We start from the raw sequence: 56,528 nt of genomic DNA, 5'->3' as shown, positions 1-56,528 counted from the left end.
ACAGCAAGCAGGACGCGCGGAGCGGGTCGCGTTTGACCACCACGCCGGCAATCAACATCCGGCTACTGATCGCCGCCCCCATGAAGCCAAAAAAGAACAACGAGTAATCCAGTGAACGCGACGCCGCATAGCTGGTTTGAAAACTCGACAACCCACCGAACACGGATCCGCCGAGGCCGACCATGATGATCGGGAACACCGCTCTGGACGACAGCACCCGGGCCGTTGCGCGCCAGGAGATGCGCGCGACGGCGGTGGCCGGCGATGGCGTTTTCTTGAGCTGCACATCCAGCCGCCAGAACAGCAACACACCGATCAGGCTCGCCAGCGCGGCGAGGTAAAACGCGGCGGTGACAGGATAACCAAGGGCACTGGCCGCGCGACCCAGCAACGGAGCACTGCCGATGCCGGTCATCATGCTGCCCGACAGCAACGCAAAGTATTTCGCGCGCTGAGCGGGCGTCACCAGACTCGCCACGATAATCGGCCCCAAGGTGTAAAAAACGCCCCAGCCCAGGCCGAGCAACAGACCGAAAAACAGCAGCAGATTGCCAAAGCCTGGCGTAAGCGCGAAGCCCAGGCTTGCTGCCACCAACAGCACGCCAAACAGCGCAATCGAACGCGCCGCGCCGAGTAAATCGGACAGATGCCCGGAGACGATCACCGCCGCAAACGTACTGACCATCGCCGCCGAGATCACACTGCCGGCATCGTGTTCGTTGCCGCCGCGCGAGCCGATCAACAGCGACAATAAAAACGTCGAGCCGTAGGACAACGACAGCAAGTAACTGGCGAGGCAAAACAGGCCGAACAACCGGCTGGAAACTTGAGGTGTAGCGCTAGGCATGACGCGGTTCCTTGACCCGATAGAGGTGCAGCACATCTATCTACCATGCAAGACGCTGATGTTAGGTCTGAGGTTATCGATTCCAGGGTTAGTGCTGGCCGGAGTAATGCTTTCAGTCAATGCCGATTTCTTCCTCGAACAACTCCATGAAGTCTTTCAACCGATCATGCCGGATGCGCGCCAAGCGCTGGCCAGTGGTCGTCTGGAAACCGTCCGCCAGATGCAAGAGCTTGGTCTGAAAGTGATCCAGGCAAAAACGCTTGTCATCGTAATCCCGCGCCTTCGCTTGCGGGTCTTGCGGATCGTACAGCGCGCTGCCCATGCGTCCGGCGATATAGAACGTGCGCGCGACACCGAGCATGCCGAGGGAATCGAGCCGGTCGGCGTCCTGCATGATTTTCGCTTCGAGCGTGAAGGGGGCGATGTTGGCGCTAAAGCTGTGAGCTTCGATGGCGTGGGCCACCGCGTTGATTTTTGCGCTGGGCCAATCCATGTCGGCCAACACGGCAGACGCTTTCTCGGCGGCCAGTCGTGACGCCTGCGAGCGCAACGGCGAGTTCTTCTCCACCGCCACGCAGTCATGCAGAAGCACTGCCGCCAGCAACACATCAAGGTCGCCCGCTTCTTCAGCATGAAGCGTGCGCACGTTGTGCCACACCCGTTGCAGATGGGATAAATCGTGAGCGCCATCCTCTGAAGGCTCCAATGCGTGGGGCAGCAGTTGCGCTGCGAGGGATTGCAGCGGCGCGAAAGCATCAGTGGTCATAAACATCCTGTTAAGTGAAAGCGTTTCTGGCAACGACACATGCTCCATGGATCAGCTTTGCATTTCCAGTGTGACGAGTCCCTCGCGCCGACTTAGTATGGCGTTTTCAACCTATGACGAAGGCACGTCCATGACGATCGAGATCCGCCCGGCGACCCCCAGCGATGCACCGCAAATCCTCGGGTTCATCACTGAATTGGCCGACTACGAACGTGCCCGCCACGAAGTCATCGCCAGCGTCGCCGACATCGAGCGCAGCCTGTTCAGCGAAGGCGCCACCGCCCATGGCCTGATCTGCCTGCGCGACGGCGTGCCCATCGGCTTCGCCGTGTTCTTCTTCAGTTACTCGACCTGGCTGGGCAGCAATTGCCTGTACCTCGAAGACCTCTACATCACCCCCGAGCAGCGCGGTGGCGGCGCCGGCAAAACCTTGCTGCGCCACCTCGCCAAAATTGCCTGCGCCAATGACTGCGGACGGTTTGAATGGAGCGTGCTGGACTGGAACAAACCAGCCATCGAGTTTTACAAGTCGTTGGGTGCGCAGCCGCAGGAAGAGTGGGTTCGGTATCGGATGGACGGGGCGGTGTTGCGCGAGTTCGCCGAAGGCAACTGATTCCCTGAACGATCGCAGCTTTTGCCAGCTTTTACATCCAGGTGTAGGGGCTGACGAAGGCTGCGGTTTTTTTTGCCTGTATCCCATAATATGGGAGTGATATTTATATATTGAGATTTTCCTGCGTCCGGGTTTATAGTCCTGCTCACTCACTGCCAATAAACAAAACAGGTGAAGCGATGCTGGCGCAATTGATCGCGCTCGATTGGGGGACAACCTCATTACGTGCTTACAAACTCGCCGCGGGCGGCCAGGTACTGGAACAGCGTTCGCTGTCGTCCGGGATCATGCAGCTGCCCCGGACGCCGCGAATCATCAACGGCCAGGAATGCACCGACGGTTTTGAACTGGCGTTCGATGAGGCTTGCGGTGACTGGCTCGACGCTCAGCCCGATTTACCCGTGATCGCCTGCGGCATGGTTGGCAGCGCACAGGGCTGGCGCGAAGCGGCCTACTGCGACACGCCGGCGAACGTCGCCCATCTCGGCAACTCCCTGCAATCGGTTCGCAGTCTTCGCGGTGTCGATGTACACATCGTGCCGGGCGTGATTCAGCGTTCGCGCTTGCCGAATGTGATGCGCGGTGAAGAAACCCAAGTGCTGGGTGTCCTGCAAAATCTGCCGGTCGAGCAGGGCGCTGACCTGTTGATCGGCCTGCCGGGCAGTCATTCGAAATGGGTGGAAGTCGCAGGCGGGTGCATTGTCCATTTCGACACGTTCATGACCGGCGAGATCTTCGCCGTGCTCAGCGAACACAGCATTCTGGGACGCACACAGCAACGCGGCGCGTCCTTTGATGGCGAGGCGTTTGACCGTGGTGTGCAGGTGGCCCTGTCGGCGGACGGCGAGATCGGTCCGTTGTCGACACTCTTCAGTGCGCGCAGCCTCGGGCTGACCGGCAAACTCAGTGCCTCTGCACAACCGGATTATTTGTCCGGGCTGCTGATCGGCCATGAGCTGTCAGCGCTGGCCAGCGTTCAGCAGCGCCGGCGCAATAGCGCGCCTTTGCCCTCGGTCATCCTTATCGGTAATGCCCAGCTCTGTGACCGCTACCGCCGGGCACTCGATGCCTGCGGTTTTGCCCGCGTGACACTGGCTGAAAACGCCACCGAGCGCGGCTTGTGGCAGTTGGCGGTGGCCGCCGGACTGATCACTCCAACCTCATCCCGTTAAACCTGACTGGAGGTCTGACATGCTCAAGCAAGCACTGGCGCAAAACGGTCTGATCGCGATCCTGCGTGGCCTGCGTCCGCAAGAAGCGGCCGCCATTGGCGAAGTCCTTTACGCCGCCGGATTTCGCGTCATCGAAGTGCCGCTCAATTCCCCCGAGCCGTACGACAGCATCCGCATCCTGCGCAGTACGTTGCCCGCCGATTGCCTGATCGGCGCGGGCACGGTGCTGACGCCGGAGCAGGTCGAACAAGTGAAAGCGGCGGGCGGACAAGTGATCGTCATGCCGCACAGCGATCCCAAGGTGCTACGCGCGGCGAAAGCGGCGGGACTGTACCTGTCGCCGGGCGTTGCCACGCCGACCGAAGCCTTTGCCGCGCTGGCTGAAGGCGCGGACGTGCTGAAGATGTTCCCGGCCGAGCAAATGGGCCCGGCCGTGGTCAAGGCCTGGCTCGCGGTACTGCCGGCCGGAACTATTCTGGCGCCGGTCGGCGGGATTACACCGGACAACATGCAGGTGTTTATCGACGCGGGCGTCAAAGGTTTCGGCCTCGGTTCCGGGTTGTTCAAACCGGGCATGACCCCGCAGGAAGTGGCCGTAAACGCCAAGGCGTATGTCGCTGCATGGAACGCTCTGCGTTAAGACTTTTTGGCGCCGAGCGCGCTGCATCTAATAAGAGAGGCAATAGATGAAAATCACCAAACTCACCACCTTCATCGTTCCGCCGCGCTGGTGCTTCCTCAAGATAGAAACCGACGAGGGCGTGACCGGTTGGGGCGAGCCTGTGGTCGAAGGTCGCGCGCACACTGTGGCGGCTGCCGTTGAAGAATTGTCCGACTACCTGATCGGCAAAGACCCACGCAACATTGAGGACATCTGGACCGTGCTGTATCGCGGCGGCTTCTACCGTGGCGGCGCGATCCACATGAGCGCGCTGGCCGGCATCGACCAGGCGTTGTGGGACATCAAGGGCAAGGCCTTGGGGGTGTCGGTCAGCGATCTGCTCGGTGGTCAGGTGCGGGACAAGATTCGCGTCTATTCGTGGATTGGCGGCGACCGCCCGGCAGACACCGCGCGTGCGGCGAAAGAGGCGGTCGAGCGTGGTTTCACCGCCGTGAAAATGAACGGCACCGAAGAGCTGCAATTCCTCGATTCCTTCGAGAAAGTCGACCTGGCCCTGGCCAACGTCGCCGCCGTGCGTGACGCGGTCGGCCCGAACGTCGGCATCGGCGTGGATTTCCATGGCCGGGTGCACAAGCCCATGGCCAAGGTCCTGATGAAGGAACTCGACCCGTACAAATTGATGTTCATCGAAGAGCCAGTGCTCAGCGAAAACTACGAAGCGCTGAAGGAACTGGCACCGCTGACCAGCACCCCGATTGCCCTCGGCGAGCGCTTGTTCTCGCGCTGGGACTTCAAGCGTGTGCTCAGCGAAGGTTACGTCGACATCATCCAGCCGGACGCGTCGCACGCCGGTGGCATCACCGAAACCCGCAAGATTGCCAACATGGCCGAAGCCTACGACGTGGCATTGGCGCTGCATTGCCCGCTGGGCCCGATTGCACTGGCGGCGTGCCTGCAACTGGACGCGGTTTGCTACAACGCGTTCATCCAGGAGCAGAGCCTGGGCATTCACTACAACGAGAGCAACGACCTGCTCGATTACGTGAAAGATCCACGGGTGTTCGACTACGACAAAGGCTTCGTGAAGATCCCGAATGGCCCAGGCCTGGGCATCGAGATCAACGAGGAATACGTCATCGAACGCGCCGCCGTCGGCCACCGCTGGCGCAACCCGATCTGGCGTCATGCCGACGGCAGCTTCGCCGAGTGGTGAGTTTTATCTGACCCACCGCAAACCCCTGTGGGAGCGAGCTTGCTCGCGATAGCGGCCTGACATTCAGCATTGATGTCGACTGACTCGCCCTCATCGCGAGCAAGCTCGCTCCCACATTTGATCTCCATGGTTAGCGAGATCTGCGTTTCACATCGACCTCAATAAACATAAGAAGAGGCATCCCTCATGCAACCGCAATCCCTCGCAGGGCAGGCGTCGTTGGTGACGCCCAGTCGCAAGCGTTTTTTCATCATGGTCCTGCTGTTCATCACCGTGGTGATCAACTACCTGGACCGCAGCAACCTGTCCATCGCCGCCCCGGCACTGACCAGCGAACTGGGCATCGACCCGATCCATGTCGGGCTGATTTTTTCAGCGTTCGGCTGGACCTACGCCGCCATGCAGATTCCCGGTGGCTGGCTGGTCGACCGGGTGCCACCGCGCATTCTCTACAGCGTTGCCTTGCTGCTGTGGTCGGTTGCCACCGTGATGCTCGGCTTCGCCGCCAGCTTCATTGCGCTGTTCGTGTTGCGCATGGCGGTCGGTGCCCTGGAAGCGCCGGCCTATCCGATCAACAGCCGCGTGGTTACCACCTGGTTCCCTGAGCGCGAACGCGCCACGGCCATCGGTTTCTACACCTCCGGGCAATTCGTCGGCCTGGCGTTCCTGACACCGGTGCTCGCCTGGCTGCAGCATGAGTTCGGCTGGCACATGGTGTTCGTCAGCACAGGTTTAGTCGGCATTCTCTGGGCGGTGATCTGGTACGCGGTGTATCGCGAGCCACGGGATTTCAAAGGTGCCAACGACGCCGAAATCGACCTGATCCGCGAAGGCGGCGGGCTGGTGGATATCCAGGCCGAGCAAGCCAGGGTCAAGGCCAAATTCAGCTGGACCGATCTCGGCATCGTGCTGACCCAGCGCAAGTTGTGGGGCATCTACCTCGGTCAGTTCTGCCTCAACTCGACGCTGTGGTTTTTCCTGACATGGTTCCCGACCTACCTGGTGAAATACCGCGGCATGGACTTCATCAAGTCCGGCCTGTTGGCGTCTCTACCGTTTCTCGCGGCCTTTGTTGGCGTGCTTTGTTCCGGTTTCTTCTCCGACTTCCTGATCCGTCGCGGCTACACCGTGGGGTTCGCTCGCAAATTGCCAATCATTGGCGGTCTGTTGATTTCCACCTCGATCATCGGCGCCAACTTCGTCGAGTCGACGCCACTGGTGATTGCCTTCCTCGCGTTGGCGTTCTTCGGTAACGGCCTGGCCTCGATCACCTGGTCGCTGGTGTCCACGCTGGCTCCAGCGCGCCTGCTCGGCTTGACCGGCGGGGTGTTCAATTTCATCGGCAACCTGGCGGCGATTACCACGCCGATTGTCATCGGTTTCCTCGCCACCGGTGATTCGTTCGCTCCTGCGATCACCTATATCTCGGTTCTGGCGTTGATTGGCGCGCTTTCCTACATCTTGCTGGTCGGCAAAGTCGAGCGTATCAAGTTGTAGTGACCGCCGTCGGGCGACCATAATGCCGCCCGTTCACTCGCTCAACGGTAAAGGCTGGATATGCAGGAAGACGCCCCAAAAATCGCCAAGGATGCCGCGCCGACCGGCACCCAGACACTGCTTCGCGGTCTGGGTGTGGTTCAGGCTGTGGCCAGTGGCGCCCGCGACCTCAAGGAAATCGCCCGGTTGATCGGCACGACACGCAGCACCACCCATCGTCTGGCCAGTTGTCTGGTGGACGAGCGCTATCTGCGCGTGGTGCCGCAGGTCGGATATCTGCTGGGGCCGAAGCTGATCGAGCTGGGTTTTCAGGCGCGCGAAGAACTGCCGTTGGTGACGTTGGCGGGTCCCTATCTGGATGAGTTGTCGGCATTGACCGGCGACACCATTCACTTGGCGATACGTGAAGGCGACGAGGTGCTGTATCTGCACAAGAATCCGGGGCGCAATGGCCCGGAAATGCGCTCGCGGGTCGGCCATCGGATGCCGTTGGCGCGTACCGGGATCGGCAAGGCACTGATGCTCGATGACACGCAGGAAGATTGGAAAAGGCTGTACGAAGTCAGTCTGCCAGCGGGTGGGAAAAATCAATTCTGGCCGCAGCACCCGGAGCAATCCTGGGAGCAGTTCCAGCAGCGCATGATCGAGTATGTCGCGGGCGGTTATGCCTTCGACCTCGAAGACAACGAACCGTCGATCCGCTGTGTCGCGGCACCGATCCGCGATGCCAGCAAGCGCATCGTCGCTGGCATCAGCATTGCCAGCACCGTGCCGTACATGCCGCTGGAAAAAATGGCCGAGCTGATTCCCCTGATCAAAGGGGTCACGGCCCGGCTCTCGGCGGAGCTTGGCGCTAAGGTTTAGACTTTCAGCGTCGCCATGTCGATCACGAAACGGTACTTCACATCACCGGCAATCATGCGGGTGAACGCTTCGTTGATCTGATGGATGTCGAGCATTTCGATGTCGCAGGTGATGTTGTGCTCGGCGCAGAAATCCAGCACTTCCTGGGTTTCGGCGACGCCACCGATCAGCGAACCGGCCAGTACGCGACGACCCAATACCAGTTTGGCGGCGTGGACGGGTGGATCGATCGGTTCGATCAATCCCACCAGAATGTGCACGCCGTCGAAACGCAGGGTATCGAGGTAGGGGTTGAGGTCGTGCTGCACCGGAATGGTGTCCAGCAGGAAGTTGAAGTGCCCGGCAGCGGCTTTCATCTGTTCGGCATCGGTGGACACGATCACATGGTCGGCGCCTTGGCGACGACCTTCTTCAGCCTTGCTCGCCGAGCGGGTGAACAGCGTCACTTCCGCGCCCATTGCCTTGGCAAACTTGATGCCCATGTGGCCGAGGCCGCCCATGCCGAGAATCCCGACCTTATCGCCCGCTTTCACGCCGTAATGCTTGAGCGGCGAGTAGGTAGTGATGCCGGCGCAAAGGATCGGCGCGGCGCTGGCCAGGTCGAGTTTTTCCGGGATTCGCACCACGAAGTGTTCGCTGACCACGATGCTGTCGGAGTAACCGCCCATGGTGTTGCTGCCATCGACCCGGTCCGGGGTGGCATAAGTCATGGTCGGACCTTCGAGGCAGTATTGCTCCAGGTTCGACTGACAGGCTTCGCAGCTGCGGCAGGAATCGACCATGCAGCCGACGCCAACCAGATCGCCGATTTTGTGCCGGGTGACATTCGCACCAACGGCGGTAACTTTGCCTACGATCTCGTGGCCAGGCATCAGCGGGTAAACGGCAATGCCCCACTCGTTGCGGGCCTGATGGATGTCGGAATGACAGACGCCGCAGTAGAGAATGTCGATGGCAACGTCGTCAGCGCGAGGGCTGCGGCGTTCGAATTTTACCGGGGCGAGGGGAGTGGTGGCCGACTGGGCGGCGTATCCGATGGCGGTGTACATGAGGAACCTCGCAAGAGCAGTGACAGGTGAGGCGACGCATTTTGGGCGCCGTGCCGGCTACCGGCCATGGCGATTCCTCCGGGTGTCATGCCTAATCCTCCGGCATCAGCCTTTGATGGGGTGCATTGGCGATCAGACCTGCGATGATGCTTTCATCCCTTTTTCCGCGACTTTTTTGGTGCAGAGCTCTCATGTTGTTAACCCGTCATCTCGACGCCAATGCCACCTTGGTTTCGTTGATCCAGCCGCTGACCACCCGCGACGGCTTCGCCCCTACGGCGTTGCCGGGCGTGCAGGTTTTGCGGGCCAGTTGTGATGTGGCGCGTGGTCCACAGATCTACGAGCCGAGCCTGGTGATCATCGCCCAGGGCAGCAAACTGGCGTACCTGGGCCCGCGAACCCTGGAGTATGGCGCCGGGCATTATCTGATCCAGGCGTTGCCGGTGCCTTTTGAGTGCGAAACGTTTTCAGCGCCGGATGGGCCGATGCTCGGGGTTTCGATTGCCATTGATCGGGTTTTGCTCGGTGAATTGGTGTTGGCCATGGGGTTGGCGCCTAGGCGCAATATTGCTGCGCAAACGCCAGACTCGATGACCTCGGCCGTGCTCGACGATGACATGCGCGGTTGCGTGGAGCGGTTGTTGCGTTGCCTGCACGATCCGCAGGAATGCCAGATCATGGGGCCGGCGCGATTGCGCGAATTATTGTTCGTCGCGTTACGCGGTCCGCAAGCGGATGTATTGCGGGCACTGGTGGAGCAGCAGGGGCAGTTCGCCCGGATTGCGGCCTCGCTCAACCATCTGCACGGGCACTACACCGAACCGCTGAACGTCGAGACGCTGGCCAGTTGCGCGAACATGAGCGCGTCGACTTTCCATGAGCATTTCAAACGCAGCACCTTGTTGTCGCCGGTGCAGTACTTGAAGCGCTTGCGCTTGCTCAAGGCGCAGCAATTGTTGCTCGCCGAAGGCCTGGGGGTGGCGCAAGCGGCGCATCGGGTGGGGTATCAGAGCACGTCGCAGTTCAGTCGCGAGTACAAGCGCTACTTCGAGCGCAATCCAGGCGATGAACGCGCTGCTTGAGTAATCGATTAACCCTGTGGGAGCGAGCTTGCTCGCGATAGCGGTATATCAGTCGACATCTATGTTGAATGGTCGGGCGCCATCGCGAGCAAGCTCGCTCCCACAGGGGATTTGTGGTGTGGATAAAATATCGGGCAACAAAAAGGCCCCCGTTCGGGAGCCTTGATGTTCAGGCGTTCGGCTTACATGTTCGGGTAAGTCGGGCCGCCGGCACCTTCCGGCGCCACCCAGGTGATGTTCTGTGCAGGGTCCTTGATGTCGCAGGTCTTGCAGTGAACGCAGTTCTGGGCGTTGATCTGGAAGCGTTTTTCGCCGTCTTCCTTGGTCACCACTTCGTACACGCCGGCCGGGCAATAACGCTGGGCTGGCTCATCGTACAGCGGCAGGTTCTTGCCGATCGGGATGCTCGGGTCGGTCAGCTTCAGGTGGCACGGCTGTTCTTCTTCATGGTTGGTACCTGAGATGAACACCGAGCTGAGTTTGTCGAAGCTGATCTTGCCGTCGGGTTTCGGGTAGTCGATCTTCTTGCAGTCCGCCGCGAGCTTGAGGCAAGCGTAATCCGGCTTGGTGTCGTGCAAGGTGAACGGCAGTTTGCCGCCGAAGATGTTCTGGTCCAGCCAGTTGAAACCGCCGCCGACGATGGCGCCGAACTTGTGGATCGCCGGGCCGAAGTTGCGGCTGGCGAACAGTTCGTCGTAGAGCCAGCTCTTCTTGAACGCGTCGACGTAGGTGGTCAGTTCTTCGGTGCCGTCTTTCTCGGCGAACAATGCGTCGGCCACGGATTCAGCGGCGAGCATGCCGGACTTCATCGCGGTGTGGCTGCCTTTGATCTTGGCGAAGTTCAGAGTGCCCAGGTCGCAACCGATCAGAGCGCCACCCTTGAACACCATCTTCGGCAGCGAGTTCAGGCCGCCTTTGCAGATGGCGCGTGCGCCGTAGCTGATGCGCTTGCCGCCTTCCAGGTACTGCTTGAGCACCGGGTGATGCTTGAGGCGCTGGAACTCGTCGAACGGCGACAGGTAGGTGTTGCTGTAGGAAAGATCGACAATCAGGCCGACGACCACCTGGTTGTTTTCCAGGTGATAGAGGAACGAGCCACCGGTGTTTTCGGTGCCCATGATGTCCATCGGCCAACCGGCGGTGTGGACCACCAGGCCAGGCTGGTGCTTGGCTGGATCGACTTCCCAGATTTCTTTCAGGCCGATGCCGTAGTGCTGGGCATCAGCCTCGCTGTCGAGGTTGAAGCGCTTGATCAACTGCTTGCCGATGTGGCCGCGGCAACCTTCGGCGAACAGCGTGTACTTGCCACGCAGTTCCATGCCCGGGGTGTACAGGCCTTCTTTCGGGTGACCTTCGCGGTCTACGCCCAGATCACCGGTGATGATCCCGCGCACCACGCCGTTCTCATCGAACAGCGCTTCCTGGGCAGCGAAGCCCGGGTAGATTTCCACGCCCAGGTTCTCGGCCTGCTGGGCGAGCCAGCGGCACAGGTTACCCAGGGAGATGATGTAGTTGCCTTCGTTGTGCATGGTCTTGGGCACAAAGAAGTCTGGAATTTTTTGCGCGCTGTCGGCGTTCTTGAGAACGAAGATGTCATCGCGGGTGACTGGCGTATTCAGCGGAGCGCCGAGTTCTTTCCAGTCCGGGAACAATTCGTTCAGGGCGCGGGGTTCGAAAATCGCGCCGGAGAGGATGTGAGCACCGACTTCGGAGCCTTTTTCGACCACGCAGACGCTGATTTCCTTACCGGCTTCAGCGGCCTTCTGCTTCAAGCGGCAGGCGGCGGAAAGACCAGCGGGGCCGGCACCGACGATGACGACGTCGAATTCCATGTATTCGCGTTCCACAGGTTATCTCCTACTCAAGGCTCAACAGTTTTTTTTCTAATTGGAGGTTTGGTGTCGCATCCATGAATGACTGCTCAACGCGCAGCACGGACAATCGATTGACCACCTTTCTCTTTGGGTGGCGCATTATATCTACACCACTCCTAGCGTCCAATACAAACGTTTGTTTGAATTGGCTCAAAGCCAGAGAAATCAAAGTCACGCGGCTTATGAACGGCCATTTTGCCGTATTGACCGGAATAAGCGTTCCGGTCAAGATACGGTCGGTTTTGCGCTCGCCGTAGGCTGACTGTTGGTATCAAGAGCACCTCTAAAGACAGGGCGATGGCAGTACAAGGTGATTTGTTGCGCAGGTTTGGCGCGCAGTTTACACGCCACGATAATAAATGACTTGTCGGTCACTACTGACGAACGGTCATCTGCCTCGTGAGCAAGGTCACCCGATACACCTGCCAGCGTTTTTAGAGGTGCCCTTGCGCCGATGAGCATCAAACCGCCAGGTTCGCCTAGGCGACTTTCTTTTCACCGGAGAGTAACGAGGAATCCATGAAGGTTCTTGTAGCTGTCAAACGCGTTGTGGATTACAACGTCAAGGTTCGCGTCAAGGCGGACAATTCCGGCGTCGACCTCGCCAACGTCAAGATGTCGATGAACCCGTTCTGCGAAATCGCAGTGGAAGAAGCCGTACGCCTGAAAGAAAAAGGTGTTGCGACTGAAATCGTCGTCGTCTCCGTCGGCCCGTCTACCGCTCAAGAGCAACTGCGCACAGCGCTGGCTCTGGGGGCCGACCGTGCCATCCTCGTCGAATCCGCTGAAGATCTGACTTCCCTGGCCGTTGCCAAGCTGCTCAAGGCTGTTGTCGACAAGGAACAGCCTCAGCTGGTGATCCTTGGAAAACAAGCCATCGACAGCGACAACAACCAGACTGGCCAGATGCTCGCTGCATTGAGCGGCTACGGTCAGGGCACCTTCGCGTCGAAAGTCGAAGTGTCCGGCGACACCGTTGCCGTGACCCGCGAAATCGACGGCGGCGCGCAGACAGTTTCCCTGAAGCTGCCAGCCATCGTCACCACCGACCTGCGTTTGAACGAGCCGCGCTATGCGTCTCTGCCAAACATCATGAAAGCCAAGAAGAAGCCTCTCGAAGTGCTGACTCCGGACGCTTTGGGCGTTTCCACCGCCTCCACCAACAAGACCGTGAAAGTCGAAGCGCCAGCTGCACGCAGCGCGGGTATCAAGGTCAAGTCGGTGGCTGAACTGGTCGAGAAACTGAAAAACGAAGCGAAGGTAATCTAAATGACTATCTTGGTTATTGCTGAACACGACAACAAAGTAGTGGCCCCGGCCACACTGAACACCGTGGCTGCCGCTGCAAAAATCGGTGGTGACATCCACGTGCTGGTTGCAGGCCAAGGCGTTGGCGCCGTGGCTGAAGCCGCTGCGAAAATCGCTGGCGTGACTAAAGTGCTGGTGGCCGACAACGCCGCCTACGCTCACCAGTTGCCGGAAAACGTTGCTCCACTGGTTGCCGAGTTGGGCAAGGGCTACAGCCACATCCTGGCTGCCGCCACTTCCAACGGCAAAAACATCCTGCCGCGCGTTGCCGCTCAGCTGGACGTTGACCAGATCTCCGAGATCATCTCGGTCGAAAGCGCTGACACCTTCAAGCGTCCGATCTACGCCGGTAACGCCATCGCCACCGTTCAATCGAACGCTGCCGTAAAAGTCATCACCGTGCGTGCCACCGGTTTCGACCCGGTTTCCGGCGAAGGTGGCTCCGCTGCCGTTGAAGCGGTTGCTGCTGCGCACGACGCTGGCACTTCGAGCTTTGTCGGCGAAGAACTGGCCAAGTCCGATCGTCCTGAACTGACCGCTGCCAAGATCGTTGTTTCCGGCGGTCGCGGCATGCAGAACGGCGACAACTTCAAACACCTGTACGCCCTGGCCGACAAGCTGGGCGCTGCCGTCGGTGCTTCGCGCGCCGCGGTCGACGCAGGTTTCGTACCCAACGACATGCAGGTCGGTCAGACCGGCAAGATCGTTGCTCCACAGCTGTACATCGCCGTCGGTATCTCCGGCGCGATCCAGCATCTGGCCGGCATGAAAGACTCCAAAGTGATCGTTGCGATCAACAAGGACGAAGAAGCGCCGATCTTCCAGGTGGCCGATTACGGCCTGGTGGCGGACTTGTTCGAAGCCATCCCTGAGTTGGAGAAGCTGGTCTAATCCGGCTGCTTCACTTATAAAGAGCCCGACCTGTTGGTCGGGCTTTTTTTTTGTTCCGGATTTGAGTGGGAGAGTGTCGCCATGGATCTGCGCCGCGTGTGTGGCTGGTCATTGCTGTTTGGCCTGACAATGTTGCCGGCGCTGTCCAATGCCGCGGGCAAGTGCGAACGCCTGGTGGTGACCGGTAGCCCGGACGCACCACCGTACCTGTGGCAAGACCCGCAAAACCCCAAGCATTTGATCGGTGCCAGCGCTGACCTCTTGCAACAGGTGGCGGGGGAGATGGGCATCAAGGTCGAGCTGCTTTATGCCGGCAAGCGCGCACAGGCACTGGATGAAGTGCGCAGCGGACGCATGGACATGTTGGCCGATGCGTCACTGACCGTCAGTGAACTGGACACCCTGGACTATATCCATCCACCGCTGCTGGAAAATGATTACCTGGTCTGGACCCGCAAGGACTCGGCACTGGTCTACAACCAAGTGCAGGATCTCCATGGCCATCCCGGTGCGCTGTCGGAAAAGTCTCGAATGACCCAGGCATTCGGCACTTTCGCCGAGCAGCAATTGACCCTCCTGCGTACTCCAAACCTGACCCAGGCCTTTCAGAAATTGCTGCTGGGGGAGGTGGAATTCGTCCTCGCCGGGCGCTACTCGGGCATGGCCGCCGCGCAGGCGCTGAGCATGGCCAATGACCTGATCCCTCGCCCGCAACCGGTCGACAAGCCCGGACTGTTCCTCGCGGTTTCCCACAACTCTGCCTGCAACGATCCTTGGTTGCGCGGACAGCTGGCCAAAAAGATGACAGAATTGCCCGCGTCCGGACTGACGGAGGCTGTGTTGCAACGCAACATCGAGCGCTGGAAAGCGCAGCAGCAACAACCGCAGCAACTGCCTGTCAGTACCCCAAAACAGTAGGGATTTTTAGTGAGTATTCGACCTCTTTTCGCTGCCCTGGCCGTTCTGGCTCTGGCGGGTTGTGCAGCCGATCCGGCGCCGAATGAACAAATACGCTTGACCGAACAGACCCTCGAACAAGCCAAGGCCGTTGGCGCCAACGCCGACGATGTGCCGGAACTGAAGCTGGCCGAAGAAAAATTCTCTCGCGCCCAAGGCGACATGGCCGATCATTCCTACAAGCATGCGCGCATGCGGGCCGAACAGGCCGAGCTGGATGCGCGCCTGGCTGAAGCGAAGGTGCTGACCCTCAAGAGCGAGGAGCAGTTGAACGTGCTCAACACCCGCATCACTCGTCTGCGCAAGCAACTGGGAGATGCCCAATGAGCCTCACGTCCAAAGCACTCGGCGGTTTGATCCTGGCAGGTTGCGCGAGCCTTTATGGTTGTGCCGGTCAACACAGCGAGACCGCGCTGCAGCAAGCCGGCCAAGACTTCCAGAAGGTCAAGGAAGACTCCAACGTGCTGCGAATCGCTCCCAAGGATGTGATCCGCGCCGGCGAATCCCTGGCCCGCGCCGACCGGCTTTCCAGCTATTGGGGCAGCGGCGCGGACGTGGTGCATTACGCCTACCTGAGCCAGCGCTACAGCGAAATCGCGCGTGAACACACCAATCAAGTGCTCAACGAAGAGCGCGCGACGAAGCTCGAACTGGAGCGTCAACGCCTGCAACTGGCCTTGCGTGAGTCCAAGTTGCTCAGTGTGCAGCAGCAGGGCAAGTGGCTCGAAGAACAGATCGTTGCACTGGCGACCACGCAGACTGATCGCGGCCTGGTGATGACCCTGGGTGACGTGCTGTTCGATACAGGTGAGGCGGAGTTGAAGAACTCGGCGAACCGTGTGGTGCTCAAAATCGTGCAGTTCCTGCAACTCAATCCCAAGCGTGTGGTTCGCATCGAGGGCTACACCGACAGCACTGGCGGCAAGCAGGAGAACCTCAAGCTGTCCCTTGACCGCGCGCAGTCGGTAGCGGATGTGCTGATGGACCTGGGTATCGACGATAAACGAATCAAAGTCGAAGGCTACGGCGATGATTACCCGGTGGATGTGAACGCTTCCGAGCGTGGTCGCGCGCAGAACCGACGGGTGGAGATTGTGTTCTCCGACGAAAAAGGCCAGCTCGGCGCCGCTCGCTGAGGGCTGCGTCACTGGAAAACCCGGCCTGCCTGTCAGCGCCGGGTTTTTTTACGCCTGCCAATCGCTTCACAAAGCAGTACAGTTTTTGCTGACACTGCACTGTATGGTCGACTATTGTGGCAACTGTCCCAGTACACTTCTAAACTGTTCCGGTATTGTTTCACACAAGAATAAAATGCCCGTGAAATCGAGTGCTGCGTCATGACCAATCTCTTGCTCTACCAACGTATTGCTCAGCAACTGGCCGAAGACATCCGTCGTGGCGTCTATCAGCCGGGGGAGCGCGTGCCTTCGGTACGCAAGATGAGCTCGCAGCTCAACGTCAGTCATGCGACCGTGTTGCAGGCTTACGCCAACCTTGAGGATCAGGGGCTGATCCGCGCCCGGCCACAATCGGGTTACTACGTGCACCAGACGCCGGCCCTGACCGCGCCGACACCGGATATCGCCCGGGTTGAGCGCCCGGGCCTGGTCACGCGTAGCAGCATCATTCAACAAGTGTTGGTCGAGTCGCGCCGCGAGGGTGTTTTTCCCCTGGGGGCGGCGGTGCCAAGCGTCGACTACCTGCCTGTCCGCGCCTTGCACCAGCAGTTGGCCAAAGTCACCCGTTTCCATAGCCCGCGGGCTTTCAGCTACATGTTCAGCCCCGGTTTCGAGCCGTTGCGCCGACAGGTGGCGATCCGCATGCGTGATGCCGGTGTAGTGGTCGACCCCTCCGAGGTAGTGATCACCCACGGTTGCGTTGACGCGTTGCAGATGTCACTGCGGGTGCTGACCCGGCCGGGCGACCTGATCGCCGCCGAATCACCGACCTATTACGGATTGCTGCAACTGGCCGACCTGCTGGGCCTCAAAGTCATTGAAATCCCGAGCGACCCGGCGTCCGGCATGAGCCTGGAAGCCCTGCAATTGGCGGCCAACCAGTGGTCGATCAAGGCGCTGGTGCTTACCACGCGTCTGAGCAATCCGCTAGGCGGCACCATGCCTGAAGAGCGGCAGAAGCAACTGCTGCGCCTGGCCTCGGATTTCGATATCCAGATCGTCGAAGACGACATTTATGGCGAGCTGATGTTTGAGCAGGGACGCACCAAGTCTCTGAAAGCCTATGACCGGCTGGATCGCGTGATTTATTGCTCAAGCTTTTCTAAAACCCTGTCACCGGGCGTGCGGATCGGCTGGATGATCGCCGGCAAGTATCAGCAGGAAATTCAGCGTTTGCAGACCTTCAGCACGCATTCGGCGTGCAGCGTCACGCAAATGGGGATCGCCGCTTACCTGGAGAACGGCGGTTACGACCGTCACCTGCGCTACATTCGTCAGGAATATCGCAAAAACCTCAGCGCCTTCCAGCTGGCCGTGCAGCAGTATTTTCCGGAAGGCACGCAAATGACCCGGCCTACCGGCGGTTTTATTCTATGGGTCAGTCTGCCGGGGCGGGTTAACACTCAGGAACTGCATGTGCGTGCTTTGCAGCAAGGCATCAGCATCGCGCCGGGGTTGATTTTCAGTAATACCGAGCAGTTCAATCATTGCATTCGGCTGAACTGTGGCACGCCGTGGAACCGTGAAGCCGAGCGTGCATTGATGACATTGGGAATGTTGGCGACTCAACTTTGCCAGGAGATGGCCGGCGGCATTTAAAGGGACGGACTGTTCAGGCGTGTCCATGCTTGTCTTGTTGCCTGCAACAGGCGAGCATATGGCCCTCTGCCGTTAGCCCTGTTGGGTCCATGAAACCGATTTATCCTGCCGTGTGGCTGTCCTTATGCCTGTTGATGACCTTTCATGCCGAAGGCGTCATGGGCGCTTCCGTTCAGGAAAAACCGACAGCCAGTACATCCTCGAAGAAAGCAGCACCTGTAAAAAAAGTCGCGCCGGTGAAAAAAAAGCCGACGGTGAAAAAGCGTCCACCCATTGCCTCCAAATCGAAATCGGCCAGCGAAGTGGTGAAAACCCAACTTCCTCCGGTAAAGCTGGACTTGAGCTTGCCTCAAGGCATGGTTGAAGAGCTGAAGCCGATCGGAACGGTGCCATTGCCCCGGCACGATGCGGTGTTGCCACAAATGTTTGGTGACAAAGCGAGCAGCAGCCCGTTTCAGCTCAACGGCCGTCTGCTCAACAACGAAATGCAGTTGCAACGGCGTAACGAAGAACGCCGGGATGTCGAAGGCGCAGCACTGGATTTCGAGTTCAAGCGGTAAACGACGCTGATTCGTGACCCCCGACCCAGACGCTTTGTCGGAGACTGGTCAGTCACGCTCGTTTGAGTGCAAAAACCCCGGTCCAGGTAATTTTAAACGGCTGTTTTAACGGTTACTCTGTGCCTCGTCCATTAACACATTGCCCCGCGAGGAGCTTTCGTCATGAAGTGCCGTGAAGGCTGTGGCGCCTGTTGCATTGCCCCTTCCATCAGTTCGCCGATTCCCGGCATGCCCAATGGCAAAGCCGCTGGCGAACGTTGTATCCAGCTATCTGTCGATAATTTGTGCCGTCTTTTCGGAATGCCGGAGCGTCCTGCCGTCTGCTCGGCATTTGCAGCCGATGTCGAAGTCTGCGGAAGCAGCAGTGACGAAGCGATCAAGTTGCTGGGTTGGTGGGAGCAAGTAACGGCGGCGTGATGTGTTCAACGAACGGAACTTCAACAATAAGGAATAAGACTATGGGTTCGCTGCATCGTATGGCTGTGCTGTGTGGTTTGACACTGGTGCTGGCTACCTCGGCGGCACACGCCGAAGACTGGAAAGTTGCCAAGAACGAAGACGGTATCAAAGTATCCCTGAGTGAAGTGCCCGGCTCTGACTACAAGGCCTATCAAGGCGTTACGTTGATGAAAACCACCGTCGCCAAACTGCGTGCATTGCAGGAAGACGTGGCCGGTGCCTGCGCCTGGATTCACGAATGCAAGACTCAGAAACTGCTCAAGCACGAAGGCGATCAGAATTGGACCTACACCCAGTTCAATACCCCATGGCCAGTGACTCCGCGTGATTCGGTGTTGCACGTCACCACCATTGAAGGCACCGACGGCAGCCTGACGCGCAAACTCGAAGGCGTGCCGAAATACATTCCGGAAGAAAAAGGTTTTGTGCGGGTCACCAAGGTCGAAGGTTTCTGGAAGTTCGTACCCAAGGGGGATCAGGTCGAAGTGACCTATCAGGTGCACACCGAGCCGGGTGGCAGCATCCCGTCGATGGTGGCCAACAAGTTCGTGGTCGATGCACCGTTCAACACCCTCAAAGCCTTGAAGCAACGCGCCGAGAAGTAATCGCACGGCGTTTGATGTAACGCCCCGACTTTCGGGGCGTTTGCGTTTCTGAGGAGGGTGAAAAAGGTTTATTTTGTTTCTGGATATACGTTGCACGAAATTTTCACAAAGCCTCCAAGACAATCCGCCCGATCAGCTTGCCAAACAGTAATCATTGGCAATGATGCAGGTGATCGTGCAACATTTGCGCACCGCGCAAGCCCCGGGGCCGAGAACTGGCCGACAGAGGGCCGGGCACCACTTTATTTTTGTAACTTCAACTTCCAATGGGTCCTAAAACGACATGGCAAACCCGGACGCCCTGAGTCAGCAGCGAGCTTCTAGTCGCCTGCTGCAACCGACCGTCAAATCGCACCTGGCCTACACGCTGCTGTGCGCTTTTGTCATGATGGTCATGTTCAGCCTGCTGCGCGTTGCGCTGCTGGTCTACAACCGCTCGATGATTCTTGATACACCGGCCTCGACCTTCCTTGAAGCGTTCGCCAACGGCCTGCGTTTCGACCTGCGTCTGGTGGTCTACCTCATCGTTCCGTTGCTGCTGGCGTTGTTCAGTGCACGGGCCATGGCGGCACGCGGTTTTTTCCGCCTTTGGCTCACCGTCGCTTCGAGCATCGCGTTGTTCCTCGGCTTGATGGAAATGGACTTTTACCGCGAATTCCACCAGCGCCTCAACGGTCTGGTCTTCCAGTATGTGAAGGAAGACCCGTCTACCGTGATGAGCATGCTCTGGTATGGTTTTCCGGTGGTTCGCTACCTGCTGGCCTGGGCCTTCGGCACGCTGATCCTGACCCTCGCGTTCAAGGGCGCGGACCGCGCGACCCGGCCTCGTGGCCCATTCAGCGGCGGCAGCATCGGCACGCGCCAGATCGCCCCGTGGTATGCACGCATCGCGGTATTCGTGGTTTGCCTGATGATGTGCGTAGTTGCCGCCCGCGGTACTCTGCGTCAGGGGCCGCCATTGCGTTGGGGTGACGTCTACACCACCGATTCGAACTTCGCAAACCAGTTGGGCCTCAACGGCACGTTGCAACTGATTGCCGCCGCCAAGAGCCGGATGTCGGACGAGCGCAGCAACATCTGGAAAGCCACACTGGACCAGCCACTGGCCCAGCAGACCGTACGTGACATGTTGCTGACACCCAGCGACAAACTGGTTGATGCAGATATTGCCGCCGTCCGTCGCAACTTCACCCCGAATGCCGACAAGACCCTGCCGATCAAGAACGTCGTGGTGATCCTGATGGAAAGCTTCGCCGGTCACTCGGTTGGTGCATTGGGACGTCCGGGTAACATCACGCCGTCTTTCGACGCACTGTCCAAAGACGGTCTGTTGTTCGACCGCTTCTTCTCCAACGGCACGCATACCCACCAGGGCATGTTCGCGACCATGGCCTGCTTCCCGAACCTGCCAGGTTTCGAATACCTGATGCAGACCCCGGAAGGCAGTCACAAACTGTCTGGCCTGCCGCAGTTGCTCAGTGCCCGTGACTATGACGATGTGTACGTCTACAACGGCGATTTCGCCTGGGACAACCAGTCGGGCTTTTTCAGCAACCAGGGCATGACCAACTTCATCGGGCGTAACGACTTCGTTAACCCGGTGTTCTCCGACCCGACCTGGGGCGTGTCCGACCAGGACATGTTCAACCGTGGCCTGGAAGAGTTGAAAGCGCGCGATGGCAAGGACAAAAAACCGTTCTATGCCTTGTTGCAAACCCTGTCCAACCACACGCCATATGCCTTGCCAACACCGTTGCCGGTCGAGCGTGTCACTGATCGTGGCACCCTTAACGAGCACCTGACCGCCATGCGCTACTCCGACTGGGCGCTGGGGCAGTTCTTCGAGAAGGCGCGCAAAGAGCCGTACTTCAAGGAAACTCTGTTCGTGATCGTCGGCGACCACGGTTTCGGCAACGAGCAGCAGATCACCGAAATGGACCTGGGACGCTTCAACGTTCCAATGCTGATGATCGCCCCGGGCATTCAGGACAAATTCGGTAAGGTCGACCATACCGTGGGCACTCAGATCGACATCGTGCCGACCATCATGGGGCGTGTCGGTGGCGACGTGATTCATCAATGCTGGGGTCGTGACTTGCTGAACCTGCCGGAAGGCGACAAGGGATTCGGTGTGATCAAACCTTCGGGCAGCGATCAAACCGTCGCGTTGCTGACAGCGGATCGTATACTGGTCCTGCCTAAGGACATGCCGCCCAAGCTGTATCAATACGAGCTGGGCGCCAATCCTAAAGGTGACGTGATTCCAGAGTCGGCCGATGAAGCGGCCCTCAAGCAGAAACTTGAAGCGTTCTTGCAGACCGCGACCAAGAGTTTGCTCGACAACACCGCCGGTGTGGTAGACGGCAAGCCGGATTAAAATTTTCGGCAATAAAAAAGAGGCCCTTTTTCAAGGGCCTCTTTTTTTGTCTGTTAGATCGTTAAATCCTGCCGAGTAACAGCAGAATCAACAGCACTACCAACACCACGCCGATAATACCCGACGGGCCATAACCCCAACTTCTGGAGTGTGGAAAGACCGGCAAACCACCTACCAGTAGAAGAATCAGAATAACGATAAGAATTGTGCCCATGTCTATTTCCTTGTTGGAAGTGTTTCGAAGTGACCTAGCTTTAAACTGTCAGCTGGAAGGCATTTAATTCAAGCTGCTTATAACGTCCGACTGGCGCGTGGGGCAGAAAATTCCAAGTTTTTTTAATGTTTTTCGAAGAAAGGCTTATTTCGTTTTTGCAACGTTAATTGATGCAGGCTCGCCGTGGTTTGCTCGGGCCATTCAGCAATCTGATGGAGCGTGGGTCGGGCAATGTCCTTCGCTACACTCAGCGCATCTTTCCCGGAACGACAAGGCTGTTTGCTATGCAAAATCGCATGATGATCACTGGCGCGGGCTCAGGCCTGGGTCGCGAAATCGCGCTGCGCTGGGCGCGTGAAGGCTGGCAGCTGGCCTTGTCGGATGTCAGCGAGCCTGGCCTGCAAGAGACCCTCAAACTGGTCCGGGAAGCCGGCGGTGACGGTTTTATCCAGCGTTGCGATGTGCGCGATTACAGCCAGCTAACGGCCTTCGCCCAGGCGTGCGAAGAGAAACTGGGCGGCATCGATGTCATCGTCAACAACGCGGGCGTGGCCTCGGGCGGTTTCTTCAGTGAGCTGTCACTTGAAGATTGGGATTGGCAGATCGCGATCAACCTGATGGGCGTGGTCAAGGGCTGCAAGGCTTTCCTGCCGCTGCTGGAAAAAAGCAAAGGCAAGATCATCAACATCGCTTCGATGGCCGCACTGATGCAAGGCCCGGCCATGAGCAACTACAACGTGGCCAAAGCCGGCGTCGTGGCATTGTCCGAAAGCTTGCTGATCGAATTGGCACAGCAGGAAGTGGGCGTGCATGTGGTCTGTCCTTCGTTCTTCCAGACCAACCTGCTCGACTCCTTCCGCGGCCCAACCCCGGCCATGAAAGCCCAGGTCGGAAAATTGCTGGAAAGTTCGCCGATCACCGCGACCGACATTGCCGATTACATCTACGAGCACGTTGCCGCTGGCGAATTCATGATCCTACCCCACGAACAGGGCCGCATGGCGTGGGCGCTCAAGCAGAAAAACCCACAACTGCTCTACAACGAAATGACCGTCATGGCCGACAAAATGCGCGCCAAGGCCAAACAAAACGCGGGCTGAACTTGCCCCTGCGCAACACCCTCGTTAGGGTGGCCGCAATCGGCCATCCTCGCGAGACGTTTGCATGCTCAATTACTTGTGGTTTTTCCTCGCGGCGTTGTTTGAAATCGCCGGGTGCTTCGCGTTCTGGATGTGGCTTCGTCAAGGTAAAAGTGCATTGTGGGTCGTGCCGGCACTGATCAGCCTGACCTTGTTTGCGGTGTTATTGACCCGGGTCGAAGCGACTTACGCCGGCCGCGCCTATGCCGCTTACGGTGGCATCTACATTGTCGCGTCGATTGGCTGGCTGGCGGTGGTCGAGCGGATTCGTCCGTTGGGCTCGGACTGGCTGGGTGTGGCGTTGTGCGTGATCGGGGCCAGCATCATTTTGTTCGGCCCGCGCTTCTCCGCCTCCTGATGCTGGATTGAACCGATTTGTCAGACGTTTCCGTCGGGGGGAATCGTCGTGCGCTGTAGGGCAGGACTGATTTGCCTTCGCTGCATTGAAGACCGGCTGTGCGACGGGCATCTTCAAGGGCCGGTAACCCTGAAGGATGAATGCCATGCTTGTACTCAGCCGCGTTGTGGGCGAGATGATTTCCATCGGTGACAACATTTCCGTGCGCATTCTTGCCGTCAACGGAGGCAGCGTGCGTTTCGGCGTCGAAGCCCCCCAGAACGTCAATGTGCACCGCGCCGAAGTCTATGAGCGCATCCAGATCAAACTGGCCAAAAACAAAGGTCGTTGAAGGGCTCAGTCGAACAGATGCTTGGGCACATCATGCTTGAGCATCAACTGGCATTGCTCGCTCTCCGGATCGAAGACAATCAGTGCCTGACCCTTGGTCAGCGCTTGGCGAACACGTAATACGCGGGTTTCCAGCGGCGTGTCATCGCCGTTGTCCGTACCGTCACGGGTCACGAAATCCTCGATCAGGCGGGTCAGTGTGTCGACTTCTAGTTGGTCGTAGGGAATCAGCATAGGCACCTCGGTTTGACAATGGCGCGATGCTACGGCGAATGAGCGACTGCGGCTAGCCTCGACCTTGAAGGTTGCCTGGCCCGGCGCCATCGCGAGCAGGTCCGCCCCACAGTTGATCGCATTCCACTGTGGGAGCGGGCTTGCCTGCGATGGCGATAGTCCTCACACCCATACTCCGGATCGGGACTCAGCTATCGGAGCGTTGCCCAACGAGGCTATCCACCGGCGGCACCCGCGTATCGCTTTCCATCTGCGTGTCGTGCTCGATCTGATGACTGAACCGGTCCAGCGATCCCTTCGCCGGCTGAGCATCGCTGGCAAATACCGGCGGACTCAGAATATAAGCACCCAGCAACCGGCTGAGCGCAGCCAGGCTATCGATGTGCGTACGTTCATAGCCGTGAGTGGCGTCACAGCCGAAGGCGAGCAGGGCGGTGCGAATGTCGTGGCCGGCCGTCACCGCCGAGTGCGCGTCGCTGAAGTAATAACGGAACAAGTCACGGCGCACCGGCAGCTCGTTTTCACTGGCTAATCTAAGCAGGTGCCGCGACAGGTGGTAGTCATAGGGTCCGCCGGAATCCTGCATGGCGACGCTCACCGCATGCTCGCTGGAATGCTGGCCGGGGGCGACCGGTGCGATGTCGATGCCGACGAATTCGCTGACGTCCCAGGGCAATGCCGCCGCGGCGCCGCTGCCGGTTTCTTCGGTGATGGTGAACAGGGGATGGCAGTCGATCATCAACTCTGCGCCGCTGTCGACGATCGCTTTCATCGCCGCCAGCAGTGCCGCAACGCCGGCCTTGTCATCCAGGTGGCGAGCACTGATGTGGCCGCTTTCGGTGAACTCGGGCAGTGGGTCAAAGGCGACAAAATCGCCCACGCTGATGCCCAGTGAGTCGCAATCGGCACGGGTCGCGCAATAAGCGTCCAGGCGCAATTCAATGTGATCCCAGCTGATCGGCATCTCATCCACCGCTGTGTTGAACGCGTGCCCCGAGGCCATCAACGGCAATACGCTGCCGCGGATCACGCCGTTGTCGGTGAACAGACTGACGCGACTGCCCTCGGCAAATCGGCTGGACCAGCAACCGACCGGCGCCAACGTGAGTCGACCATTGTCTTTCACTGCACGCACCGCCGCACCGATGGTGTCGAGGTGGGCGGAAACCGCACGGTCAGGGCTGTTTTTCTTGCCCTTGAGCGTTGCGCGGATCGTACCGCGCCGGGTCATTTCGAACGGAATGCCCAGTTCTTCAAGGCGCTCGGCGACGTAACGCACGATGGTGTCGGTAAACCCGGTCGGGCTGGGAATGGCGAGCATTTCCAGCAAGACTTTTTGCAGGTAGTTGAGATCCGGTTCGGGAATTTTGCTGGTCATGGAAACTCCTGATGAGTAACGAACATCGATGGTTTCGATGAAGGGGATGAGTTCGTGTTTCCTGCCAAGGCCCCATCGCGAGCAAGCTCGCTCCCACAGGGAAACGCGGTCAACTGTGGGAGCGAGCTTGCTCGCGAAGGCGCCAGTCCAGGCAATAAATCATTAAGAAGCCGCTGGCTGACTGTGCGGAAACAACAAATCCACGAACCGCTCCGCTGTCGGCTGCGGTTCATGGTTGGCCAGCCCGGCGCGTTCGTTGGCTTCGATGAATACGTATTCCGGCTGGTCCGCGGCTGGCACCAACAGATCAAGCCCGACCATTGGAATGTCCAGCGCCCGCGCGGCACGCACGGCGGCATCGACCAGGGTCGGATGCAAGATCTCCGTGACATCCTCAAGGATGCCACCGGTGTGAAGATTCGCCGTACGCCGTACGAACAGATGCTCGCCGGCCGGCAGAATGCTGCTGTAGTCGTAACCCGCCGCCTGCAAGGTGCGCTGAGTCTCATGGTCCAGAGGGATTTTGCTTTCACCGCTGGTCGCGGCCTGCCGACGACGACTCTGGGCCTCGATCAGCGCCTCGATCGAATGCTGGCCATCGCCCACCACTTCGGCCGGTCGACGAATGGCCGCGGCGACCACTTCAAAGCCAATCACCAGAATCCTCAGATCAAGGCCTTCGTGGAAGCTTTCCAACAACACCCGGCTGTCGAATTCGCGTGCTGCATCGATGGCGTGCTGAATGTCCTCGATGGTCTGCAGGTCCACGGCAACGCCTTGGCCCTGTTCGCCATCCAGAGGTTTGACCACCACCCGTTCGTGCTCATCGAGAAAGGCCAGGTTGTCATCGGCATTGCCCGCCAGTTGCTGGGAAGGCAGGTTCAGCCCGGCGGCCTTGAGCACTTTATGCGTCAGGCTTTTGTCTTGGCACAGGGTCATGCTGATGGCGCTGGTCAGGTCACTCAACGATTCGCGACAACGTACGCGACGCCCGCCATGACTGAGGGTGAACATGCCGGCATTGGCATCATCGACATGTACATCGATGCCACGGCGATGGGCTTCCTCGACGATGATTCGCGCATACGGATTGAATTCGGCTTCCGGGCCCGGACCGAGGAACAACGGCTGGTTGATGCCATTCTTGCGCTTGATGGCAAAGGTCGGCAGGTTGCGAAAACCGAGCTTGGCATAAAGACTTTTAGCCTGACGATTGTCGTGCAGCACCGACAGGTCCAAGTAGCTCAGGCCACGGCTCATGAAGTGTTCGATCAGGTGGCGCACCAGCACTTCACCGACACCGGGCCGCGAGCAGTGCGGATCCACCGCCAGGCACCAAAGGCTGCTGCCGTTTTCCGGGTCGTTGAAGGCCTTGTGATGATTGAGGCCCATGACACTGCCAATGATTGCGCCGCTGTCCTCATCTTCAGCCAGCCAATACACCGGGCCACCTTGATGGCGTGGCGTCAGCAGATGTGCATCGATGGGCAACATGCCGCGTGCCTGGTACAGCTGATTGATCGCCTGCCAGTCTGTTTCGCTCTGGGCGCGGCGAATCCGAAAACCACGAAACACACGCGTTGACTGACGATAATCGCTGAACCACAGACGCAAGGTGTCGGACGGGTCCAGGAACAGTTGAACCGGCTCCAGCCCCAGCACTTGCTGAGGGGCGGCGACGTACAGCGCAATGTCTCGCTCGCCCGGCTGCTCATTGAGCAACTCTTGGGCGAGGCTCGCCGGATCAGGAAACGTGTGGCCGATCAACAACCGGCCCCAGCCGCAATGCACCGCAATGGGCGCTGCGCCCAGTTCACTGCCGTCCTCGGCCAGGCGCGCCTGCAAGCGTTCATAAGTGGGCGACTGACCGCGCAACAAGCGTTGGCTATACGCCGTAGCGTTAGGTTTCATCGATCAGATTCCTTGTTCACTGAGCCACAGGTTCAGGGCCGCCAACTGCCACAGCTTGGAGCCGCGCAACGGGGTCAACTGGCCTTGCGGATCGGTCAGCAGGCGGTCAAGCATGTCCGGGTTGAACAGACCACGATCCTGACTCGGATCCAGCAGCAGCTCGCGGACCCAGTTCAGCGTGTCGCCTTGCAAATGCTTGAGGCCGGGCACCGGAAAGTAACCTTTCTTGCGATCAATCACTTCGCTCGGAATGACCAGACGCGCCGCTTCCTTCAGGACCTGTTTACCACCGTCCGGCAGTTTGAATTTGCCCGGCACGCGGGCCGACAACTCCACCAGGCGATAGTCCAGAAACGGTGTGCGCGCTTCCAGGCCCCACGCCATGGTCATGTTGTCGACGCGTTTGACCGGGTCGTCCACCAGCATGATCGTGCTGTCCAGGCGCAGGGCCTTGTCGACGGCGGCATCGGCACCGGGCTGTGCGAAATGTTCCTTCACGAAGTCGCCTGCGGCGTCATTTGCCGTCAGCCATTTCGGCTGCACCGTGGCGGCGTAGTCTTCATAACTACGGTCGAAAAACGCATCGCGGTAGGCGGCATATGGATCATCGGCACCGTCGACTTGCGGATACCAGTGATAACCGGCAAACAGCTCGTCGGCACCCTGGCCGCTCTGCACCACTTTGCAATGCTTGGCCACTTCCCGGGACAGCAGGTAGAAGGCGATGCAGTCATGACTGACCATTGGCTCGCTCATGGCGCGGAACGCCGCGGGCAGTTGCTCGATGATCTCTTTTTCGTCGATGCGCAGTTGATGGTGTTGCGTGTTGTAGTGCTTGGCGATCAGGTCCGAGTACTGGAATTCGTCGCCGCGCTCGCCGCCGGCATCCTGGAAACCGATGGAAAACGTCGACAGGTTTTCGACGCCGACTTCGCGCAACAGACCGACCAGCATGCTCGAGTCGACGCCGCCGGAAAGCAGGACGCCGACGTCGACCGCTGCCCGTTGACGGATCGCCACGGCATCACGAGTGCTGTCGAGGACACGGTCACGCCAGTCTTCGAGCGTCAGGTTCATCTCGTCGGCATGCGGTCCGTAGGGCAGGGTCCACCAGGTTTTCTGTTCGGTACGACCGTCCGCCTCGATGCGCATCCAGGTTGCGGGCGGCAGTTTTTCAATGCCGGCCAGCAAGGTGCGCGGCGCCGGGACCACCGCATGAAAGTTCAGGTAGTGATTGAGCGCCACCGGATCAAGGATCGGATTGATATCGCCGCCCTTGAGCAGTGCCGGAAGAGCGGAAGCAAAACGCAGGCGCTGGCCGGTGCGCGACAGGTACAGCGGCTTCACGCCGAGACGGTCGCGGGCGATGAACAGGCGCTGGGCGTCACGTTCCCAGATCGCGAACGCGAACATGCCGTTGAGTTTGGGCAGCAGCGCTTCACCCCAGGCGTGATAGCCCTTGAGCAGCACTTCGGTGTCGCCACCGGAATAGAAGGCATAGCCGAGGCTTTCGAGCTCGGTGCGCAGTTCCGGGAAGTTATAGATCGCGCCGTTGAAGGCCAGGGACAAGCCCAGTTGGTTGTCGATCATCGGCTGCGCCGAGCCGTCCGACAGGTCCATGATTTTCAGGCGACGATGGCCCAGGGCAATCGGCCCTTGGGCATGAAAACCCCATGCGTCAGGGCCACGTGGGGCCAGGTGATGGGTGATCCGTTCAACGGCCGCCAGGTCCGCAGGTTGATGATCGAAGCGTAACTCGCCAGCTAATCCGCACATAAATTCCTTACCGGTTTTTCCGTTGGGGAGGGTCAATCGATAATCGGCCAAAATGCCGGGTACTCAGAAACTGACCCGGTGAAATCCTGTGAGTTTTAGATCGATAAGTAATAAGTGTTGAAGCTCAAAGGGCTGGCCGTAACTCAAAATGCGCAGTCGCGTGCGGTACATAGTTAGGTTATGCATGGACAATGCTGCTGGTTAAGTGGCTGAAACACCTAGGATTTTGCGTTATTCACTGGCCGATGGATTCGCTACGGTAGGGGCTCTTTTGTAGGCAATAAGGAACATTGCGTATGCCCGTGAAGGACCCCTTGTTGCGGCGATCAAACCGTTCACCACCACAGACCGGCTCGCTGCGCTGATGCTGATGACCGGCGATCTGGAAACCGCCGAGTCGCTGCAAAAGACCCTTCCTGCGTGGCTCACGGATGCAACGCCGGAAATACCCGCAAAGGTTTGCCGCGCTCAACGTGACTTACCCGGCGAAGATGCAGGCGGTGTTCGAGAAGGCGGATACCCTCTCGACGGCCGACTATCTGAGCCAGGTGTCGGTGATCAAGATCGAAAAGGAAGTCGCGCAGAACGCCGTTTTCGAGCAGTTGACCCAGGCCGCATTGAGAATTGACGACCTGGGCATCTGCGCGCTGCCGGGCAGTTGAGTCTATTTGCCTCGAATCAGGCGCCGCAGGGCAAAGCGGTTCGGATGACAGGCCTCGGCCACGGCTCTGGGCAGTGGCAATGGTTCGTCGTCGAGCCAGGCTGCCAGCAACTCGCCTGACAAGGGCGCGGTGATCAGCCCGCGCGAGCCGTGGCCGCTGTTAACGTACACACCTTCGAGCCATGGACACGGGATGTCCGGGGTTTGCCGGGCATCCTTGCCCAGGGAGACGTAGGCGTCGGCGAAGGCCTCACGGTCTGCCAGAGGGCCGACAATCGGCAGGTAGTCGGGGCTGGTGCAGCGAAACGCTGCGCGACCTTCCAGCGTCTCGGGGCGCAAGGTGTCGGCGCCAAGTCGAGCCATCAGGTCCATCGAGATTTCTTCGAGCATGTGCAGATTGCCGGCGTGCTCGGCGGCTGTTGGCGTCAGGTCATCGTTGTTGAAGTCAAAACTCGCGCCGAGTGTGTGCTCGCCCAAGCGAGCCGGCGCGACATAGCCTTCGGCGCACACGACGGTGCTCAGTTCTTGGCTTTCTGGTGTCTGGGGCAGTCGGGTGATTTGGCCGCGAATACGTTTGAGAGGTAAATCGCTACTGAAGTCGAAACGCTTGATGTCGGCCGCACCGGCCAGTACCACCGTTGGCGCGCTGGCCAGCAACCGGTCGCCATCCCAAGCCTGCCAATGTCCCTGCTCACGACGCAATTGCAGCACATCGTGGTGCGTCAGAATCCGGATACCCGAATGCGCTGCTTGCCATGTGCAAAGTGCGGGCGGGTGCACCCAGCCGCCTTCGGGATAGAAGAGGCCGCCCCATTGCAGGTCGACACCCGCGAGAAGCCGCGCCCGTTCCTGATCGAGCATGTGCAATAAATCTTCGGGAAAGGCTTGCGCCAATTGCGCCTGGCGTTGCGCTTCCTTGGCGTTGAACGCCAGTTGCAATACGCCGCAATCGTCCCAGTCAACGCCGCGCTGCAGATGCTCGAGCAGGCGTCGGGTGTAACCAAAACCACTGACAATCAACTGTGACAACGCCGTACCGTGGGCTGAAAGCTTGAGGTACAAAACGCCTTGTGGATTGCCCGAGGCTTCCTGTGCCAGTGCGTCATGTCGCTCCAGCAGACTCACCTGCCAACCCCGCGCAGCGAGGCTGGCGGCCGTCGCGCAACCGGCCAGGCCTGCACCGATCACCAGCGCATGACGTTCACCGGGCGCTGGCATCGGGCGAGCGAACCAGGGCTTGGCGGCAACGGGGGCTGCGGTTTCTTCAGGCCAGCCCAGGAACACCCCTCGCAGGATTTCCCACTTATGGCCAATGCCCGGCGTGCGCTTCATCTTGAACCCTGCTGCATTCAGCAGGCGTCGTACCCAACCGGTACTGGTGAAGGTGCTGATGGTCGATCCTGGCGCGGCCAGGCGCGCCAGTTCGGCAAACAGTTCGGCGGTCCACATGTCGGGGTTTTTCGCCGGGGCGAAACCGTCGAGAAACCACGCATCGATCCGTGCATCCAGTTGCGGCAGTTGCTCCAGTGCATCGCCAATCAACAAGGTCAGGGTCACGCGGCCGTTGTCCAGAACCAGTCGCTGGAAGCCTTGATGGATCGCCACGTAGTGCGCGAGCAATTGATCGGCAAACGGCTTGAGTTCCGGCCATAACGCCAGTGCCCGTTGCAGGTCCGGGGTGCTCAACGGGTATTTTTCGACGCTGACAAAATGCAATCGCGCACCGGCCACTGCCTGCTGCTCGAACAACTGCCAGGCACACAGAAAGTTAAGCCCGGTGCCGAAGCCCGTTTCGCCAATGACCAGTCGACCGCCGGCTGGCAACGCAGCAAAACGTTCACGCAATCCGTTCTGTTCCAGGAATACGTAACGGGTTTCTTCAAGGCCTGACTGGTTGGAAAAATACACATCGTCAAAGACTCGCGAACGCGGAAGTCCCTGTTCGTCCCAGTCAAGTTGGGCGTTAGGCAATACAGGTTTCATGGCAGGCTCTGCAACGGCAAGGTGGCCATTCTAGCCGATCGCCGTGACGACGCTTGATCCATGGCAGCTTCGCACCTCATAACCCTTGTCCGAGGGAATTTCTCTACGGACTGGCGGCCCAATCCGCTAGTCTTGCTCAATACGGGAAAGGGAGCTGTCCATGTTCGAATCTGCTGAAATCGGTCACGCCATCGACAAAGAAACCTATGACGCCGAAGTGCCAGCGCTGCGTGAGGCCTTGCTTGAAGCGCAGTTCGACCTTCAGCAGCAAAAACGCTTTGCGGTGATTATTTTAATCAACGGCATCGAAGGCGCAGGCAAGGGTGAAACGGTCAAGTTGCTCAACGAGTGGATGGACCCACGTTTGATCGAGGTCCGCACGTTCGATCAGCAGACCGACGAAGAACTGGCGCGACCACCGGCCTGGCGCTATTGGCGGATGCTGCCTGCCAGTGGGCGCATGGGGGTGTTCTTTGGCAACTGGTACAGCCAGATGCTGCAAGGTCGGGTGCATGGTTTGTTCAAGGATGCGGTGCTGGATCAGGCGATCAACCAGTCCGAACGCTTTGAAAAAATGTTGTGCGACGAAGGCACGCTGATCTTCAAGTTCTGGTTTCACCTTTCCAAGAAACAAATGAAGGCGCGACTCAAGGCGCTTGCCGACGATCCGCTGCACAGTTGGCGCATCAGCCCGCTGGACTGGCAGCAATCGGCAACGTACGACAAATTCGTTAAATACGGCGAACGCGTGTTGCGCCGCACCAGCCGTGACTACGCGCCCTGGCATGTCATTGAAGGGGTGGATGCGCATTATCGCAGCCTGACGGTGGGCAAGATCCTGCTCGAAGGTTTGCAAAATGCCCTGCTGCGTACCCAAGTGCACGCGGACAAAGTCAACGCGGCGCCGCTGCCGATCCATGTCGATCAATTGAATCTGCTCGACAGCCTGGACCTGACCTTGAGTCTGGACAAGGACGATTACGAAGAACAACTGATTACCGAACAGGCGCGGTTTTCAGGCTTGATGCGCGACAGACGCATGCGCCGACACGCCTTGGTGGCGGTATTCGAAGGCAACGATGCGGCCGGCAAGGGCGGGGCAATACGTCGAGTCGCCGCGGCGCTCGACCCGCGTCAATACAGCATCGTGCCAATTGCCGCGCCCACCGAAGAGGAGCGTGCACAGCCCTATCTATGGCGGTTCTGGCGGCACATTCCGGCCAAGGGCAAATTCACGGTGTTCGATCGATCGTGGTACGGCCGGGTCTTGGTCGAGCGCGTTGAAGGCTTCTGTCCACCCGCTGACTGGCTGCGGGCTTACAGCGAGATCAATGATTTCGAAGAGCAGATTTCCGATTCGGGCGTTATCGTGGTCAAGTTCTGGCTGGCCATCGACAAGGCGACGCAACTGGAGCGATTCCAGGCGCGCGAAGAGATTCCCTTCAAGCGTTTCAAGATCACCGAAGACGATTGGCGCAACCGCGAACGATGGGACGCTTACCGTGAGGCGGTGGGCGATATGGTTGACCGCACCAGCACCGAAGTTTCGCCGTGGACCCTGGTGGAAGCCAATGACAAGCGCTGGGCTCGAGTCAAAGTCCTGCGCACAATCAACCATGCGCTGGAAGAAGCGTTCGAGAAATCAGACAAGCAGGCGAGGAAGGCGAAACAACGCAAGCAGTAAGGCGATGGTTACGCATACGCGGGGTGAATGATTGTCGCGGTCGGTTATGCGGTGGACTTATGCTCGGTCCACTCTCAACCGACAACAACAATGAGGTATGCCATGCGTGAAGTGGTGATCGTCGACAGCGTGCGGACCGGCCTGGCCAAATCCTTTCGCGGCAAGTTCAACCAGACCCGTCCGGACGACATGGCGGCGCATTGTGTCGATGCGCTGCTGGAACGCTCAGGCATCGACCCTTCCAGCGTCGAGGATTGCATCGTCGGCGCGGGTTCCAACGAAGGCGCGCAGGGGTTCAACATCGGGCGCAATGTCGCGGTGTTGTCGCGGTTGGGCATCGGCACCGCCGGCATGACCCTCAACCGTTTCTGCTCCTCGGGCTTGCAAGCCATTGCCATTGCCGCCAACCAGATCGCTTCGGGTTGCAGCGACATCATTGTTGCCGGTGGTGTTGAATCCATCAGCCTGACCATGAAAAGCGTCAACACCGACAACCTCATCAACCCGCTGCTGAAAGAGCAGGTGCCGGGCATTTATTTCCCGATGGGGCAGACGGCCGAAATCGTCGCGCGCCGTTACCACGTCAGCCGTGAAGAGCAGGATCTGTACGCCCTGCAAAGTCAGCAAAGAACCGCTCAAGCACAGGCGGCTGGATTGTTCGACGATGAAATCGTGCCGATGGCGGTGAAGTATCGGGTTGAAGACAAGGCCACCGGCCAGATTCAGATCCTCGACGGTATCGTCGATCACGACGACTGCAATCGCCCGGACACCACGTTGCAAAGCCTGGCCGGGTTGAAGCCGGTGTTTGCTGAGGACGGCTCGGTGACGGCGGGCAACTCTTCACAATTGTCCGATGGCGCTTCGATGACGCTGGTGATGAGCCTGGATAAAGCGCTGGAACTGGGGCTGAAGCCAAAGGCTTTTTTTCGCGGGTTCGCGGTGGCTGGGTGCGAGCCGGACGAGATGGGGATCGGCCCGGTGTTCTCGGTGCCAAAACTACTCAAGGCCAAGGGTTTGCAGGTGGCGGACATTGACCTTTGGGAGCTCAACGAAGCCTTCGCTTCGCAGTGCCTGTACAGCCGCAATCGCCTGGAAATCGATAACGACAAGTACAACGTCAATGGCGGTTCGATTTCCATTGGTCACCCGTTTGGCATGACTGGATCGCGTCAGGTCGGGCATATCGTGCGTGAGTTGCAGCGGCGCAATTTGCGCTACGGCGTGGTCACCATGTGCGTGGGTGGCGGGATGGGTGCGACCGGATTGTTTGAGTCGGTGCGTTAAGTACTTCAACATTTGTAGCGAATGTTAAATAGCCATCGCGGGCAAGCCCGCTCCTACAGTGGATCGCATTCCAATGTGGGAGCGAGCTTGCCCGCGATGCAGTCGCCTCGGTCTACAGGCTCATACTTAAAAGCAGTTTGCGCTCGATGTAAGACTGGATCTCCCACACCGCCTTCTCCCGGTTTTCGAACGGTCCCTCCAGGGTGTTTTCCCGGGTGACGAAAAACAATTGCCCATTCACACGGCACAAACGGTCACTGCGAAAATACGTGGCGGGAGCTGGGTCCTTGGCGCGCATGCCGTACATGGTTGTCTCCTGGTGGAGTTTCTGTTGGCGGACCCAATGAGCTTATGCATGAACCACTTGCGGCGCCTGTCCAACTGATCGACGGCACCTCGCCAGATTTTTGATGCGACCTGCACAGTTTCATTCGCGGCCTGGCGGTAACTGTGCCTGTGTCGCACTCCGGTCTGAGCCTAGAATGGTGCCTCTTGCCATCTGGCTTTTTCGGGGTTCGCATGCACATTTCATCCGGTCGCTGGGTTTACGGTCTCTTCCTGGCCTTGCTGACCGCGTTGTTGTGGGGAATCCTGCCGATCAAACTCAAGCAAGTGCTGTTGGTGATGGACCCGGTGACGGTGACCTGGTTTCGCCTGATCGTGTCCGGCGGTTGCCTGTTCATTTACCTGGCCGCGACCAGACGCCTGCCCAGCCGCAAAGCCCTCGGCCCGCGCGGCGGTTGGCTGGTGGTGATGGCGGTGCTCGGTCTGGTCGGTAACTATGTGCTGTACTTGATGGGCCTGAACCTGCTGAGCCCCGGCACCGCGCAACTGGTGGTGCAGATGGGCCCGATCATGTTGCTGGTCGCCAGTCTGTTTGTGTTCAAGGAACGGTTCAGCGTGGGGCAGGGGATAGGCCTGCTGGTGCTGTTGATCGGCTTCGGGCTGTTTTTCAACCAGCGTCTGGTCGAGTTGCTGACGTCGCTGAGCGACTACACCGCGGGTGTGTTGCTGGTGTTGTTGGCTTCTACGGTCTGGACCTTTTACGCGCTGGGGCAGAAGCAATTGCTGACGGTGTGGAATTCACTGCAGGTAATGATGGTGATTTACCTGTTCTGCGCTCTCTTGCTGACGCCGTGGGTGCATCCGCTGGAGGCGCTGCAACTGAGTCCGCTGCAAGGCTGGCTGCTGCTGGCTTGCTGCATGAATACGCTGATTGCCTATGGCGCATTTGCCGAAGCGCTGGCGCATTGGGAAGCATCGCGGGTCAGTGCGACGTTGGCGATTACGCCGTTAGTGACGTTCGCTGCTGTCGCCGTGGCGGCGTGGTTGTGGCCGGATTTTGTGCATGCCGAGACGATCAATGGCTTGGGATATGGCGGGGCGGTGCTGGTGGTGCTGGGCTCGGCGCTGGTGGCACTGGGGCCGTCGTTGATTGCCGGACTTCGGGCTCGGCGCGTTCGGATGTCCGTAAGTTAAACCGTGTCAGCTGATCGTTCCCACGCTCTGCGTGGGAATGCCTCAATGGACGCTCCGCGTCCGCTTCGGCAGGGACGCGGAGCGTCCCGGGCCGCATTCCCACGCAGAGCGTGGGAACGATCAACTTACAGGCGCTACAGAACTCAGCCCTTGGCCCCGGCCTCCAGCATGTTCTCCGGTCGCACCCACGCATCAAACTGTTCATCGGTCAGATACCCCAACTGCAACGCCGCTTCCCGCAGCGTCAGCCCTTCGGCGTATGCCTTCTTGGCAATCTCCGCCGACTTGTCGTAACCGATATGCGGGTTCAGCGCCGTCACCAGCATCAATCCACGTTCCAGGTGCTCGGCCATTTTCGCCGCATCGGGCTCAAGGCCGGCGATGCAATGCTGCTGGAAGTTGCTGCAACCATCGCCCAGCAGGCGGATCGATTGCAGCAGGTTGTGGATGATCACCGGTTTGAACACGTTCAATTGCAGATGGCCCTGACTCGCCGCAAAACCGATGGCGACGTCATTGCCCAAGACCTGACAAGCAAGCATCGACAGCGCTTCGCACTGCGTCGGATTGACCTTGCCCGGCATGATCGAACTGCCTGGTTCGTTGGCCGGCAGTTTCACTTCAGCGAACCCGGCTCGCGGCCCGGAACCCAGCAGGCGCAGGTCGTTGGCGATTTTCATCAGGGTCACTGCAAGGGTTTTCAGCGCGCCGGACAACGTGGTCAGCGGCTCATGACCGGCCAGCGCGGCGAATTTATTCGGTGCGGTGACGAACGGCAGGCCGGAGAGGGCGGCCAGTTCGGCAGCGATCGCCTCGCCAAAACCATGCGGCGAGTTCAGCCCGGTGCCGACGGCGGTGCCGCCCTGTGCCAGCTCGCACACCGCCGGCAGCGCACTGCGGATCGCCCGTTCGGCGTAATCCAGTTGTGCGATAAATGCCGAGAGTTCCTGGCCGAACGTGATCGGCGTGGCATCCATCATGTGCGTCCGGCCGGTCTTGACCAGTTTCATGTGCCGCGCCGACAGCTCCGCCAACCCGCCAGACAGCTCGCTGATGGCTGGCAGCAAATGCTGCTGGACCGCCTGAACCGCGGCGATGTGCATGGCCGTCGGGAAGCAGTCGTTTGAGCTCTGGGAGCGATTGACGTGATCGTTGGGATGAACCGGCGACTTGCCGCCACGTGGGTTGCCGGCCAATTCGTTGGCACGTCCGGCAATCACTTCGTTGACGTTCATGTTGCTCTGGGTGCCGCTGCCGGTCTGCCAGACCACCAGCGGGAACTGGTCGTCGTGGCTGCCGTCGAGCACTTCGTCGGCGGCCTGTTCGATCAGCCGGGCGATGTCGGCGGGCAGATCACCGTTGCGGTCATTGACCCGCGCCGCGGCTTTCTTGATCAGCGCCAGTGCATGCAGCACAGCCAGCGGCATGCGTTCGTTGCCGATGGCGAAGTTAATCAGCGAGCGTTGCGTCTGAGCGCCCCAGTAGGCTTCATCCGGGACTTCCACCTGGCCAAGGCTGTCGGTTTCGATACGGCTCATCTTGCACACTCCTGTAGGTCGATAGCGCAGTTTAGGCCGTGATCGCCGGCCGTGGTTCCATCAGTCTGGATTTTGACCGTTCAACCCCTCTAAATCAGACCCGACAAGGCTTGGGGTTGAGCGACACACTTTTTTAGGCGCAGAATGGACGCCCTTGGGGTTTTACCTCGCCTGCTAGAAAAGGAAACTCGATGACTCGTCTTCGTGCCATCTGTACCGCGGTTGCACTGGTTTGCGCCAGCGGCCCTGTTTTTGCCGATACCGCCAGCCATAACGCCAGTGCCGAAGCTTTCCTGACCCTGGCGCACGCTGACAAATTGGGCACTCCGGTGTACATGCAAGTGCAGCAAATGTTCGCTCAGCGCTTTGAACAGACCAAAGCCCCTGAATCGAAAAAAGCCTTGTTGGAAACTTACCAGGCCAAAGCCAACGCAGCGCTGGACCAAGCCATTGGCTGGAACAAGCTGAAGCCGGACATGGTCAAGCTCTACACCACCAACTTCAGCGAATCGGAGCTCAAGGACCTGGTTGCTTTCTACCAGTCGCCACTGGGCAAGAAAGTCCTGGAAAAAATGCCGCAGCTGACTCAGCAATCGGCCCAGATGACTCAAGCCAAGCTGGAAAGCGCAGTGCCTGTGGTCAACAAACTGCTGGCTGACATGACGGCCGAGCTGGAGCCTAAAGGCGCCGCTGCTCCTGCCAAGAAAAAGCCATAAGCGGAGTTCGGTATGACCATGCAACAACGCATCGAATCGACGTTGGGCCTGTTACAGCCCGAGCACCTGCAAGTGCTGGATGAGAGCCACATGCACAGCCGTGGGTTGCAGACCCATTTCAAGGCCGTGGTGGTCAGCCAGCAGTTCGAGGGTCTCAACCGCGTCAAGCGTCACCAGAAGGTCTACGGCACGCTCGGCGAGCTGATGGGCGAGTTCCATGCGTTGGCGCTGCATACCTACACGCCAGAAGAATGGGCACAGATCGATGCGGCTCCGGCCTCGCCAACCTGTGCTGGCGGCAGCAAGCATTAACCTTTGGTTTTTTGCTAGAATCCGCAACGCGCCGCTCACCCGGCGCGTTTTTTTTCGTATCCGGTTCACCCTTTGCGAGGGTAGCCACCTGGAGAATCACCCATGACACAAAAGATTGTCGTGGCGGCACTGTATAAGTTCGTCACCCTGGAAGATTACGTCGCCCTGCGCGAGCCATTGCTGCAAGCCATGGTCGACAACGGCATCAAAGGCACGCTGCTGATCGCCGATGAAGGCATCAATGGCACCGTGTCCGGCAGCCGTGAAGGCATCGACGGGCTGATGGCCTGGCTCAAGAACGACCCGCGCATGGACGACATCGACCACAAAGAGTCGTACTGCGACGACCAGCCGTTCTACCGCACCAAGGTCAAGCTCAAGAAAGAAATCGTCACCCTCGGCGTCGAAGGCGTGGACCCGAACAAAAAGGTCGGCACCTACGTCGATCCGCAGAACTGGAATGCGCTGATCAGCGATCCTGAAGTGCTGTTGATCGACACCCGCAACGATTACGAGGTCTCGATCGGCACCTTCGAAGGCGCCATCGATCCGAAAACCACCAGTTTTCGTGAATTCCCCGACTACATCAAAGCCAATTTCGATCCGGCCGTGCACAAGAAAGTCGCGATGTTCTGCACCGGCGGCATTCGTTGCGAGAAGGCGTCGAGCTACATGCTCAGCCAGGGCTTCGATGAGGTCTACCATCTCAAGGGCGGCATCCTGAAGTACCTCGAAGAGGTTCCGCAGGAAGAAACCAAATGGCAGGGCGACTGCTTTGTGTTCGACAACCGCGTGACCGTGCGTCATGACCTCAGCGAAGGCGACTACGATCAGTGTCATGCCTGCCGTACGCCGGTCAGCGTCGAAGACCGCGCCTCCGAGCACTACGTGGCCGGCATCAGCTGCCCGCATTGCTGGAACACGTTGAGCGAGAAGACCCGCCGCAGTGCCATTGATCGGCAGAAGCAGATCGAACTGGCCAAGGCGCGCAACTTGCCTCACCCGATCGGCTACAACTACAAGCAAACCCCTTCCGAGGCTTGAACCATGTCTGCACGCCGCCTGCTCTATGTGATGGATCCGATGTGTTCCTGGTGCTGGGGCTTTGCGCCAGTCGCCAATGCGCTGGTCGAGCAGGCGCACGCGGCAGGCGTGGAGGTGCATTTGGTGGTCGGCGGTTTACGCACCGGCAGTGGCTCGGCGCTGGAGCCGACCACCCGACGCTACATTCTTGAGCACTGGCAGGCGGTCAACGAGGCCACCGGCCAGCCGTTCAAAGTCGAAGGCGCGTTGCCAGACGGGTTTGTCTACGACACCGAGCCTGCCTGCCGGGCACTGGTGACCGCGCGCAGCCTGGCGCCGGATTGCGCGTGGAAGCTGCTCGGGCTGATTCAGCACGCGTTCTACGCCGAAGGTCGCGACGTCACCCACGCCAGCGTGCTAGTGGAACTGGCTGAGAAAGCCGGCCTGCCGCGCATCGAATTTGCCGCCGCGTTCGACCGTGCCGATCAGCACGCCGCGACCGCTGCCGATTTCACCTGGGTCCAGGACCTGGGCATTGCCGGTTTCCCGACATTGCTGGCTGAACGTGACGGGCAACTGGCCCTGCTGACCAACGGTTACCAACCCTTGAGTGAGTTGTCGCCGTTGCTTGGCCGTTGGCTGGAGCGCGCCGCCTGTGCATGACCTGCCCGATGGCGCGCCCGCTCCCAAGCGTGTCGATCGGCTGAGTTGGGCCGAAATCCGTCGATTGGCCCTGCACCATAAAAAATCCCTGTGGATCGCCAATGGCGTCGCGGTGCTGGCTACTTTGTGCAGCGTGCCGATTCCGTTGCTTCTGCCATTGCTGGTCGATGAAGTGTTACTGGGGCACGGCGACGCCGCCCTGAAGATCATGAATTACGCACTGCCCCAAGGCTGGCAAAAAGCAGCAGGCTACATCGGCCTGATGCTGCTGGTGACCTTGTTGCTGCGCTGTGGCGCCTTGTTGTTCAACGTGGTGCAGGCGAAGTTGTTTGCGGCGTTGGCCAAGGACATCGTCTATCGCATTCGCGTGCGGCTGATCGAGCGGCTCAAGTGCATTTCCCTGGGCGAATACGAAAGCCTGGGCAGCGGCACGGTGACCACGCACCTGGTCACCGACCTGGACACGCTGGATAAATTCGTCGGCGAAACCCTCAGCCGTTTTCTCGTCGCGATGCTGACGCTGGTGGGCACCGCATCGATCCTGATGTGGATGCACTGGAAGCTGGCGCTGCTGATCTTGCTGTTCAACCCGTTGGTGATTTACGCGACGGTGCAGTTGGGCAAGCGGGTCAAACACCTGAAAAAACTCGAGAACGACAGCACTTCGCGCTTCACCCAGGCGTTGACCGAAACGCTTGATGCCATACAGGAAGTGCGCGCCGGCAACCGTCAGGGTTTTTTCCTCGGGCGTCTGGGACAGCGCGCCCGGGAGGTGCGCGATTACGCGGTGAACTCGCAGTGGAAAACCGATGCCTCCAACCGTGCCAGCGGTTTGCTGTTCCAGTTCGGCATCGATATTTTCCGCGCGGCAGCGATGCTCACGGTGCTGTTTTCCGACCTGTCCATCGGCCAGATGCTGGCGGTGTTCAGCTACCTGTGGTTCATGATCGGTCCGGTGGAGCAACTGCTCAATTTGCAGTACGCCTATTACGCCGCTGGTGGTGCGCTGTCGCGCATCAACGAACTGCTGGCCCGTGCCGATGAGCCGCAATACCCCGGTGGGGTAGATCCGTTCCAGGGGCGTGACACCGTGGGCATTGAAGTCCGGGGGCTGAGCTTTGGCTATAGCGACGAGCTGGTATTGAACAAGATGGACCTGTCCATCGCACCCGGTGAAAAAGTCGCCATCGTCGGTGCCAGTGGCGGCGGCAAGAGCACCCTGGTGCAATTGCTGCTGGGCTTGTACACGCCGCTTGCAGGGAGCATTCGCTTCGGCGGTTCGACTCAACAGGAGATCGGTCTGGAAGTCGTGCGGGAAAACGTTGCCGTGGTCTTGCAGCACCCTGCGCTATTCAACGACACCATCCGTGCCAACCTGACGATGGGCCGTCTGCGCAGCGACGAGGCCTGCTGGCAAGCGCTGGAAATTGCGCAGTTGCACCAGACCGTTCGAGCGTTGCCCGATGGTCTGGACAGTATCGTCGGACGTTCCGGAGTGCGTCTGTCCGGAGGCCAGCGTCAACGACTGGCCATTGCACGGATGGTGCTGGCCGAACCCAAGGTCGTGATTCTCGATGAGGCCACCTCGGCGCTCGACGCGGCCACTGAATACAATCTGCACCAGGCGTTGGCGCGGTTCCTGAGCCACCGCACCACGCTGATCATCGCGCATCGGTTGTCGGCGGTGAAGCAGGCCGATCGGGTGCTGGTGTTCGACGGCGGACAAATTGCCGAGGATGGCGACCATCAGCAACTGATTGCCGAAGGTGGTTTGTACGCCAAGCTGTATGGGCATTTGCAGCAACATTGAGTGACGCGTGTCGCACTTCAGTATCATTGTGCGTCGGTTTTTGGAACTGTGAAGGTTGTTTTCCGGTCTGCCAATTAGCTGATTTTGCACGGTATTGCTGTCAGTCTGTTCGTCGTCGCGAAGCACGCGTTGATGTTTCATAGAAGCGAATTGTCTGTTCGTAAGTTGTTCCAGGTTGTCGGATTCGGCGCCTGCAGATGCGCTAGTATGTGGCCGATGGAGGGGAGACCCCGCTTCAGCCCGAATGAATAAAAAACGCGGTACAGGTCCACGGCTCGACGGCAAAGCGCTGATCGGCCGGAGGCGCGTGTATGCGCAAAATATGGGCGCTGGCTTGCCGGGATCGATTACGCACCCTAGTCTAGCTTTAGCGATCACGTGGAATGATGATCTGGCAGTGCTAAAACAAGGGACCTCATGAAGCAAAAGCGGACTCTCGGAACGCCAAGGTTGTTGGGCATCGTCTGGCCATTTATCGCGGTAGTGCTGTTTCAGGCGCTATTGGGTGGGGTCAGTCTGTATGTGCTTTCGGCGGTTCGCGGCTATGTCGCCGGGGAAAGCCTCTGGTCCAAGGGCCAGAAGGATGCCATCTATTACCTTAATCTCTACGCGGACAGCCGTGACGGGGCGATTTTTCTCAAGTACCAGAACGCCATTGCCGTACCTCAGGGAGGCCACGAGTTGCGTTTGGCGCTGGACCAGCAGCCGCCGAATATCGAAGCCGCGCGCGTAGCCATTCTCAAAGGCGGCAACCACCCTGACGACGTCTCCAGCGTGATCTGGCTGTACCTCAATTTCAGACATTTCAGTTACCTGGAAAAGGCCATCGATCGTTGGACGGTGGGGGATTCCTATCTGGTGCAGCTCGATGACGTCGCCCAGGAGATGCATCAGCGTATTACCGAAGGTCAGGCGTCGGATGCCGACATCAAGCGCTGGAAGGCGCAAATTTTTGCGATCAACGACGATGTGACGCCTGCCGCCAAAGCGTTCAGTGATGCCTTGGGCGAGGGCTCGCGCCTGATTTTGCGCCTGCTGCTGGTGACGAACCTCGCCACGGCCCTGGGCTTGATTGCATTGGCCCTGATGCGCACGCACAAACTGCTCAAACAGCGCCATGCTTTCGCCGAGGCCTTGCAGTTGGAGAAAGACCGGGCGCAGATAACGTTGCAATCCATTGGCGACGGGGTAATTACCACGGATGTCGAGGGGGCGATCGCCTACATGAACCCGGCGGCCGAGGCACTGACCCACTGGAAAGGCGAGCAAGCCATTGGCTTGCCGCTTGCAGCCTTGTTCAATTTGCTGGATGAAAACGCTCAGGCCGATGGTTTCACGCTGATTGAACACATCCTGAGCGGTCAGCTCAGCGGTGGCAGCGAACATTCCAAACTGATCCAGCGTCTGGATGGCAGCACTGTTTCTGTCACCCTGGTCGGCGCGCCGATCCGTAATGCCGGCAAGGTCAGTGGCACGGTGCTGGTGTTGCATGACATGACCCAGGAGCGCCAGTACATCGCCAATCTGTCCTGGCAGGCGACCCATGACGCCTTGACCGGGCTGGCCAACCGCCGGGAGTTCGAGTATCGCCTGGAGCAGGTCATGCACAACCTGACGCGGCACTCGGGTCGTCACGCCCTGATGTTTCTCGATCTGGATCAATTCAAACTGGTCAACGATACCTGCGGTCACGCAGCGGGCGATGAACTGTTACGGCATATCTGCGCGCTGTTGCAATCGGGCTTGCGCGAAGGCGACACCCTGGCACGGCTGGGCGGAGACGAGTTCGGTATTTTGCTGGAAAACTGCCCGCCGGAAGCGGCCGAGAAAATTGCCGAGAACCTGCGTCAGACCGTCCAGAATCTGCACTTTGTCTGGAAAGGCCGGCCATTCGTGACAACGGTCAGCATCGGGCTGGTTCATGTCGCGCAAACGCCGACGACCCTTGAAGCCTCGTTGCGCGCCGCGGATATGGCTTGTTACATGGCCAAGGAAAAGGGGCGTAATCGTGTTCAGGTCTATCATGCCGATGATTCGGAGTTGTCCCTGCGATTCGGTGAAATGGCGTGGGTGCAGCGCCTGCACATGGCGCTCGAAGAAGACCGCTTTTGCCTCTACTCCCAGGAAATCGCGCCGCTTGGACACACTCAACAGGGCGGCGGCCATATAGAAATCCTGCTGCGTCTGCATGACGAATCCGGTCGCATGATATTGCCCGACAGTTTCATTCCGGCGGCAGAGCGTTATGGGCTGATGACTGCGCTGGACCGTTGGGTGGTGGAGAACGTTTTCAAGATCATTGCCCAATGTATTGCAGAAGAACGTAAAGGTCCTTTGGCCATGTGTGCGATCAATCTGTCAGGCACTACTATCGGAGATGAGGCGTTCCTGGACTTCCTGCGTGAACAGTTTGTTGTGTGGTCGATTCCTCCTGAAATGATTTGTTTTGAAATTACAGAAACCAGTGCAATTTCAAATTTGGGAAGCGCCATCAGATTTATCAACGAACTCAAAGGTTTAGGCTGCCATTTTTCGTTGGATGACTTCTGCGCCGGGATGTCCTCATTCGCATACTTGAAACATTTACCTGTAGACTTCTTGAAGATCGATGGAAGTTTCGTAAAGGATATGCTGGACGACCCGATTAACCGCGCCATGGTAGAAGTGATCAATCACATCGGCCATGTCATGGGTAAGCGCACGATTGCCGAGTTTGTAGAGACGCCCCAGATCGAGCAGGCACTGCTGGAGATCGGGGTCGATTTCGCTCAAGGGTATGTCATTGAACGCCCGCATCTGTTTACCTGCGATAGTTTGCAAAGTCGTCCCGCCAGGCCTCAACCTTTGCTATTCAAGGCGCCTGGTACGTTCCGTTGAAATCTCTAGCTGATCCTAACAATCACAATCAAAAGGAGCCCGACAGTGATCGACACATTCAACCGAACCGGACCACTCATGGAAGCTGCAAGTTATCCAGCCTGGGCGCAACAGCTCATCAAGGATTGCAGCGAGAGTAAACGCCGGGTTGTCGAGCACGAACTGTATCAGCGCATGCGAGATAACAAACTCAGCGCAAAAACCATGCGTCAGTACCTCATTGGTGGCTGGCCGGTGGTTGAACAGTTCGCGTTATACATGGCACAGAATCTGACCAAGACCCGCTTTGCCCGCCACCCCGGTGAGGACATGGCGCGTCGTTGGCTGATGCGCAACATTCGTGTCGAATTGAACCATGCCGACTACTGGGTGAACTGGAGTCGGGCGCATGGCGTCAGCCTGGAAGATCTGCAGGCGCAACACGTTGCCCCTGAACTTCACGCATTGAGCCACTGGTGCTGGCACACCAGTTCTGCGGATTCACTGATCGTCGCCATCGCCGCCACCAACTATGCGATCGAAGGCGCCACCGGGGAGTGGTCGGCGCTGGTCTGTTCCAGCGGCGTGTATGCGGCTGCCTTCCCTGAGGAGGATCGCAAGCGGGCCATGAAGTGGTTGAAGATGCACGCCCAGTACGACGATGCTCATCCATGGGAAGCGCTGGAAATCATCTGCACGCTGGCCGGCATGAACCCGAGCAAATCGCTGCAAGTAGAATTGCGTCAGGCTGTCTGCAAGAGTTATGACTACATGCACCTGTTTCTGGAGCGGTGCATGCAGCTGGAGCATTCTGAAAAGGCTCCCGTGGCTCGTGAGCGGATGGCGCTCGCCGAAAGCTGATCCATAGGCAAAACACACAAAAAATGTGGGAGCGAACCTGCTCGCGATTGCGGATTATCAGTCAACTTCATCGTTGAAAGATAAACCGCAATTACGAGCAGGTTCGCTCCCACATTGTTTTTATAGTGGTGCTGATGTTCTCAGCCCGCCATCTGCAACCGGTTACGCCCTTCGCGCTTGGCGACGTACAGCGCGCTGTCGGCCCGTCGCAATAAACTTTCGGCAGACTCTCCTGGCAGCAGGGTCGAGCATCCCAGGCTGACCGTCAGCTCAACCAGATTGCCGTCAGCTTTATAGTTCTCTGCCTGCGCCGCAAACCGCAGCCGTTCTCCGACCATGGCCGCTGCTTCCCGATTGGTATTGGAAAGCAGGATCAGGAATTCTTCGCCCCCAAAGCGAAACACCATGTCCACATTGCGCAACTGATTCTTGATCGAGGCTGCGACAGCCTTGAGTACGTCATCGCCTGCGCTGTGTCCGTAGTTGTCATTTACATTTTTGAAATGATCGATATCCAGCATCAGTAGCGACAACGGCATCAAGTGCCTTCGCGACATCTCGATTTCACGCTGCAACGTCTGATCCATGGCGATGCGATTGCCTGTACCGGTCAGCGGATCGCGCAATGCGCTTTGAGTCGCGGCCCGGTAGAGCAGGGCGTTGCGGATCGGGAACAGCAAAGTGGGCAGCAACGATTCCAGCGAGGCCTGTTCGTATTCGCTGAATCGCTGGTTGCGGCGGAAAATCAGTTCACCCAGGTTCTCATCTTCATGAACGAGGCTATAGGTGACCGAATGATGGCCGCGCTGGCCGAGCTCCAGGCGCAAGTCGCTGGCGGAGTGCCTATAAGTCAGTGCATCCAGTGGCACGACACGCTGAATCTCGCGGAAGAAAAGTCCGAGAATGCGTTGTGGCTCAAGGCTGGTCTGCAGCTGCTGGCCAAGTTGCTGGCGCAATTGTGCGAGGCTGAATGGCCGCTCCAGAACGGGAGGCTTTTGACCAAAGCCCAGGCGTTGCAATTTGGCGTTATCGAAGTCAATTGCGTTGGTCTGGGATGGTGATTTCATATGGCGTGAGCCCCTAAGCAGTAAGGCTGTCTTACAGGCTGGGTGAGAGCGGCTTTGGGCTGCGCGTCATACTGGTCCATCAGTCCCGTAGGACATTTGGCGCAAGTTTAGTCCGCTTTGTCGAATATTAGTAACCTATCGACTGAGGCGTCCGCCCGATTGCTTTCACACGGCGTGTCTGAGCAAAGTTAGAGCGAAAGTCATGCCAATGAGTTCCTTCGGATAAAAATCCTTTTAAATCAATCTGTTGGGTGGTGGGCGGAAGTAATTTGCACAATAAGTGACGTCGAATTGACAGAAGTGGGTGTAATTGAGGCGTGCTTTCGGTGCCGCGCCGAGATTTCGACGCGGCACAAAAAGCGACGTGCGGCTGTTACTGGGCGTTGAAAGCCTGGCCATTGATGCCCGTGCTGTCCGGACCCATCAGGTACAGGTACACCGGCATGATTTCTTCCGGCGTAGGGTTATTCAGCGGATTTTCACCCGGATACGCTTGGGCACGCATGCTGGTGCGGGTGGCGCCGGGGTTGATGCTGTTGGAGCGAACCGGGGCGACGGTGTCGACTTCGTCAGCCAGGGTTTGCATCAAGCCTTCGGTTGCAAACTTGGACACGCCATAAGCGCCCCAGTAAGCGCGACCCTTGCGGCCCACGCTGCTGGAGGTGAACACCACCGACGCATCCTGGGACAACTTGAGCAGGGGCAGCAGGGTGCTGGTGAGCATGAACATGGCGTTGACGTTGATGTGCATGACGCGCATGAAGTTCTCGCCGGACAGCTGCTCGATCGGCGTGCGCGGACCAATGATCGAGGCGTTATGCAGCAAGCCGTCAAGGTGGCCGAACTCTGTTTCGATCATCGCGGCCAGCTCATCGTATTGATGGGGCAGGGCGGTTTCCAGGTTGAACGGGATCACGACCGGCTGAGGGTGCCCAGCGGCCTCGATGTCGTCATAGACCTGCGTCAGATTGGCTTCGGTCTTGCCCAGCAGCAGTACGGTGGCGCCATGGGCGGCATAGGTTTTCGCCGCTGCCGCGCCGATGCCGCGGCCCGCGCCGGTGACCAGGATGACCCGGTCCTTGAGCAGTTCAGGACGTGCGGAATAATCAAACATAAGAAACCTCAACAAAACAAAAGACAGATGGCGTCAGTCTCTTCGCCACATTGCCAGAACCTGAAACCGGCTCTCAGCAGCCACACAGGGCGCTATCGAGCACCTTGCGCAGCTCCAGAGGATGATCCACCACCACATCCGCCCCCCAATGCCGAGGGTTGTCCTCTGGGTGAATGTAGCCGTAGGTCACGGCCGCCGTTTTGGTGCCAGCATCACGCCCCGACTCGATATCGCGCAAATCGTCGCCCACGAACAGCACGCTGGCCGGGTCCAGGTCGAGCATCTTGCACGCCAGGATCAGCGGTTCCGGGTCTGGTTTGCTGTTCTTTACGTGATCCGGGCAGATCAACAAGGCAGAGCGTTCGGCCAGCCCGAGTTGCTGCATGATCGGCTCGGCGAAGCGCAGTGGCTTGTTGGTCACCACGCCCCAGATCAGATTGGCCTTCTCGATGTCGGCCAGCAGAGCGTCCATGCCGTCGAACAGCTTGCTGTGCACCGCGCAGCCGACCAGGTAGCGCTCCAGGAACTCCAGGCGAAGCTCCTCGAAGCCGGGCGATTCAGGGTCCATGGAGAAGGTCACCGCGACCATCGCCTTGGCGCCGCCGGAAATCTCGTCGCGAATGTGCTTGTCGTTCATCAGCGGCAAACCGCGATCGGCGCGCATCGCCTGACAAATGGCAATGAAGTCCGGCGCGGTGTCGAGCAGGGTGCCGTCCATGTCGAAAAGGACTGCTCTGATACGCATCGGCTTACTCCTCGCGCAGGGTCTGGATCATGTAATTGACGTCCACGTCGGCCGCCAGTTTGTAGTGCTTGGTCAGCGGGTTGTACGTCAGCCCGATGATGTCCTTGACGGTCAGGCCGGCCATGCGGCTCCAGGCGCCCAGTTCGGAAGGGCGGATGAATTTCTTGAAATCGTGAGTGCCGCGCGGCAGCAGCTTCATGATGTATTCGGCGCCGACGATGGCGAACAGGTACGCCTTCGGGTTGCGGTTGATGGTGGAGAAAAACACCTGGCCGCCGGGCTTGACCATGCGGAAGCAAGCGCGGATCACCGAGGACGGGTCCGGCACGTGTTCAAGCATTTCCAGGCAAGTGACCACATCAAACTGCTCGGGCATTTCTTCTGCCAGTGCTTCGGCAGTGATCTGCCGGTATTCGACGCTCACGCCCGATTCCAGTTGATGCAGTTGCGCGACTGCCAGTGGCGCCTCGCCCATGTCGATGCCCATGACGGTGGCGCCGCGCTGGGCCATGGCTTCGCTGAGGATGCCGCCGCCGCAACCGACGTCGAGGACTTTCTTGCCGGCCAGATTAACCCGTTCGTCAATCCAGTTGACCCGCAGCGGGTTAATGTCGTGCAGCGGTTTGAACTCGCTTTCGCGGTCCCACCAGCGATGCGCCAGGGCTTCGAATTTGGCGATTTCAGCGTAGTCGACGTTGCTCATGGTTCAGTCCTCTAAAACTTGAAAAATCCTGTTGCCCCGGGGGTGAGTCCGGAGTGCTTGCTATTCGGTGCGGCCGCTGATGCGCTGGCCCCAGGCCTTGGCCGTGGCGCAAAGTTGTTCTTCGTCCAGGCGGGTCAGGCAGCGGTCATCGAGCAGTTGCTTGCCGGCGACCCACAGGTGCTTCACGCAGTCCCGGCCGGTGGCGTAAATCAGTTGTGAAACCGGATCGTAGACAGGTTGCTGTGCCAGACCTGACAGATCGAATGCCACGATATCCGCTGCCTTGCCGATTTCCAGCGAGCCGACCTCATTCTCGATTCCCAGCGCACGGGCACCGTTGAGGGTGGCCATGCGCAACGCGCGGTGGGCGTCCAGCGCGGTGGCCGAGCCGGCGACAGCCTTGGCCAGCAATGCGGCGGTGCGCGTCTCGCCAAGCAGGTCGAGGTCGTTGTTACTGGCTGCACCATCGGTGCCGACCGCGACATTGACGCCCGCTTGCCACAGGCGCTCGACCGGACAAAAGCCGCTCGCGAGCTTGAGGTTGGATTCCGGGCAATGAATGACATTGGTGTTGCTTTCTACCAGCAACACCAGGTCTTCATCGCTGATCTGGGTCATGTGCACGGCCTGGAAGCGAGGTCCGAGCAGGCCCAGGCGACCGAGGCGAGCCAATGGGCGCTCACCGCGCTGTTCGACCGATTGCTGAACCTCGAAGGCGGTTTCATGGACGTGCATATGAATGGAGGCGTCCAGTTCTTCGGCAATCACCCGGATTTTCTCCAGGTTTTCATCGCCCACGGTGTACGGGGCATGGGGGCCGAAGGTCACTTTGATGCGCTCATGGTGCTTGAGATCGCCGAACAGTTCGACGCCCTGACGAATGGCTTCGTCGGCCGTGCTGGCGCCCGGGATGGGGAAGTCTAGGATCGGAATTGCGATTTGTGCCCGAATTCCGCTGTTGTGGACGCGCTCGCTGGCAACCTTCGGGAAGAAATACATGTCAGAGAAACAAGTGATGCCACCTTTTATCTGTTCGGCGATCGCAAGGTCGGTCCCGTCGCGTACAAAAGCTTCGTCGACCCATTTGGCTTCAGCGGGCCAAATGTAGTTTTCCAGCCAGGTCATCAACGGCAGATCGTCGGCCAGGCCGCGGAACAGCGTCATCGCCGCATGCCCGTGAGCATTGATCAGGCCGGGACAGAGCAGCACGTCCGGCAGCTCGCGCACTTCGGTTGCGTTAAGCTTCAGCGCAGCGGACCGCGGGCCGATAAACACAATGCGCCCGTCGCGGATGCCCAGGCCATGCTCTTTGAGGACAACGCCGGCGGGTTCGACGGGTACCAGCCAGGTCGGCAGCAATAACAGGTCGAGCGCAGCGGCAGTGTTGGGCATCGAGGGTCGGTTCCAGTGCTTTTGTAAAGGATGGCGAAGTATACCCGAGCGTCTTCGCGGGGGGATCGCTATAATCGGCGGCTTTTGTTCATGAGTGCGGGGTGTAGGATGCGCGATCGACTGTTGGCTGCGGAGAAGGTGAAGGCCATCGATTGGCGTGATGGCGCCCTGTACCTGCTGGATCAGCGTGTTTTGCCGTTCGAAGAAACGTGGATCGCCTACACCAGTGCAGCAGGGGTCGCCGAGGCGATCCGCTCGATGGTGGTTCGTGGTGCGCCGGCTATCGGTATCAGTGCGGCCTATGGCGTGGTACTGGCGGCGCGCACCCGATTTGCCAAGGGAGGCGACTGGCAGGCGGCGCTGGAAGAGGATTTCGCGCTGCTCGCCGACGCCCGCCCAACGGCGGTCAACCTGTTCTGGGCCTTGGGGCGTATGCGTGAACGGCTTGAGCGCTTGAAGCATCACGCCGATCCGCTGGCGGTGCTTGAAGCGGAAGCCATCGCCATCCACGAAAGTGATCGCGAAGCCAACCTGACCATGGCGCAGCTGGGGGTGGACCTGATCCGCAAACACCAGGGCAATGCGCAGGCGATCCTGACCCACTGCAACACTGGCGCACTGGCCACCGGCGGCTTTGGCACGGCGTTGGGAGTCATTCGCGGGGCCTTTATCGAAGGCATGGTCGAGCGCGTCTATGCCGACGAAACCCGTCCCTGGCTGCAAGGTTCACGGTTGACTGCCTGGGAGCTGGCCAATGAAGGCATTCCCGTGACCGTCAACGCCGACTCCGCCGCCGCGCACATCATGAAAACCAAAGGTGTGACCTGGGTGATCGTCGGCGCCGACCGGATCACCGCCAATGGCGACGTGGCGAACAAGATCGGTACCTATCAACTGGCGGTGAGCGCCATGCACCACGGCGTGCGCTTCATGGTGGTGGCGCCAAGTTCGACCATCGACATGAACCTCGCCAGCGGCGACGAAATTCCTATTGAAGAGCGCGATGGTCGCGAGTTGCTGGAAGTCGGCGGCAACCGGGTCGGGGCGGATGTCGATGCCTTCAATCCGGTGTTCGATGTAACGCCTGCGGACCTGATCGATGCGATCGTCACCGAAAAAGGCATCGTCGAGCGTCCCGATACGGCAAAACTGGCCCAGTTGATGTGCCGCAAGCGCTTGCATTGAAGACCTCCTGTGCCTAATAAACCGTAATCGCGAGCAGGCTCGCTCCCACACTGGATCCTTGTTGTGCCCGCTATTGTGGTCTCGCATCAATCACTGTGGGAGCGAGCCTGCTCGCGATGGGGGCCTGCTAGTCAACAAATAAGCGTCGATTTCCCCTGAAATTCACCTCTAAGCCTCTCTCGTCCCCTTTCAGCCTGTCACCGGTCAACTAACTATGCTCCATGCGCGTCTGGGGGATAGGTGCGTGGCGGCTCTTGTGATAACATCCGGCGTTTTCCGAGGCAGTCCCACGGGGTTGTCTTTACTGCGCAAATCCATGGTTCAACTTGTTGATTTGTCGTAAGTCGGTGCATGGCACTCAGCCTGCAGCGGCGAGCTTCGTTCGTCCCATATGGATGTGACGAAGTTTCACCAGAAAAAGGAATCGAGCTTCTCATGGGCGAACTGGCCAAAGAAATCCTCCCGGTCAATATCGAAGACGAGCTGAAGCAGTCCTACCTCGACTACGCGATGAGCGTAATTGTCGGGCGAGCCCTGCCGGATGCGCGCGATGGCTTGAAGCCCGTGCACCGGCGCGTGCTGTTCGCGATGAGCGAGCTGGGCAACGACTTCAACAAGCCGTACAAGAAATCTGCCCGTGTTGTCGGTGACGTAATCGGTAAGTACCACCCGCACGGTGATACCGCGGTGTACGACACCATCGTCCGCATGGCGCAGCCATTCTCCCTGCGCTACCTGCTGGTAGACGGTCAGGGTAACTTCGGTTCCGTGGACGGCGATAACGCTGCCGCCATGCGATACACCGAAGTGCGCATGACCAAGCTGGCGCACGAGCTGCTGGCTGACCTGCATAAAGAAACCGTGGACTGGGTGCCGAACTACGACGGCACCGAAATGATCCCGGCGGTCATGCCGACCCGTATTCCCAACCTGCTGGTCAACGGCTCCAGCGGTATCGCCGTGGGCATGGCGACCAACATCCCGCCGCACAACCTCGGTGAAGTCATCGACGGTTGCCTGGCCCTCATCGACAACCCCGAGTTGACCATCGATGAGCTGATGCAATACATCCCCGGTCCGGACTTCCCTACCGCCGCGATCATCAACGGTCGTGCCGGCATCATCGAAGCCTACCGCACCGGTCGCGGTCGCATTTACATGCGCGCCCGCTCGATGATCGAAGACATCGACAAGGTCGGTGGCCGTCAACAGATCGTCATCACCGAACTCCCTTACCAGCTGAACAAGGCCCGTCTGATCGAGAAGATCGCCGAGCTGGTAAAAGAGAAGAAGCTGGAAGGCATCACCGAACTGCGTGACGAGTCCGACAAGGACGGTATGCGCGTCGTGATCGAACTGCGTCGTGGCGAAGTGCCTGAGGTGATCCTCAACAACCTCTACGCCCAGACCCAGCTGCAAGCTGTATTTGGTATCAACATCGTTGCGCTGATCGACGGCCGTCCAAGGATCCTTAACCTCAAGGACCTGCTGGAAGCCTTCGTGCGTCACCGTCGCGAAGTCGTGACCCGCCGTACCGTGTTCGAGCTGCGTAAAGCCCGCGAACGTGGCCACATTCTGGAAGGTCAAGCGGTTGCCCTGTCGAACATCGACCCGGTCATCGCCCTGATCAAAGCCTCGCCAACCCCGTCGGAAGCCAAGGAAGCGCTGATCAGCACGGCCTGGGAATCCTCTGCGGTCGTTGCAATGGTTGAACGTGCCGGTGCCGACTCGTGCCGTCCGGAGACCCTGGACCCACAATACGGTCTGCGCGACGGCAAGTACTTCCTGTCGCCGGAACAGGCGCAAGCCATTCTGGAACTGCGTCTGCACCGTCTGACCGGTCTGGAGCACGAAAAGCTGCTGGCCGAGTATCAAGAGATCCTCAACCAGATCGGCGAACTGATCCGCATCCTCAGCAGCGCCACGCGCCTGATGGAAGTGATCCGCGAAGAGCTGGAAGTGATCCGCGCCGAATACGGCGATGTGCGTCGCACCGAAATTCTCGATGCCCGTCTCGACCTGACCCTGGGTGACATGATCCCGGAAGAAGAGCGCGTCGTGACCATCTCCCACGGTGGCTACGCCAAGACCCAGCCATTGGCTGCGTACCAGGCTCAGCGTCGTGGCGGTAAAGGCAAATCGGCGACAGGCGTCAAGGATGAGGACTACATCGCTCACCTGCTGGTCGCCAACAGTCACACCACGCTGCTGCTGTTCTCCAGCAAGGGCAAAGTGTACTGGCTGAAAACCTATGAAATCCCGGAAGCGTCCCGTGCGGCCCGTGGTCGTCCATTGGTCAACCTGCTGCCGCTGGACAGTGATGAATACATCACCACCATGCTGCCGGTCGACGAATACACCGAAGGTCACTTCATCTTCATGGCCACTGCCAAAGGCACCGTGAAGAAGACCCCGCTGGAATCCTTCAGCCGTCAACGCAGCGTCGGCCTGATCGCGCTGGAGCTGGACGAAGGTGACGTACTGATTTCCGCCGCCATTACCGATGGCGAGCGTGAAGTCATGCTGTTCTCCGACGGCGGCAAGGTCACTCGCTTCAAGGAAACCGACGTTCGCGCCATGGGCCGTACCGCTCGTGGTGTTCGCGGCATGCGTCTGCCGGAAGGCCAGAAGCTGATTTCCATGCTGATCCCGGAAGAAGGCAGCCAGATCCTCACCGCTTCGGCCCGTGGTTTCGGCAAGCGCACGGCGATCACCGAGTTCCCTGAGTACAAGCGTGGCGGTCAGGGCGTTATCGCCATGGTCAGCAACGACCGTAACGGCCGTCTGGTCGGCGCGGTCCAGGTGCTCGACGGCGAGGAGATCATGCTGATTTCCGACCAGGGCACCCTGGTTCGTACTCGTGTCGACGAAGTGTCCAGCCTGGGTCGAAACACCCAGGGCGTGACCCTGATCAAACTGGCCAGCGATGAAACGCTGGTAGGTCTGGAGCGGGTTCAGGAGCCGTCGGAAGTCGAAGGCGAAGAGCTGGAAGGCGAAGAGGGCGAAGAGGGCGCAGTATTCGACGGTGAGGTCGTGATTGACGACGTCGTCGAAGATCAGCAGCTCGACGCCGCAGCCGACGAAGAACCGCAGGAATAAGCGGGCAAACAGGGGGCGGATGAAAATTCGCCCCCTTGTTGTTTGTCCCAGTTGAAAATATCGACACCCACGAAGATCCTGTGTGGAAGGGCTTTTGTGGGAGCCGGGCTTGCCCGCGATGCAGGCACCGCGGTGTGTCTTGCGTACTGCGGTGATGCAATCGCAGGCAAGCCAGCTCCCACAAAAGCTTGCTCCAGCAGGGTCTGTATTGACTGATATCGTGATTTTTATTGCGTGATACCACCAAATCAGAGCGAGATTGGATGTGAGCAAGAGAGCCTATAACTTCTGTGCCGGTCCTGCGGCACTTCCCGAAGCTGTCCTGCAGCGCGCCCAGGGTGAACTCCTTGATTGGCACGGCAAGGGCCTCTCGGTCATGGAAATGAGCCATCGCAGTGATGAGTTCGTGTCCATCGCCACCAAGGCCGAGCAGGATCTGCGTGATCTGCTGAATATCCCCTCGAACTATAAAGTGCTGTTTCTGCAAGGTGGCGCAAGCCAGCAATTTGCCCAGATTCCGCTGAACCTGTTGCCGGAAAACGGCACTGCCGACTATATCGACACCGGTATCTGGTCGCAGAAAGCCATCGAGGAAGCCTCGCGCTACGGCCGCGTCAACGTTGCCGCTACCGCCAAGCCTTACGACTATTTTGCTATCCCGGGCCAGAATGAATGGAGCCTGTCCAAGGATGCGGCCTACGTTCACTACGCGCCGAACGAAACCATCGGCGGCCTGGAATTCCAGTGGATTCCCGAAACCGGTGACGTACCGCTGGTGGCTGACATGTCCTCGGACATCCTGTCGCGTCCAGTCGATGTTTCGCGCTTCGGCATGATCTACGCCGGTGCCCAGAAAAACATCGGCCCGAGCGGCATCGTCGTCAACATCGTTCGCGAAGACCTGCTGGGTCACGCCCGTTCCATTTGCCCGACCATGCTCAACTACAAGGTCGCGGCCGACAACGGCTCGATGTACAACACTCCGCCGACCCTGGCGTGGTACTTGTCCGGCCTGGTATTCGAGTGGCTGAAAGAGCAGGGCGGTGTTGAAGCCATCGGCAAGCTCAATGAAGTGAAGCAGCGCACGCTGTACGACTTCATCGACGCCAGTGGCTTGTACAGCAACCCGATCAACAAGTCGGATCGCTCGTGGATGAACGTGCCGTTCCGTCTGGCTGATGACCGTCTGGACAAGCCATTCCTGGTCGGTGCCGACGAGCGTGGCCTGTTGAACCTCAAGGGGCATCGCTCGGTGGGCGGCATGCGCGCCTCCATCTATAACGCCGTCGACATCGTTGCGGTTAACGCACTGGTTTCGTACATGGCAGAGTTCGAGAAGGAACACGGCTAATGTCTGAGCAAGAACTCAAGGCACTGCGCCTGCGCATTGATGCCCTGGACGAGAAGGTCCTGGAGCTGATCAGTGAGCGCGCACGCTGCGCCCAGGAAGTTGCGCGAGTAAAGATGGCCTCGCTGG

Annotated in this window: 52 protein-coding genes (2 of these 52 running past the window's edge); 35 read left to right on the top strand and 17 right to left on the bottom strand. The window is 59.1% G+C overall.

The window, feature by feature from the left end; translation table 11 throughout:
- On the bottom strand, window positions 1-847 hold the 5' portion of the coding sequence (locus ACM6I0_RS25445; RefSeq protein WP_285430453.1) for an MFS transporter. Its footprint begins 359 nt before the window's first position; 847 of the gene's 1,206 nt are visible here — the first part of the coding sequence; the start codon lies at window positions 845-847; the stop codon falls past the left edge of the window.
- A 112-nt stretch (window positions 848-959) separates the two neighbouring features.
- Window positions 960-1,613 (bottom strand): HD domain-containing protein, encoded by a 654-nt coding sequence (locus tag ACM6I0_RS25440; RefSeq protein ID WP_285430455.1) that lies wholly within the window; start codon window positions 1,611-1,613, stop codon window positions 960-962.
- Between the two features lie 130 nt (window positions 1,614-1,743).
- Between ACM6I0_RS25440 and ACM6I0_RS25435 the strand changes: the two genes are divergently transcribed.
- The 6 genes from ACM6I0_RS25435 (at window position 1,744) to ACM6I0_RS25410 (ending at window position 7,594) form a co-directional block, all read left to right on the top strand.
- Complete coding sequence (locus ACM6I0_RS25435; RefSeq protein WP_285430457.1) at window positions 1,744-2,226, top strand: GNAT family N-acetyltransferase; 483 nt, start codon at window positions 1,744-1,746, stop codon at window positions 2,224-2,226.
- Window positions 2,227-2,405: 179 nt separating this feature from the next.
- Complete coding sequence (locus tag ACM6I0_RS25430) at window positions 2,406-3,398, top strand: 2-dehydro-3-deoxygalactonokinase (RefSeq protein ID WP_285430459.1); 993 nt, start codon at window positions 2,406-2,408, stop codon at window positions 3,396-3,398.
- 19 nt (window positions 3,399-3,417) lie between these two features.
- Complete coding sequence (locus ACM6I0_RS25425; protein ID WP_285430460.1) at window positions 3,418-4,038, top strand: 2-dehydro-3-deoxy-6-phosphogalactonate aldolase; 621 nt, start codon at window positions 3,418-3,420, stop codon at window positions 4,036-4,038.
- A gap of 46 nt (window positions 4,039-4,084) precedes the next feature.
- Window positions 4,085-5,233 carry a galactonate dehydratase gene (dgoD, locus tag ACM6I0_RS25420; RefSeq protein WP_090186690.1) on the top strand — a complete coding sequence of 383 codons (1,149 nt, stop codon included), beginning with the start codon at window positions 4,085-4,087 and terminating at the stop codon, window positions 5,231-5,233.
- A 186-nt stretch (window positions 5,234-5,419) separates the two neighbouring features.
- Window positions 5,420-6,730, top strand: a complete 1,311-nt coding sequence (locus ACM6I0_RS25415) for an MFS transporter (protein WP_285430463.1) — start codon at window positions 5,420-5,422, stop codon at window positions 6,728-6,730.
- 60 nt (window positions 6,731-6,790) lie between these two features.
- A complete protein-coding gene (locus ACM6I0_RS25410) occupies window positions 6,791-7,594 on the top strand; it encodes an IclR family transcriptional regulator (protein ID WP_054613878.1) in 804 nt (267 codons plus the stop codon).
- Here the strand turns inward: ACM6I0_RS25410 and ACM6I0_RS25405 are convergent.
- The gene (locus tag ACM6I0_RS25405) at window positions 7,591-8,643 is read right to left on the bottom strand and encodes an NAD(P)-dependent alcohol dehydrogenase (protein ID WP_285430464.1); all 1,053 of its coding nucleotides are present in this window, start codon (window positions 8,641-8,643) and stop codon (window positions 7,591-7,593) included. The two genes, ACM6I0_RS25410 and ACM6I0_RS25405, sit on opposite strands and share 4 nt — an antisense overlap.
- A gap of 191 nt (window positions 8,644-8,834) precedes the next feature.
- Here ACM6I0_RS25405 and ACM6I0_RS25400 point away from each other — a divergent pair, with 191 nt between their 5' ends.
- Entirely contained in the window at window positions 8,835-9,725 is an 891-nt protein-coding gene (locus tag ACM6I0_RS25400; protein ID WP_285430465.1) for an AraC family transcriptional regulator, read from the top strand.
- Between the two features lie 182 nt (window positions 9,726-9,907).
- On the opposite strand, the gene ACM6I0_RS25395 is transcribed toward ACM6I0_RS25400, so the two are convergent.
- On the bottom strand, window positions 9,908-11,572 hold the full coding sequence (locus tag ACM6I0_RS25395) for an electron transfer flavoprotein-ubiquinone oxidoreductase (RefSeq protein ID WP_259152625.1): 1,665 nt from the start codon (window positions 11,570-11,572) through the stop codon (window positions 9,908-9,910).
- 546 nt (window positions 11,573-12,118) lie between these two features.
- Between ACM6I0_RS25395 and ACM6I0_RS25390 the strand changes: the two genes are divergently transcribed.
- The 10 genes from ACM6I0_RS25390 to ACM6I0_RS25345 all read left to right on the top strand — a co-directional run bounded on the left by ACM6I0_RS25390 (window position 12,119) and on the right by ACM6I0_RS25345 (window position 21,533).
- Window positions 12,119-12,868: an electron transfer flavoprotein subunit beta/FixA family protein gene (locus ACM6I0_RS25390; RefSeq protein ID WP_090186674.1), complete on the top strand. Its 750-nt coding sequence runs from the start codon at window positions 12,119-12,121 to the stop codon at window positions 12,866-12,868.
- Window positions 12,869-13,798, top strand: coding sequence for an electron transfer flavoprotein subunit alpha/FixB family protein (locus tag ACM6I0_RS25385; RefSeq protein WP_285430468.1), 930 nt, complete (start codon window positions 12,869-12,871; stop codon window positions 13,796-13,798).
- Window positions 13,799-13,879: 81 nt separating this feature from the next.
- Window positions 13,880-14,716 carry a substrate-binding periplasmic protein gene (locus ACM6I0_RS25380; RefSeq protein ID WP_414923568.1) on the top strand — a complete coding sequence of 279 codons (837 nt, stop codon included), beginning with the start codon at window positions 13,880-13,882 and terminating at the stop codon, window positions 14,714-14,716.
- 9 nt (window positions 14,717-14,725) lie between these two features.
- Window positions 14,726-15,082, top strand: coding sequence for a DUF4398 domain-containing protein (locus tag ACM6I0_RS25375; protein ID WP_285430470.1), 357 nt, complete (start codon window positions 14,726-14,728; stop codon window positions 15,080-15,082).
- Window positions 15,079-15,891 carry an OmpA family protein gene (locus ACM6I0_RS25370; protein ID WP_285430472.1) on the top strand — a complete coding sequence of 271 codons (813 nt, stop codon included), beginning with the start codon at window positions 15,079-15,081 and terminating at the stop codon, window positions 15,889-15,891. The genes ACM6I0_RS25375 and ACM6I0_RS25370 overlap by 4 nt, the downstream gene beginning before the upstream one ends.
- A gap of 201 nt (window positions 15,892-16,092) precedes the next feature.
- Complete coding sequence (locus ACM6I0_RS25365) at window positions 16,093-17,532, top strand: PLP-dependent aminotransferase family protein (protein ID WP_285430473.1); 1,440 nt, start codon at window positions 16,093-16,095, stop codon at window positions 17,530-17,532.
- A gap of 89 nt (window positions 17,533-17,621) precedes the next feature.
- The gene (locus ACM6I0_RS25360; protein ID WP_285430475.1) at window positions 17,622-18,092 is read left to right on the top strand and encodes a translation initiation factor 2; all 471 of its coding nucleotides are present in this window, start codon (window positions 17,622-17,624) and stop codon (window positions 18,090-18,092) included.
- Between the two features lie 162 nt (window positions 18,093-18,254).
- Entirely contained in the window at window positions 18,255-18,509 is a 255-nt protein-coding gene (locus ACM6I0_RS25355) for a YkgJ family cysteine cluster protein (protein WP_285430476.1), read from the top strand.
- Between the two features lie 41 nt (window positions 18,510-18,550).
- A complete protein-coding gene (locus ACM6I0_RS25350) occupies window positions 18,551-19,156 on the top strand; it encodes an START domain-containing protein (protein WP_285430478.1) in 606 nt (201 codons plus the stop codon).
- A 283-nt stretch (window positions 19,157-19,439) separates the two neighbouring features.
- Window positions 19,440-21,533 carry an LTA synthase family protein gene (locus ACM6I0_RS25345; RefSeq protein WP_285430479.1) on the top strand — a complete coding sequence of 698 codons (2,094 nt, stop codon included), beginning with the start codon at window positions 19,440-19,442 and terminating at the stop codon, window positions 21,531-21,533.
- A gap of 61 nt (window positions 21,534-21,594) precedes the next feature.
- Here ACM6I0_RS25345 and ACM6I0_RS25340 read toward each other — a convergent pair whose 3' ends face one another.
- Entirely contained in the window at window positions 21,595-21,753 is a 159-nt protein-coding gene (locus ACM6I0_RS25340) for a DUF3309 family protein (protein WP_285430663.1), read from the bottom strand.
- 278 nt (window positions 21,754-22,031) lie between these two features.
- On the opposite strand from ACM6I0_RS25340, the gene ACM6I0_RS25335 reads away from it, so the two are divergent.
- From ACM6I0_RS25335 to csrA, 3 genes are all read left to right on the top strand, one after another.
- Complete coding sequence (locus tag ACM6I0_RS25335; protein WP_285430481.1) at window positions 22,032-22,847, top strand: SDR family oxidoreductase; 816 nt, start codon at window positions 22,032-22,034, stop codon at window positions 22,845-22,847.
- Between the two features lie 64 nt (window positions 22,848-22,911).
- Entirely contained in the window at window positions 22,912-23,244 is a 333-nt protein-coding gene (locus tag ACM6I0_RS25330) for a YnfA family protein (protein WP_285430482.1), read from the top strand.
- 145 nt (window positions 23,245-23,389) lie between these two features.
- On the top strand, window positions 23,390-23,575 hold the full coding sequence (gene csrA / locus ACM6I0_RS25325) for a carbon storage regulator CsrA (protein WP_090186644.1): 186 nt from the start codon (window positions 23,390-23,392) through the stop codon (window positions 23,573-23,575).
- Between the two features lie 5 nt (window positions 23,576-23,580).
- Here csrA and ACM6I0_RS25320 read toward each other — a convergent pair whose 3' ends face one another.
- The 4 genes from ACM6I0_RS25320 to ACM6I0_RS25305 all read right to left on the bottom strand — a co-directional run bounded on the left by ACM6I0_RS25320 (window position 23,581) and on the right by ACM6I0_RS25305 (window position 28,873).
- Window positions 23,581-23,808, bottom strand: coding sequence for a YheU family protein (locus tag ACM6I0_RS25320; protein ID WP_007945785.1), 228 nt, complete (start codon window positions 23,806-23,808; stop codon window positions 23,581-23,583).
- 187 nt (window positions 23,809-23,995) lie between these two features.
- Window positions 23,996-25,186 (bottom strand): osmoprotectant NAGGN system M42 family peptidase, encoded by a 1,191-nt coding sequence (locus ACM6I0_RS25315; RefSeq protein ID WP_285430483.1) that lies wholly within the window; start codon window positions 25,184-25,186, stop codon window positions 23,996-23,998.
- A 162-nt stretch (window positions 25,187-25,348) separates the two neighbouring features.
- Entirely contained in the window at window positions 25,349-27,097 is a 1,749-nt protein-coding gene (ngg, locus tag ACM6I0_RS25310) for an N-acetylglutaminylglutamine synthetase (RefSeq protein WP_285430484.1), read from the bottom strand.
- 3 nt (window positions 27,098-27,100) lie between these two features.
- The gene (locus ACM6I0_RS25305; RefSeq protein WP_285430485.1) at window positions 27,101-28,873 is read right to left on the bottom strand and encodes an N-acetylglutaminylglutamine amidotransferase; all 1,773 of its coding nucleotides are present in this window, start codon (window positions 28,871-28,873) and stop codon (window positions 27,101-27,103) included.
- Window positions 28,874-29,304: 431 nt separating this feature from the next.
- Here ACM6I0_RS25305 and ACM6I0_RS25300 point away from each other — a divergent pair, with 431 nt between their 5' ends.
- Window positions 29,305-29,535, top strand: coding sequence for a hypothetical protein (locus tag ACM6I0_RS25300; protein WP_285430486.1), 231 nt, complete (start codon window positions 29,305-29,307; stop codon window positions 29,533-29,535).
- Window positions 29,536-29,537: 2 nt separating this feature from the next.
- On the opposite strand, the gene mnmC is transcribed toward ACM6I0_RS25300, so the two are convergent.
- The gene (gene mnmC, locus ACM6I0_RS25295) at window positions 29,538-31,517 is read right to left on the bottom strand and encodes a bifunctional tRNA (5-methylaminomethyl-2-thiouridine)(34)-methyltransferase MnmD/FAD-dependent 5-carboxymethylaminomethyl-2-thiouridine(34) oxidoreductase MnmC (RefSeq protein WP_285430487.1); all 1,980 of its coding nucleotides are present in this window, start codon (window positions 31,515-31,517) and stop codon (window positions 29,538-29,540) included.
- Between the two features lie 160 nt (window positions 31,518-31,677).
- Between mnmC and pap the strand changes: the two genes are divergently transcribed.
- Window positions 31,678-33,201 carry a polyphosphate:AMP phosphotransferase gene (gene pap / locus ACM6I0_RS25290; protein ID WP_285430488.1) on the top strand — a complete coding sequence of 508 codons (1,524 nt, stop codon included), beginning with the start codon at window positions 31,678-31,680 and terminating at the stop codon, window positions 33,199-33,201.
- A 102-nt stretch (window positions 33,202-33,303) separates the two neighbouring features.
- On the top strand, window positions 33,304-34,488 hold the full coding sequence (locus ACM6I0_RS25285) for a thiolase family protein (protein ID WP_285430489.1): 1,185 nt from the start codon (window positions 33,304-33,306) through the stop codon (window positions 34,486-34,488).
- A gap of 112 nt (window positions 34,489-34,600) precedes the next feature.
- On the opposite strand, the gene ACM6I0_RS25280 is transcribed toward ACM6I0_RS25285, so the two are convergent.
- Window positions 34,601-34,795, bottom strand: coding sequence for a DUF6316 family protein (locus tag ACM6I0_RS25280; RefSeq protein ID WP_285430490.1), 195 nt, complete (start codon window positions 34,793-34,795; stop codon window positions 34,601-34,603).
- 212 nt (window positions 34,796-35,007) lie between these two features.
- Between ACM6I0_RS25280 and ACM6I0_RS25275 the strand changes: the two genes are divergently transcribed.
- Window positions 35,008-35,967, top strand: a complete 960-nt coding sequence (locus ACM6I0_RS25275; protein ID WP_285430491.1) for a DMT family transporter — start codon at window positions 35,008-35,010, stop codon at window positions 35,965-35,967.
- A gap of 143 nt (window positions 35,968-36,110) precedes the next feature.
- On the opposite strand, the gene ACM6I0_RS25270 is transcribed toward ACM6I0_RS25275, so the two are convergent.
- Window positions 36,111-37,505, bottom strand: coding sequence for a class II fumarate hydratase (locus tag ACM6I0_RS25270; RefSeq protein ID WP_285430493.1), 1,395 nt, complete (start codon window positions 37,503-37,505; stop codon window positions 36,111-36,113).
- A 191-nt stretch (window positions 37,506-37,696) separates the two neighbouring features.
- Here ACM6I0_RS25270 and ACM6I0_RS25265 point away from each other — a divergent pair, with 191 nt between their 5' ends.
- The 7 genes from ACM6I0_RS25265 (at window position 37,697) to ACM6I0_RS25235 (ending at window position 45,746) form a co-directional block, all read left to right on the top strand.
- Window positions 37,697-38,221 carry a DUF2059 domain-containing protein gene (locus ACM6I0_RS25265; protein ID WP_033055281.1) on the top strand — a complete coding sequence of 175 codons (525 nt, stop codon included), beginning with the start codon at window positions 37,697-37,699 and terminating at the stop codon, window positions 38,219-38,221.
- Between the two features lie 12 nt (window positions 38,222-38,233).
- A complete protein-coding gene (locus ACM6I0_RS25260; RefSeq protein WP_052964137.1) occupies window positions 38,234-38,533 on the top strand; it encodes a BolA family protein in 300 nt (99 codons plus the stop codon).
- Window positions 38,534-38,635: 102 nt separating this feature from the next.
- Entirely contained in the window at window positions 38,636-39,577 is a 942-nt protein-coding gene (locus tag ACM6I0_RS25255; protein ID WP_285430494.1) for a rhodanese-related sulfurtransferase, read from the top strand.
- 39 nt (window positions 39,578-39,616) lie between these two features.
- Entirely contained in the window at window positions 39,617-40,219 is a 603-nt protein-coding gene (locus ACM6I0_RS25250; RefSeq protein ID WP_285430664.1) for a DsbA family protein, read from the top strand.
- Window positions 40,212-42,029, top strand: coding sequence for an ABC transporter ATP-binding protein (locus ACM6I0_RS25245; protein ID WP_285430495.1), 1,818 nt, complete (start codon window positions 40,212-40,214; stop codon window positions 42,027-42,029). The genes ACM6I0_RS25250 and ACM6I0_RS25245 overlap by 8 nt, the downstream gene beginning before the upstream one ends.
- A gap of 417 nt (window positions 42,030-42,446) precedes the next feature.
- A complete protein-coding gene (locus ACM6I0_RS25240) occupies window positions 42,447-44,906 on the top strand; it encodes an EAL domain-containing protein (RefSeq protein ID WP_285430496.1) in 2,460 nt (819 codons plus the stop codon).
- 78 nt (window positions 44,907-44,984) lie between these two features.
- Complete coding sequence (locus ACM6I0_RS25235) at window positions 44,985-45,746, top strand: TenA family transcriptional regulator (RefSeq protein ID WP_405046048.1); 762 nt, start codon at window positions 44,985-44,987, stop codon at window positions 45,744-45,746.
- A 140-nt stretch (window positions 45,747-45,886) separates the two neighbouring features.
- Here ACM6I0_RS25235 and ACM6I0_RS25230 read toward each other — a convergent pair whose 3' ends face one another.
- The 5 genes from ACM6I0_RS25230 to ACM6I0_RS25210 all read right to left on the bottom strand — a co-directional run bounded on the left by ACM6I0_RS25230 (window position 45,887) and on the right by ACM6I0_RS25210 (window position 50,767).
- Window positions 45,887-46,813, bottom strand: coding sequence for a GGDEF domain-containing protein (locus ACM6I0_RS25230; protein ID WP_285430497.1), 927 nt, complete (start codon window positions 46,811-46,813; stop codon window positions 45,887-45,889).
- Between the two features lie 373 nt (window positions 46,814-47,186).
- Entirely contained in the window at window positions 47,187-47,927 is a 741-nt protein-coding gene (locus tag ACM6I0_RS25225) for a YciK family oxidoreductase (RefSeq protein ID WP_222587938.1), read from the bottom strand.
- A gap of 73 nt (window positions 47,928-48,000) precedes the next feature.
- Complete coding sequence (gene mupP, locus ACM6I0_RS25220; protein ID WP_285430498.1) at window positions 48,001-48,672, bottom strand: N-acetylmuramic acid 6-phosphate phosphatase MupP; 672 nt, start codon at window positions 48,670-48,672, stop codon at window positions 48,001-48,003.
- A 4-nt stretch (window positions 48,673-48,676) separates the two neighbouring features.
- Window positions 48,677-49,375, bottom strand: a complete 699-nt coding sequence (gene ubiG / locus ACM6I0_RS25215; RefSeq protein ID WP_046042598.1) for a bifunctional 2-polyprenyl-6-hydroxyphenol methylase/3-demethylubiquinol 3-O-methyltransferase UbiG — start codon at window positions 49,373-49,375, stop codon at window positions 48,677-48,679.
- Between the two features lie 60 nt (window positions 49,376-49,435).
- Window positions 49,436-50,767, bottom strand: a complete 1,332-nt coding sequence (locus ACM6I0_RS25210) for a TRZ/ATZ family hydrolase (RefSeq protein ID WP_285430499.1) — start codon at window positions 50,765-50,767, stop codon at window positions 49,436-49,438.
- Between the two features lie 108 nt (window positions 50,768-50,875).
- On the opposite strand from ACM6I0_RS25210, the gene mtnA reads away from it, so the two are divergent.
- The 4 genes from mtnA to pheA form a co-directional block, all read left to right on the top strand.
- Window positions 50,876-51,952, top strand: coding sequence for an S-methyl-5-thioribose-1-phosphate isomerase (gene mtnA / locus ACM6I0_RS25205; RefSeq protein WP_285430500.1), 1,077 nt, complete (start codon window positions 50,876-50,878; stop codon window positions 51,950-51,952).
- 435 nt (window positions 51,953-52,387) lie between these two features.
- Window positions 52,388-55,051 carry a DNA gyrase subunit A gene (gene gyrA, locus ACM6I0_RS25200; protein ID WP_414923567.1) on the top strand — a complete coding sequence of 888 codons (2,664 nt, stop codon included), beginning with the start codon at window positions 52,388-52,390 and terminating at the stop codon, window positions 55,049-55,051.
- A gap of 265 nt (window positions 55,052-55,316) precedes the next feature.
- Window positions 55,317-56,402 carry a 3-phosphoserine/phosphohydroxythreonine transaminase gene (serC, locus tag ACM6I0_RS25195; RefSeq protein ID WP_414923566.1) on the top strand — a complete coding sequence of 362 codons (1,086 nt, stop codon included), beginning with the start codon at window positions 55,317-55,319 and terminating at the stop codon, window positions 56,400-56,402.
- On the top strand, window positions 56,402-56,528 hold the 5' portion of the coding sequence (gene pheA / locus ACM6I0_RS25190; RefSeq protein ID WP_007899727.1) for a prephenate dehydratase. The gene runs 968 nt beyond the window's last position; only the first 127 of its 1,095 coding nucleotides appear in the window; it begins with the start codon at window positions 56,402-56,404; the stop codon falls past the right edge of the window. The genes serC and pheA overlap by 1 nt, the downstream gene beginning before the upstream one ends.

The sequence above is a fragment of the Pseudomonas sp. IT-P294 genome, from assembly GCF_949767865.1.
GTDB lineage: Bacteria > Pseudomonadota > Gammaproteobacteria > Pseudomonadales > Pseudomonadaceae > Aquipseudomonas.
This window is presented reverse-complemented; position numbering and strand designations above follow the sequence as displayed.

Bases quoted from the DNA above. Each gene is read 5' to 3' on its own strand.
- ACM6I0_RS25440 (WP_285430455.1), bottom strand. From the start codon at position 1,613: ATGACCACTGATGCTTTCGCGCCGCTGCAATCCCTCGCAGCGCAACTG.
- ACM6I0_RS25435 (WP_285430457.1), top strand. From the start codon at position 1,744: ATGACGATCGAGATCCGCCCGGCGACCCCCAGCGATGCACCGCAAATC.
- ACM6I0_RS25430 (WP_285430459.1), top strand. From the start codon at position 2,406: ATGCTGGCGCAATTGATCGCGCTCGATTGGGGGACAACCTCATTACGT.
- ACM6I0_RS25425 (WP_285430460.1), top strand. From the start codon at position 3,418: ATGCTCAAGCAAGCACTGGCGCAAAACGGTCTGATCGCGATCCTGCGT.
- dgoD (WP_090186690.1), top strand. From the start codon at position 4,085: ATGAAAATCACCAAACTCACCACCTTCATCGTTCCGCCGCGCTGGTGC.
- ACM6I0_RS25415 (WP_285430463.1), top strand. From the start codon at position 5,420: ATGCAACCGCAATCCCTCGCAGGGCAGGCGTCGTTGGTGACGCCCAGT.
- ACM6I0_RS25410 (WP_054613878.1), top strand. From the start codon at position 6,791: ATGCAGGAAGACGCCCCAAAAATCGCCAAGGATGCCGCGCCGACCGGC.
- ACM6I0_RS25405 (WP_285430464.1), bottom strand. From the start codon at position 8,643: ATGTACACCGCCATCGGATACGCCGCCCAGTCGGCCACCACTCCCCTC.
- ACM6I0_RS25400 (WP_285430465.1), top strand. From the start codon at position 8,835: ATGTTGTTAACCCGTCATCTCGACGCCAATGCCACCTTGGTTTCGTTG.
- ACM6I0_RS25390 (WP_090186674.1), top strand. From the start codon at position 12,119: ATGAAGGTTCTTGTAGCTGTCAAACGCGTTGTGGATTACAACGTCAAG.
- ACM6I0_RS25385 (WP_285430468.1), top strand. From the start codon at position 12,869: ATGACTATCTTGGTTATTGCTGAACACGACAACAAAGTAGTGGCCCCG.
- ACM6I0_RS25380 (WP_414923568.1), top strand. From the start codon at position 13,880: ATGGATCTGCGCCGCGTGTGTGGCTGGTCATTGCTGTTTGGCCTGACA.
- ACM6I0_RS25370 (WP_285430472.1), top strand. From the start codon at position 15,079: ATGAGCCTCACGTCCAAAGCACTCGGCGGTTTGATCCTGGCAGGTTGC.
- ACM6I0_RS25365 (WP_285430473.1), top strand. From the start codon at position 16,093: ATGACCAATCTCTTGCTCTACCAACGTATTGCTCAGCAACTGGCCGAA.
- ACM6I0_RS25360 (WP_285430475.1), top strand. From the start codon at position 17,622: ATGAAACCGATTTATCCTGCCGTGTGGCTGTCCTTATGCCTGTTGATG.
- ACM6I0_RS25355 (WP_285430476.1), top strand. From the start codon at position 18,255: ATGAAGTGCCGTGAAGGCTGTGGCGCCTGTTGCATTGCCCCTTCCATC.
- ACM6I0_RS25350 (WP_285430478.1), top strand. From the start codon at position 18,551: ATGGGTTCGCTGCATCGTATGGCTGTGCTGTGTGGTTTGACACTGGTG.
- ACM6I0_RS25345 (WP_285430479.1), top strand. From the start codon at position 19,440: ATGGCAAACCCGGACGCCCTGAGTCAGCAGCGAGCTTCTAGTCGCCTG.
- ACM6I0_RS25335 (WP_285430481.1), top strand. From the start codon at position 22,032: ATGCAAAATCGCATGATGATCACTGGCGCGGGCTCAGGCCTGGGTCGC.
- ACM6I0_RS25330 (WP_285430482.1), top strand. From the start codon at position 22,912: ATGCTCAATTACTTGTGGTTTTTCCTCGCGGCGTTGTTTGAAATCGCC.
- csrA (WP_090186644.1), top strand. From the start codon at position 23,390: ATGCTTGTACTCAGCCGCGTTGTGGGCGAGATGATTTCCATCGGTGAC.
- ACM6I0_RS25320 (WP_007945785.1), bottom strand. From the start codon at position 23,808: ATGCTGATTCCCTACGACCAACTAGAAGTCGACACACTGACCCGCCTG.
- ACM6I0_RS25315 (WP_285430483.1), bottom strand. From the start codon at position 25,186: ATGACCAGCAAAATTCCCGAACCGGATCTCAACTACCTGCAAAAAGTC.
- ngg (WP_285430484.1), bottom strand. From the start codon at position 27,097: ATGAAACCTAACGCTACGGCGTATAGCCAACGCTTGTTGCGCGGTCAG.
- ACM6I0_RS25305 (WP_285430485.1), bottom strand. From the start codon at position 28,873: ATGTGCGGATTAGCTGGCGAGTTACGCTTCGATCATCAACCTGCGGAC.
- ACM6I0_RS25300 (WP_285430486.1), top strand. From the start codon at position 29,305: ATGCAACGCCGGAAATACCCGCAAAGGTTTGCCGCGCTCAACGTGACT.
- mnmC (WP_285430487.1), bottom strand. From the start codon at position 31,517: ATGAAACCTGTATTGCCTAACGCCCAACTTGACTGGGACGAACAGGGA.
- pap (WP_285430488.1), top strand. From the start codon at position 31,678: ATGTTCGAATCTGCTGAAATCGGTCACGCCATCGACAAAGAAACCTAT.
- ACM6I0_RS25285 (WP_285430489.1), top strand. From the start codon at position 33,304: ATGCGTGAAGTGGTGATCGTCGACAGCGTGCGGACCGGCCTGGCCAAA.
- ACM6I0_RS25280 (WP_285430490.1), bottom strand. From the start codon at position 34,795: ATGTACGGCATGCGCGCCAAGGACCCAGCTCCCGCCACGTATTTTCGC.
- ACM6I0_RS25275 (WP_285430491.1), top strand. From the start codon at position 35,008: ATGCACATTTCATCCGGTCGCTGGGTTTACGGTCTCTTCCTGGCCTTG.
- ACM6I0_RS25270 (WP_285430493.1), bottom strand. From the start codon at position 37,505: ATGAGCCGTATCGAAACCGACAGCCTTGGCCAGGTGGAAGTCCCGGAT.
- ACM6I0_RS25265 (WP_033055281.1), top strand. From the start codon at position 37,697: ATGACTCGTCTTCGTGCCATCTGTACCGCGGTTGCACTGGTTTGCGCC.
- ACM6I0_RS25260 (WP_052964137.1), top strand. From the start codon at position 38,234: ATGACCATGCAACAACGCATCGAATCGACGTTGGGCCTGTTACAGCCC.
- ACM6I0_RS25255 (WP_285430494.1), top strand. From the start codon at position 38,636: ATGACACAAAAGATTGTCGTGGCGGCACTGTATAAGTTCGTCACCCTG.
- ACM6I0_RS25250 (WP_285430664.1), top strand. From the start codon at position 39,617: ATGTGTTCCTGGTGCTGGGGCTTTGCGCCAGTCGCCAATGCGCTGGTC.
- ACM6I0_RS25240 (WP_285430496.1), top strand. From the start codon at position 42,447: ATGAAGCAAAAGCGGACTCTCGGAACGCCAAGGTTGTTGGGCATCGTC.
- ACM6I0_RS25235 (WP_405046048.1), top strand. From the start codon at position 44,985: ATGGAAGCTGCAAGTTATCCAGCCTGGGCGCAACAGCTCATCAAGGAT.
- ACM6I0_RS25230 (WP_285430497.1), bottom strand. From the start codon at position 46,813: ATGAAATCACCATCCCAGACCAACGCAATTGACTTCGATAACGCCAAA.
- ACM6I0_RS25225 (WP_222587938.1), bottom strand. From the start codon at position 47,927: ATGTTTGATTATTCCGCACGTCCTGAACTGCTCAAGGACCGGGTCATC.
- mupP (WP_285430498.1), bottom strand. From the start codon at position 48,672: ATGCGTATCAGAGCAGTCCTTTTCGACATGGACGGCACCCTGCTCGAC.
- ubiG (WP_046042598.1), bottom strand. From the start codon at position 49,375: ATGAGCAACGTCGACTACGCTGAAATCGCCAAATTCGAAGCCCTGGCG.
- ACM6I0_RS25210 (WP_285430499.1), bottom strand. From the start codon at position 50,767: ATGCCCAACACTGCCGCTGCGCTCGACCTGTTATTGCTGCCGACCTGG.
- mtnA (WP_285430500.1), top strand. From the start codon at position 50,876: ATGCGCGATCGACTGTTGGCTGCGGAGAAGGTGAAGGCCATCGATTGG.
- gyrA (WP_414923567.1), top strand. From the start codon at position 52,388: ATGGGCGAACTGGCCAAAGAAATCCTCCCGGTCAATATCGAAGACGAG.